Annotated in this window: 54 protein-coding genes and 1 riboswitch (1 of these 55 cut by a window edge); of the genes, 38 read left to right on the top strand and 16 right to left on the bottom strand. The window is 44.7% G+C overall.

The features are described 5' to 3' along the window. The first annotated feature begins 63 nt into the window (after window positions 1-63). From B1A98_RS14255 to B1A98_RS14270, 4 genes are read left to right on the top strand one after another with little or no spacing between them, the layout of a single operon-like run. Window positions 64-945 carry a branched-chain amino acid ABC transporter permease gene (locus B1A98_RS14255; RefSeq protein WP_041101541.1) on the top strand — a complete coding sequence of 294 codons (882 nt, stop codon included), beginning with the start codon at window positions 64-66 and terminating at the stop codon, window positions 943-945. 3 nt (window positions 946-948) lie between these two features. After that, window positions 949-2004 (top strand): branched-chain amino acid ABC transporter permease, encoded by a 1056-nt coding sequence (locus B1A98_RS14260; protein WP_063386195.1) that lies wholly within the window; start codon window positions 949-951, stop codon window positions 2002-2004. Then, complete coding sequence (locus tag B1A98_RS14265; protein WP_041114371.1) at window positions 2001-2783, top strand: ABC transporter ATP-binding protein; 783 nt, start codon at window positions 2001-2003, stop codon at window positions 2781-2783. Before B1A98_RS14260 ends, B1A98_RS14265 begins: the two co-directional genes overlap by 4 nt. Continuing rightward, on the top strand, window positions 2783-3517 hold the full coding sequence (locus B1A98_RS14270; protein WP_041101546.1) for an ABC transporter ATP-binding protein: 735 nt from the start codon (window positions 2783-2785) through the stop codon (window positions 3515-3517). The genes B1A98_RS14265 and B1A98_RS14270 overlap by 1 nt, the downstream gene beginning before the upstream one ends. Before the next feature lie 68 nt (window positions 3518-3585). Here B1A98_RS14270 and B1A98_RS14275 read toward each other — a convergent pair whose 3' ends face one another. Next, window positions 3586-3906, bottom strand: a complete 321-nt coding sequence (locus B1A98_RS14275; RefSeq protein WP_041101548.1) for a thioredoxin family protein — start codon at window positions 3904-3906, stop codon at window positions 3586-3588. 95 nt (window positions 3907-4001) lie between these two features. Between B1A98_RS14275 and queF the strand changes: the two genes are divergently transcribed. Further along, the gene (gene queF, locus B1A98_RS14280; protein WP_041101550.1) at window positions 4002-4502 is read left to right on the top strand and encodes a preQ(1) synthase; all 501 of its coding nucleotides are present in this window, start codon (window positions 4002-4004) and stop codon (window positions 4500-4502) included. Between the two features lie 173 nt (window positions 4503-4675). On the opposite strand, the gene B1A98_RS14285 is transcribed toward queF, so the two are convergent. Further along, window positions 4676-4876: a cold-shock protein gene (locus B1A98_RS14285; RefSeq protein WP_041101552.1), complete on the bottom strand. Its 201-nt coding sequence runs from the start codon at window positions 4874-4876 to the stop codon at window positions 4676-4678. Between the two features lie 1051 nt (window positions 4877-5927). Here B1A98_RS14285 and B1A98_RS14290 point away from each other — a divergent pair. Beyond that, the gene (locus tag B1A98_RS14290; RefSeq protein ID WP_063386194.1) at window positions 5928-8018 is read left to right on the top strand and encodes a LysM peptidoglycan-binding domain-containing protein; all 2091 of its coding nucleotides are present in this window, start codon (window positions 5928-5930) and stop codon (window positions 8016-8018) included. Between the two features lie 347 nt (window positions 8019-8365). Here the strand turns inward: B1A98_RS14290 and B1A98_RS20520 are convergent, their stop codons facing one another. Continuing rightward, a complete protein-coding gene (locus B1A98_RS20520) occupies window positions 8366-8542 on the bottom strand; it encodes a hypothetical protein (RefSeq protein WP_169713115.1) in 177 nt (58 codons plus the stop codon). Window positions 8543-8726: 184 nt separating this feature from the next. On the opposite strand from B1A98_RS20520, the gene B1A98_RS14295 reads away from it, so the two are divergent. Continuing rightward, window positions 8727-9500: an SGNH/GDSL hydrolase family protein gene (locus tag B1A98_RS14295; protein ID WP_223662748.1), complete on the top strand. Its 774-nt coding sequence runs from the start codon at window positions 8727-8729 to the stop codon at window positions 9498-9500. Between the two features lie 146 nt (window positions 9501-9646). Here B1A98_RS14295 and metH read toward each other — a convergent pair whose 3' ends face one another. After that, window positions 9647-13093 carry a methionine synthase gene (gene metH / locus B1A98_RS14300; RefSeq protein ID WP_063386193.1) on the bottom strand — a complete coding sequence of 1149 codons (3447 nt, stop codon included), beginning with the start codon at window positions 13091-13093 and terminating at the stop codon, window positions 9647-9649. Then, window positions 13071-14936 (bottom strand): bifunctional homocysteine S-methyltransferase/methylenetetrahydrofolate reductase, encoded by a 1866-nt coding sequence (locus B1A98_RS14305; RefSeq protein ID WP_063386192.1) that lies wholly within the window; start codon window positions 14934-14936, stop codon window positions 13071-13073. Before B1A98_RS14305 ends, metH begins: the two co-directional genes overlap by 23 nt. A 90-nt stretch (window positions 14937-15026) precedes the next feature. Further along, window positions 15027-15138, bottom strand: a riboswitch (SAM riboswitch). A 188-nt stretch (window positions 15139-15326) separates the two neighbouring features. Between B1A98_RS14305 and B1A98_RS14310 the strand changes: the two genes are divergently transcribed. Next, on the top strand, window positions 15327-16229 hold the full coding sequence (locus B1A98_RS14310) for an EamA family transporter (protein WP_063386191.1): 903 nt from the start codon (window positions 15327-15329) through the stop codon (window positions 16227-16229). Window positions 16230-16307: 78 nt separating this feature from the next. Then, window positions 16308-17402, top strand: coding sequence for a nitric oxide synthase oxygenase (locus B1A98_RS14315; protein WP_063386190.1), 1095 nt, complete (start codon window positions 16308-16310; stop codon window positions 17400-17402). 63 nt (window positions 17403-17465) lie between these two features. Here B1A98_RS14315 and mreBH read toward each other — a convergent pair whose 3' ends face one another. After that, a complete protein-coding gene (gene mreBH / locus B1A98_RS14320; RefSeq protein ID WP_041101563.1) occupies window positions 17466-18473 on the bottom strand; it encodes a rod-share determining protein MreBH in 1008 nt (335 codons plus the stop codon). A gap of 264 nt (window positions 18474-18737) precedes the next feature. Beyond that, complete coding sequence (locus B1A98_RS14325; RefSeq protein ID WP_041101566.1) at window positions 18738-19247, bottom strand: acyl-CoA thioesterase; 510 nt, start codon at window positions 19245-19247, stop codon at window positions 18738-18740. 193 nt (window positions 19248-19440) lie between these two features. Here B1A98_RS14325 and argF point away from each other — a divergent pair, with 193 nt between their 5' ends. After that, window positions 19441-20394, top strand: coding sequence for an ornithine carbamoyltransferase (argF, locus tag B1A98_RS14330; RefSeq protein ID WP_063386189.1), 954 nt, complete (start codon window positions 19441-19443; stop codon window positions 20392-20394). 128 nt (window positions 20395-20522) lie between these two features. Next, window positions 20523-21428 carry a glutamate biosynthesis transcriptional regulator GltC gene (gltC, locus tag B1A98_RS14335; RefSeq protein WP_063386188.1) on the top strand — a complete coding sequence of 302 codons (906 nt, stop codon included), beginning with the start codon at window positions 20523-20525 and terminating at the stop codon, window positions 21426-21428. A gap of 86 nt (window positions 21429-21514) precedes the next feature. On the opposite strand, the gene B1A98_RS14340 is transcribed toward gltC, so the two are convergent. Then, window positions 21515-22753, bottom strand: coding sequence for an aminopeptidase (locus tag B1A98_RS14340; RefSeq protein WP_063386187.1), 1239 nt, complete (start codon window positions 22751-22753; stop codon window positions 21515-21517). A 176-nt stretch (window positions 22754-22929) separates the two neighbouring features. Continuing rightward, entirely contained in the window at window positions 22930-23376 is a 447-nt protein-coding gene (locus B1A98_RS14345; RefSeq protein ID WP_063386186.1) for an RrF2 family transcriptional regulator, read from the bottom strand. 175 nt (window positions 23377-23551) lie between these two features. Between B1A98_RS14345 and hmpA the strand changes: the two genes are divergently transcribed. Continuing rightward, a complete protein-coding gene (gene hmpA / locus B1A98_RS14350) occupies window positions 23552-24757 on the top strand; it encodes an NO-inducible flavohemoprotein (RefSeq protein ID WP_063386185.1) in 1206 nt (401 codons plus the stop codon). An 83-nt stretch (window positions 24758-24840) separates the two neighbouring features. Here the strand turns inward: hmpA and B1A98_RS14355 are convergent, their stop codons facing one another. Continuing rightward, on the bottom strand, window positions 24841-26856 hold the full coding sequence (locus B1A98_RS14355) for a bifunctional diguanylate cyclase/phosphodiesterase (RefSeq protein WP_063386184.1): 2016 nt from the start codon (window positions 26854-26856) through the stop codon (window positions 24841-24843). A gap of 259 nt (window positions 26857-27115) precedes the next feature. Between B1A98_RS14355 and motA the strand changes: the two genes are divergently transcribed. From motA to B1A98_RS14375, 4 genes are all read left to right on the top strand, one after another. Then, complete coding sequence (gene motA, locus B1A98_RS14360; RefSeq protein WP_063386183.1) at window positions 27116-27907, top strand: flagellar motor stator protein MotA; 792 nt, start codon at window positions 27116-27118, stop codon at window positions 27905-27907. Beyond that, a complete protein-coding gene (motB, locus tag B1A98_RS14365) occupies window positions 27900-28673 on the top strand; it encodes a flagellar motor protein MotB (RefSeq protein WP_063386182.1) in 774 nt (257 codons plus the stop codon). The genes motA and motB overlap by 8 nt, the downstream gene beginning before the upstream one ends. A gap of 106 nt (window positions 28674-28779) precedes the next feature. Next, a complete protein-coding gene (locus tag B1A98_RS14370; protein ID WP_063386181.1) occupies window positions 28780-30162 on the top strand; it encodes an alanine/glycine:cation symporter family protein in 1383 nt (460 codons plus the stop codon). Between the two features lie 130 nt (window positions 30163-30292). After that, window positions 30293-30811: a type 1 glutamine amidotransferase domain-containing protein gene (locus B1A98_RS14375; RefSeq protein WP_063386242.1), complete on the top strand. Its 519-nt coding sequence runs from the start codon at window positions 30293-30295 to the stop codon at window positions 30809-30811. A 29-nt stretch (window positions 30812-30840) separates the two neighbouring features. On the opposite strand, the gene B1A98_RS14380 is transcribed toward B1A98_RS14375, so the two are convergent. Further along, complete coding sequence (locus B1A98_RS14380; RefSeq protein WP_041101588.1) at window positions 30841-31062, bottom strand: DUF1128 domain-containing protein; 222 nt, start codon at window positions 31060-31062, stop codon at window positions 30841-30843. A gap of 123 nt (window positions 31063-31185) precedes the next feature. Further along, entirely contained in the window at window positions 31186-32544 is a 1359-nt protein-coding gene (locus B1A98_RS14385) for an alanine/glycine:cation symporter family protein (protein ID WP_063386180.1), read from the bottom strand. A 425-nt stretch (window positions 32545-32969) separates the two neighbouring features. Between B1A98_RS14385 and B1A98_RS14390 the strand changes: the two genes are divergently transcribed. Then, on the top strand, window positions 32970-33320 hold the full coding sequence (locus B1A98_RS14390; RefSeq protein ID WP_041101681.1) for a YtxH domain-containing protein: 351 nt from the start codon (window positions 32970-32972) through the stop codon (window positions 33318-33320). Window positions 33321-33331: 11 nt separating this feature from the next. After that, complete coding sequence (locus B1A98_RS14395) at window positions 33332-34165, top strand: YihY/virulence factor BrkB family protein (RefSeq protein WP_082821858.1); 834 nt, start codon at window positions 33332-33334, stop codon at window positions 34163-34165. Between the two features lie 110 nt (window positions 34166-34275). Here the strand turns inward: B1A98_RS14395 and B1A98_RS14400 are convergent, their stop codons facing one another. Continuing rightward, window positions 34276-36192 (bottom strand): heavy metal translocating P-type ATPase, encoded by a 1917-nt coding sequence (locus B1A98_RS14400; protein ID WP_063386179.1) that lies wholly within the window; start codon window positions 36190-36192, stop codon window positions 34276-34278. A 294-nt stretch (window positions 36193-36486) separates the two neighbouring features. On the opposite strand from B1A98_RS14400, the gene B1A98_RS14405 reads away from it, so the two are divergent. The 10 genes from B1A98_RS14405 to B1A98_RS14450 all read left to right on the top strand — a co-directional run bounded on the left by B1A98_RS14405 (window position 36487) and on the right by B1A98_RS14450 (window position 46468). Next, complete coding sequence (locus B1A98_RS14405; RefSeq protein WP_063383769.1) at window positions 36487-36876, top strand: OsmC family protein; 390 nt, start codon at window positions 36487-36489, stop codon at window positions 36874-36876. An 83-nt stretch (window positions 36877-36959) separates the two neighbouring features. Continuing rightward, complete coding sequence (cax, locus tag B1A98_RS14410) at window positions 36960-38012, top strand: calcium/proton exchanger (protein WP_082821629.1); 1053 nt, start codon at window positions 36960-36962, stop codon at window positions 38010-38012. Between the two features lie 105 nt (window positions 38013-38117). Continuing rightward, a complete protein-coding gene (locus B1A98_RS14415; protein ID WP_063383771.1) occupies window positions 38118-38921 on the top strand; it encodes a YfkD family protein in 804 nt (267 codons plus the stop codon). Between the two features lie 109 nt (window positions 38922-39030). Then, window positions 39031-39207: an SE1561 family protein gene (locus tag B1A98_RS20525; protein WP_087903772.1), complete on the top strand. Its 177-nt coding sequence runs from the start codon at window positions 39031-39033 to the stop codon at window positions 39205-39207. 152 nt (window positions 39208-39359) lie between these two features. After that, a complete protein-coding gene (locus B1A98_RS14425; protein WP_063383772.1) occupies window positions 39360-40901 on the top strand; it encodes a fumarate hydratase in 1542 nt (513 codons plus the stop codon). 189 nt (window positions 40902-41090) lie between these two features. Then, the gene (locus B1A98_RS14430) at window positions 41091-42026 is read left to right on the top strand and encodes a 1,4-dihydroxy-2-naphthoate polyprenyltransferase (RefSeq protein ID WP_063383773.1); all 936 of its coding nucleotides are present in this window, start codon (window positions 41091-41093) and stop codon (window positions 42024-42026) included. A gap of 72 nt (window positions 42027-42098) precedes the next feature. After that, window positions 42099-42884 (top strand): delta-lactam-biosynthetic de-N-acetylase, encoded by a 786-nt coding sequence (pdaA, locus tag B1A98_RS14435; protein WP_063383774.1) that lies wholly within the window; start codon window positions 42099-42101, stop codon window positions 42882-42884. Between the two features lie 74 nt (window positions 42885-42958). After that, entirely contained in the window at window positions 42959-44341 is a 1383-nt protein-coding gene (rlmD, locus tag B1A98_RS14440) for a 23S rRNA (uracil(1939)-C(5))-methyltransferase RlmD (protein ID WP_063383775.1), read from the top strand. Window positions 44342-44502: 161 nt separating this feature from the next. Further along, a complete protein-coding gene (locus tag B1A98_RS14445) occupies window positions 44503-44994 on the top strand; it encodes an STAS domain-containing protein (protein WP_063383776.1) in 492 nt (163 codons plus the stop codon). 172 nt (window positions 44995-45166) lie between these two features. Next, window positions 45167-46468 (top strand): uracil/xanthine transporter, encoded by a 1302-nt coding sequence (locus B1A98_RS14450; RefSeq protein ID WP_063383777.1) that lies wholly within the window; start codon window positions 45167-45169, stop codon window positions 46466-46468. 130 nt (window positions 46469-46598) lie between these two features. Here the strand turns inward: B1A98_RS14450 and B1A98_RS14455 are convergent, their stop codons facing one another. Next, a complete protein-coding gene (locus B1A98_RS14455; protein ID WP_063383778.1) occupies window positions 46599-47504 on the bottom strand; it encodes a TIGR01777 family oxidoreductase in 906 nt (301 codons plus the stop codon). A gap of 113 nt (window positions 47505-47617) precedes the next feature. Here B1A98_RS14455 and recX point away from each other — a divergent pair, with 113 nt between their 5' ends. Continuing rightward, entirely contained in the window at window positions 47618-48415 is a 798-nt protein-coding gene (recX, locus tag B1A98_RS14460) for a recombination regulator RecX (RefSeq protein WP_063383779.1), read from the top strand. 2 nt (window positions 48416-48417) lie between these two features. On the opposite strand, the gene B1A98_RS14465 is transcribed toward recX, so the two are convergent. Further along, window positions 48418-49086 carry an SDR family NAD(P)-dependent oxidoreductase gene (locus tag B1A98_RS14465; RefSeq protein WP_063383780.1) on the bottom strand — a complete coding sequence of 223 codons (669 nt, stop codon included), beginning with the start codon at window positions 49084-49086 and terminating at the stop codon, window positions 48418-48420. A 71-nt stretch (window positions 49087-49157) separates the two neighbouring features. On the opposite strand from B1A98_RS14465, the gene B1A98_RS14470 reads away from it, so the two are divergent. Both B1A98_RS14470 and B1A98_RS14475 read left to right on the top strand, forming a co-directional pair. Further along, window positions 49158-49475, top strand: coding sequence for a YfhH family protein (locus B1A98_RS14470; protein ID WP_223662760.1), 318 nt, complete (start codon window positions 49158-49160; stop codon window positions 49473-49475). Between the two features lie 26 nt (window positions 49476-49501). Beyond that, window positions 49502-49771: a YfhJ family protein gene (locus B1A98_RS14475; protein ID WP_063383781.1), complete on the top strand. Its 270-nt coding sequence runs from the start codon at window positions 49502-49504 to the stop codon at window positions 49769-49771. 116 nt (window positions 49772-49887) lie between these two features. Here B1A98_RS14475 and B1A98_RS14480 read toward each other — a convergent pair whose 3' ends face one another. Then, window positions 49888-50874 (bottom strand): metal-dependent hydrolase, encoded by a 987-nt coding sequence (locus tag B1A98_RS14480; RefSeq protein WP_063383782.1) that lies wholly within the window; start codon window positions 50872-50874, stop codon window positions 49888-49890. 132 nt (window positions 50875-51006) lie between these two features. Here B1A98_RS14480 and mutY point away from each other — a divergent pair, with 132 nt between their 5' ends. From mutY to B1A98_RS14515, 7 genes are all read left to right on the top strand, one after another. Beyond that, complete coding sequence (gene mutY / locus B1A98_RS14485; protein ID WP_063383795.1) at window positions 51007-52068, top strand: A/G-specific adenine glycosylase; 1062 nt, start codon at window positions 51007-51009, stop codon at window positions 52066-52068. A gap of 68 nt (window positions 52069-52136) precedes the next feature. After that, on the top strand, window positions 52137-52886 hold the full coding sequence (gene fabL, locus B1A98_RS14490) for an enoyl-[acyl-carrier-protein] reductase FabL (RefSeq protein WP_063383783.1): 750 nt from the start codon (window positions 52137-52139) through the stop codon (window positions 52884-52886). A gap of 65 nt (window positions 52887-52951) precedes the next feature. After that, complete coding sequence (locus tag B1A98_RS14495) at window positions 52952-53146, top strand: gamma-type small acid-soluble spore protein (protein WP_370511073.1); 195 nt, start codon at window positions 52952-52954, stop codon at window positions 53144-53146. Window positions 53147-53325: 179 nt separating this feature from the next. Beyond that, entirely contained in the window at window positions 53326-53856 is a 531-nt protein-coding gene (ntdP, locus tag B1A98_RS14500; protein WP_041101629.1) for a nucleoside tri-diphosphate phosphatase, read from the top strand. A 76-nt stretch (window positions 53857-53932) separates the two neighbouring features. After that, window positions 53933-55681: an ABC transporter ATP-binding protein gene (locus tag B1A98_RS14505; protein ID WP_063383785.1), complete on the top strand. Its 1749-nt coding sequence runs from the start codon at window positions 53933-53935 to the stop codon at window positions 55679-55681. Between the two features lie 339 nt (window positions 55682-56020). Beyond that, on the top strand, window positions 56021-57010 hold the full coding sequence (locus B1A98_RS14510) for an ABC transporter ATP-binding protein (RefSeq protein ID WP_063383786.1): 990 nt from the start codon (window positions 56021-56023) through the stop codon (window positions 57008-57010). Beyond that, on the top strand, window positions 57007-57671 hold the 5' portion of the coding sequence (locus B1A98_RS14515; protein ID WP_063383787.1) for an ABC transporter ATP-binding protein. 313 nt of this gene lie beyond the right edge of the window; 665 of the gene's 978 nt are visible here — the first part of the coding sequence; its start codon is at window positions 57007-57009; its stop codon lies off the right edge, out of view. Before B1A98_RS14510 ends, B1A98_RS14515 begins: the two co-directional genes overlap by 4 nt.

Raw genomic sequence — 57671 nt, forward strand, 5'->3', positions numbered from 1 at the left:
ACATGGAGAGAAGCGGGGGAGGAACATGCTTCCCTGCTTTCCTGCTAAGAGGGGGGATTGAAAGTGGAGTTAACGAGTCAATTTATCCAACTGATTTTTTCTGGTTTAACCATTGGCAGCATTTATGCATTAGTCGCTATCGGCTTTGTTATTACTTATAACATTACAGGGGTTTTGAATTTTGCCCAAGGGGATTTTGCTATGCTTGGGGCAATGCTTGCGATCACATTTGTGTCGATGGATATGCCGATGGGGTTAGGGATTATTCTAAGCATTGGAATTGTCGTGCTAGTCGGGGGCATTTTTGAGCGGACGGCCATTTATCCGGCACGCAACGCATCGTTGCCGACATTGATCATTATTACGCTTGGTGTAGCAATTGCCATCCGGGGATTTGCCATTTTGATTTGGGGCACGCAGCCAAGATCATTGCCGCCATTTACTGAAAACAACCCAATTAATGTTTTGAATGCGGTCTTGCTGCCGCAAAGCATTTGGGCTGTCGGCATTTCATTAGTTAGCTTGATTGCGATGCATTACTTTTTCAATAAAACGTTTATCGGCAAAGCTGTTACCGCCTGTGTCGTCAACCGTTCGGCTGCTCGGTTAATGGGGATTAAACCGGAATGGATGTCCTTTATCTCAATAGCTGTAAGTGCAGGGCTGGGAGCGATTGCCGGAATTATTATTGCCCCGATTTCGGGAGCTACTTACGAAATGGGATTAATGATTGGCATGAAAGCTTTCGTTGCCGCTGTCATTGGAGGGCTGACCAACGCGCCGGCCGCTATTATTGGCGCTTTTATGATTGGAATTTTAGAGTCGTTTACAGAAGGTTTGTGGACCTCGGGGTACAAAGATGCAATCAGCTTTGCCTTGCTTCTGATCGTATTATTCTTCATGCCGAATGGGCTGTTTGCTAAAGCGAGCGGAAAGCGGGTGTAAGGGATGAATCATTCGAAAGTAAGTGAACTATATAACAGGCATTATGGCGGTCTCTTCCTATTTATTGCCGCTCTTGTGGTGGTTCCTTTTGTTGCTAACTCTTTTCTTTTAAGTGTTCTGATTCTAGTCGGGCTTTATGGGATCGTCACGACAGGTTTAACGATGCTGATGGGCTATGCCGGACAAATATCGCTCGGCCATGCGGCTTTTTATGGAATAGGTGCTTATGCCTCAGCTGTTATGACTGGAACTTACGGGATGCCGGGAATTGTCGGTATTCTGGTTGGAGTCGCCTTTGCTGGTACGGTTGCGGTTTTGATCGGCATTCCAACATTAAAGCTGAAGGAAAACTATCTGGCGCTGGCAACGCTCGGATTCGGTATTATTATCTTTACCTTTTTCAAAGAACTAAAAGAGATAACAGGCGGATTAAATGGATTTTTTGGGATTCCATCCTTTAATCTATTCGGTTTTGCCTTTGATACAGATTTGAAATTCTACTTTTTAATTTGGGCGTTGTTGATCGTTGGCATTCTTTTTTCAAAGAACATTATCGATTCACGGGTTGGTCGGGCGCTGCGCTCCATTCACGGCAGTGATGTGGCCGCCAATTCAATTGGGGTAAACATCCAGCAATATAAATTAAAAGTGTTTGTGCTAAGTGCTGTCTATGCTTCTGTAGCCGGCAGCCTTTATGCTCATTATGTCACCTTTATCAATCCTAATTTATTTACGGCTATGGAATCGATCACCTTTTTAATTATGGTTGTGATCGGCGGATCAGCGAATATTTGGGGAGGAATGATCGGCGCTATTGTTTATGTGCTCCTGAATGAGCTGCTAAAAGAGGTTGTGCCGATGTTTTTCCCAAACGTAGGAGGCGAGTTTCAAATTGTCTTCTTCGGAATCCTGCTGGTCGCTATTTTAATTTATATGCCGCAAGGACTTGCGCCGACACTTGGAAAAGCGTGGAGGCGTCTGGCGGGACGGAAAAATAAAAAAGCGGCCGTCACCGGACCGCCGAATGCTGATGCAACAGTGGGAGGGAGCAAGTCATGAGTAAACCGCTGCTGGAAGTGAAAGGGTTGACGAAAGCGTTTGGTGGAGTCATCGCTGTCAGCGAAGTGGATTTCCATTTAAATGAAGGAGAGATTGTGGCCGTGATCGGGCCGAACGGTGCCGGAAAAACCACTCTTTTTAATATGATTACGGGTGTTTTGCCGCCTACATCAGGGCAAGTGTTTTTTGACGGGAAAGAAGTGACAGGCAACCAGCCTTATCAAATTGCCAAGGCGGGAATTACCCGCACATTTCAAAACTTGCAAGTGTTTGAAAATATGAGTGTTATTGAGAATGTGATGACGGGTGTTCATTGCCGCTTGAAGACTGGCTTTCTGCAAGCAGGCTTGCGGTTAATGGGAGTCAAGCGAGAAGAGCAACAAGCCTTTGATGTCGCTATGAGCTGTTTGGAGAAGGTTGGGATTGCCGATCTGGCGTTTGAAGCAGCAGAAGTTCTTCCTTATGGGAACCAGCGTCTGCTTGAAATTGCCAGAGCCTCTGCTTCCTCACCAAAGCTTATTCTTCTTGATGAACCGATGGCAGGCTTGAATCCGCAAGAATCCAGACAGCTTGTTGACATTATTAAGAAAAAAAGAGAGGAAGGCATGTCCTTTCTTTTCGTAGAGCATGACATGGAGACGGTGATGGGGATTTCTGACCGTATTGTTGTGATTGATTACGGCAAAAAAATTGCTGAGGGCACACCAGCTGAAATTTATGAAAACGAGAAAGTGATTGCCGCTTATCTTGGAACAGAAGAGGAGGAGGAGGCGATTTGATGCTTCAAGTAAAGGATATTCATACGTATCATGGCTTTCTCCATGTCCTGAAAGGCATTTCCTTCGAATTAAATAAAGGAGAAATCTTTGCCATCGTCGGGTCAAACGGAGCCGGCAAAAGCACGCTGCTGGGTACAATTGCCGGCATTTATCAACAGCGCCAGGGAAAGATTCTTTATGAAGGAAATGATCTTGGCAAACAAAAAGTTGAAGAGGTTGTCAAAAAAGGGATTTGTCTTGTGCCTGAACGCCGGCAGATTTTTGATGCTTTATCAGTCAAAGACAACATGATGCTTGGCGCTTACCACCGTTATCGGCAAAGCAAGAAAACTCTTCAACAAGATATAGACCGCTGTTACGAATTATTTCCGAAGCTAAAAACGATGGAAGACCGTCCGGGCGGCTTGTTAAGCGGCGGTGAACAGCAAATGCTGGCCATTGCGCGCGGTTTAATGTCCAATCCTAAATTAATGATGCTTGACGAACCATCGTTGGGATTAGCGCCTTTGATCGTTAAAGACATCATGAATATTCTTGATCAGCTGCGTACAGAATTTGGCACAACTATTATTTTAGTAGAACAAAACGTAAAAGCTGCTTTAAAAGTGGCGGATCGCGCTTGCGTTATGGAGCGAGGAGAAATTGCCATCGAAGGAGAAGCGAAGTCATTGATGAAAGATCCGCGGGTGCGTGATGCGTATCTTGGCGGGAAAGGCCGTACAGTTCCGGTCTAGCCAGCCGACAGAGGCCCATGTAACTTTATCAAGGATGCTGCAGGAAGTCAGCATCCTTTTTTGTGATCTCACAAATATTGCAATGACAGCTTTATTTCTTCTTCCAGTTCATCCATTAAAATAAAGCGGGCTTTTCGGAACATCTCTTTTCCATGGATGAAAAAGAGAACAGCCGGCACGGAGAAGACCGTGTATTGGCCGGAAATTTCCGGCGCTTCTGCTATATTTGCTTGAACGGCATACACATCAGGAAACTGCTCTAGCAGCTGTTCTACACGCGGCTGAATAGCATGACAAACAGAGCAGTTGGGACCTGAGAAAAAGGCAAGCACAGCGCCATGCTGCTCGGCAGCTTCCTTCAGTTCAGAAAGAGAGGAAATGGTATGCAAAAAAATCACTCCTTTTGCTAATTGTAAATCTTTTTTGATTATCTCGGCAAGCGCGCTTATAATGGAAGAGAATTTCAACAGGGAGGTAGCTTCTGATGGCGGGAAGAAACGAAGAAGAATTAAAGCAAGACATTTCACTTTTAGGCAATCAAGGGACGAAGTATACATTTGCATACGATCCTTCAATTTTAGAATCATTTGATAACAAGCATCCGAATCGGGATTATTTTGTAAAGTTCAACTGTCCGGAGTTTACCAGCCTGTGCCCGGTAACCGGCCAGCCGGACTTTGCCACCATTTACATCAGCTATATTCCTGATATTAAAATGGTGGAAAGCAAGTCATTAAAGCTATATTTATTCAGCTTCCGCAATCATGGCGATTTCCACGAAGACTGCGTAAACATTATCATGAATGACTTGATCGAACTAATGAATCCCCGTTACATTGAAGTCTGGGGCAAATTCACGCCAAGAGGCGGCATCTCTATTGATCCGTACTGCAACTGGGGGCGTCCAGGCACAAAGTTTGAAGAAATGGCGAACTACCGCCTGATGAATCATGATATGTATCCGGAGACCGTAGATAACCGTTAAAGAGCAATAAAAAATCATTAGTCGTCATAAAGAGACTGTGTTATACTGAGTCTACCATTTGCTATTACTTGTTTCGATATCCCCTGCTCATTCATGAGCAGGGGATTTTTATGCGGCCAAAAATAAAAAACAGACTCTGCAATGAGAGTCTGTTTATATGTGTGTGGTTTTAATTATGCTTTTTGAACGTTAGTTGCTTGCAATCCGCGCTGACCTTGTTCAATGTCAAATGTTACAGCTTGACCTTCGTCTAAAGATTTATAGCCGTCGCTTTGGATAGCTGAGAAGTGAACGAATACATCGTCTCCATCTTCGCGTTCGATAAATCCAAAACCTTTTTCTGCATTAAACCATTTCACTTTACCTTGTTCCATGTGTATTTCCTCCTCGTATGCAGTGCATACATTGTGTTACTATCCTTGCTCCAAATCTTCCAGACGAAAGTAGATATATCACTTATCAATCCTTAACGAACAAAAATAATTCCTCTTAAACGTAACATGAAAAGCTCCAATGAGCAAGTGAAAATGAGAGATAGTCTTTAAAAATGTAAAAAAAGCCGAAACTACTCAGAAAAGTGAGGGGGATTTATTCAATCAACCATTGTTGCGTTCAAGGGAGATGAGGATAGCTTCTTTCTATAAGAGGACTGCAGCAGGGCTTTTACTTTATGCTATGACGAGGAGGCACAGGCACAAAGTTTGAAGAAATAAAATATGGCGAATGGCCGTTTGCTGAATCATGATAGGTATATGAAAAAGATTGGTCATCAATAAGAAGCAGGAGAATGATCAACTGCTTCATTAATAAGGACGTCCTTTTCTCAAGAGACACTCAGGGAAGGACCTTCTGAGTGAGCCGGGAGTCGGAATGATAAGCATAGATATATTATTAAACTAAATCATAGGTTTCTTTATTATTTTAGGGCAAATAGATCATCTTTCTCTTTAGTAAAAAGGTGAAAAAGCACGATCAGCTCTTCATTTGCCTTGTTTATTGTTCCATTTATTTTCAATAACTAAGAAAAGTGCGAAAACAGGCTTTTTTTATCAATAATTGACTGATTTTATAGATAAAATAACAAGATCCGACAAGGAAAATTAATATGTTTTTCCTAATTTCCAATATTTTTCTGTTTGAGGAAAAAATTATGAGTTGAATCTTTATGCCTATATTGATTGATAGATACCTTGTGCAGTATTGAGTTTAGCGGATAAGCAGTACACTGGCGAATTAGAAAAATAGACTCATACTAAACTGCTGATTTAGTCATTTAGATACATATATTATGAAAATGTAATTATTTTAACGAATTTGTTGTTTTTTCAGTTTGGGTGTAATATTGCCTATTGTGGAGAATATTGATATAGACATAGAAATTCTAATATTCTCTTGCTTGAAAAAAGGATATATGGGGAGATGAGTATGGAACACGAGAGAATGGGAACTCGCCAAGAAAGGATTGCTAAGCTGAAGAAGGCAAGGGCTTATGAGAGAAATTCTAAATGGATTGGTGCAACCTTAGCTGTTTCACTAACTGCTGCATCGATGTTTGTCCAGCCAGAAGAAGCAAAGGCTTGTGATTGCGCCGCTCCTTATACGGTGAAAAAAGGGGATACAATTTATTCGCTCGCCAAAAGGTTTCAGGTATCAGTAGAACAGCTAAAAAGCAAAAATGGTTTTAGCTCCGATGCTTTGTTCGTTGGACAACAAATAATCGTTCCTGCTCTTGACGAACATGGCAAGCCGCTTCATTTAACAGTGACGGAAGAGAACGAAGATTTGTCAGAAGACGTAAATACAAGCAAAAAGACTGAACAATCAGTTAAATTGGAAGGAACTGAAACTAGTTCAACATCATCTCAGGCAACAGTAAAGCAACCGACTGAAGAAGCAGCTGTCACAGTTGCTGCAGGAAAGCAAAATAAGCCGGTTGAGCAAGTCCTTCTTCAACAAACAAAGAAAAATGGATCAGCCACTCATATCGTTCAAACAGGCGATAACTTATGGAAAATAGCCAACAAATACGGCACAACAATTGAAAAGATTAGACAAGACAATCAATTGAAAACGGATGCATTAACGATCGGCCAGAAATTAATCATTGCGCCAAAGGGGTCAGAGATAAAACCAGGTACAGGGCAAAAGCCGTCAGAGCCGTCTAAGCCGCCCGTTCAATCAGGCAGCAAGGTCACGCATATTGTCCAATCGGGCGACAGCCTGTGGAAAATAGCTAACAAATACGGCACAACAATTGAAAAGATTAGACAAGACAATCAATTGAAAACGGATGCATTAACGATCGGCCAGAAATTAATCATTGCGCCAAAGGGGTCAGAGATAAAACCAGGTACAGGGCAAAAGCCGCCAGAGCCGTCTAAGCCGCCCGTTCAATCAGGCAGCAAGGTCACGCATATTGTCCAATCAGGCGACAGCCTGTGGAAAATAGCTAACAAATATGGCACGACAATTGAAAAAATTAGACAAGAGAATCAATTGAAAACGGATGCCTTAACGATCGGCCAGAAATTAATCATTACGCCAAAGGGATCAGCGATAAAACCAGGTACAGGGCAAAAGCCGCCGGAGCCGTCTAAGCCGCCCGTTCCATCAGGCAGCAAGGTCACGCATATTGTCCAATCAGGCGACAGCCTGTGGAAAATAGCCAACAAATACGGCACAACAATTGAAAAGATTAGACAAGAGAATCAATTGAAAACGGATGCCTTAACGATCGGCCAGAAATTAATCATTACGCCAAAGGGATCAGCGATAAAACCAGGTACAGGGCAAAAGCCGCCGGAGCCGTCTAAGCCGCCCGTTCCATCAGGCAGCAAGGTCACGCATATTGTCCAATCAGGCGACAGCCTGTGGAAAATAGCTAACAAATACGGCACGACAATTGAAAAAATTAGACAAGAGAATCAATTGAAAACGGATGCCTTAACGATCGGCCAGAAATTAATCATTTATACAGATAAAAAACAGACAAATAAAAAAGAGCCAGGCAAAATACCCGGCCAAAAGATAAGCAAAAAGCCAAAAATGGCTTCCTCTACTACTATTATCGTCAATAATGACGATTCTTTATCTATTTTAACAAAAAAATCTACTATTTCATTAGAAAAATTAGCAGAAGGCAGTCAATCAGCTGTGCTTAAGCCAAGCGTAACGTATCAAATAAAGGCAGGGGACACCTTATATTCTCTTGCTGAGAGATTTAATACAAACGTTCAGGCGCTGATGAAGGCAAATGAGCTAAAATATCCAATAGCGATTATTGGAACTGACCTCCAAATTCCTGTTGGACATGTAAAAACAAGCCAAGGAATGATCATCGGAGCGATTGACAATACTTCTATTGAAGTGTTAGTGGATGGCACACACCAGGTGTTAGAAGTTTCATACGGATCGTCCCGCCTTTATCAGCAACAAGAGAATCAGCAGGTGCTGCTGACCTATACAATGGGAAATGAGGATCACCGTCCTGCATTAATCAATGTAGAGAAAATTTAAAGAAAAGCGGCAGGAATCACTCCTGTCGCTTTCGCATTTTTTCTGCCCCTCTTTAGGTGCTGCAGCAGCCAGAATACTTCTTCAATGACATCAGGAAGAGAGAGTTATTCGCAGCAATTGCCTTCATTTGTACGCGACTTAGTGCCAACGCTCGCTGTTAAGCCGATAAATCGCTGCAGTTTCGGGCATACATAACAAAGAAAATGAAGCTCTTACTTAACTCCCTATAGGAGCAAGGGAAAAGCTGCATATCGCTTTTTAAGCCAAGGATCTATGAGCCCGATAGAACAGCCGGATTCTTCATTAAAGAGCTTACAGGCAGCATCTATCTAAATAAGCTGAACGGCTTAAAGATTGTTGTGCTGCTGGCCAATCTCCTTGCTGCCGATGATTTCATTGGCTACTTCAAGATTCCCGTGTTCATCCACAGATTCGCCGGAAAGATATTCGCTTGCGTCCGTATGAAGGTTCATTTCCGGATCAGCAGGGATCAGCGGCGTTTTTGCCAGATCTTTTTTCTTCATTTGATCATCTCCTTTATTATTAATGTGGCTTAAGATGATTTACTTATGCGGGAGGCGGTCATGTCAAAGGAAGAACGCGGGAAATCATGTTGCCGCGACGTCTGCTGGCGGAGAGTTGACCGGTTAGAAAAGCATAGTATAATGGAGCGATGATGTACTATGTGAAGGAAATGGAGGAAGAAATTTGAAAAAGAAACAAATACAAGGATGGGCCAAGTGGTTCATTTTGCTTTTCTTTATCGCAGCTAACATAGTCCCTTCTTCAGCCGCTGCTGCCAAACAAGGAAGCCCTTCTAGCAGCAAGCGGGTAATTGTTGCATTTGGGGACAGCAATACGCAAGGAACCAACTGGCCAATCAATAAATATGATGCCAAAAGCAAGTGGGTAACCAGATTACAACAAACCCGCACGGTGATTAACGCAGGGGTTGGCGGCAATACAACAGAGCACGGGCGGAAACGTTTTTCCAAAGATGTGCTGAGCAAAAAGCCGAAAGCAGTCATTATTATGTTTGGTACCAATGATGCTGTTTTAAATGCTAAAGGACAGCCCCGTGTATCGAAGGCCAGGTTTGAAAGCAATCTGAAATATTTCACTGATACTTTAAAAGCACGCAATATCCATGTGATTTTAATGACGACTATACCGGTTATTCAAGGAAACGGGCAGAATGACTATTATTACGCTAGATATGACCAGCGGCTCTATACAAAGTATAATGGCGCCAGACAATGGCATAATTCATACAATGCGATCGTTAGAAAGGTAGCTAAACAGAAGAAAGTCACCTTAATCGATAATTATGAAATAATGACCAGCTCAATGAAGGGAATAACGGATAGAAAGCTAATCGACTCAGGGTGGATTGACTCATCCGGCACCCACCTGACGCCACAAGGGGCAGATGTTATTTACCGCTCCGTGAGCAGCGTACTCACTGCCAAGCTCGGCAAATAGTACTGGCCAACTTCGCAGCCGGCAAAAACAGTTTAAGGAACAGAAGGATAATGAACGAAGCGCTGGATAGGACTTAAGTAAATCGGCATGGAAGAAAGATGCAAAACAAACAGGGAGCCCCTTGCTGAGGAGCTCCCTGTTTGCTGCTATTCAACATTAAAGTAGCGGGCGTCAGGATGAGCGAAGACGATGGCAGAAACCGAGGCTTCCGGCTCCATCATGCATCCCTCTGTTAAGCGGACGCCGATTTCTTCAGGCTGAAGCAGCTTAAAGAGTTTTGTTTGATCATCCAAGTTTGGACAAGCCGGATAGCCGAAGGAGAAACGCTGGCCTTGGTATTTGGCAGCGAAGCGTTCTTTCATTGTAAACTCAACGGCATCCGGAAAGCCCCATTGATCGCGCATTTCCTGATGAATCCGTTCGGCGAACCCTTCGGCAAGCTCTAAAGCTGTTGCTTGCAGGGCGTGGCTTTGAAGAAACTCGCCCTTTTCTTTTAATTCACCCGATTGTTCGCGGATGCCAAATCCGGCGCTGACGACGAAGAAACCAACGTAATCCATCTTTCCGCTGTCCACTGATTTTAAGTAGTCAGCCAGACAAAGAAAAGGTTCCTTTGGCTGACGCGGGAAGGTAAAGCGTTCAATTTCAGTTTGGCTGTCTGCCGGATCATAGATGATGACGTCATCACCATCGGATTGGGCAGGGAAGAACTGATAGACGCTGGCTGTTTTCAAGCGGCCGGACCCCAAGAAGGTATCGACTGTTTCCTTGAGAGAGGTAGCTCGTTCGTCCCCTTCAGCAAGCAGTTTTTCTACTTTTCCTTTCAGGCCGAGGTGGTGGCCAATCAATGTCTGCATGTTAATATAAGGCTTTAAATGAGCGACAGGATAATCGCGCTGGATGCGTTTTTGCAGATCGCGCGGAACAAAAATCGGAACATCCTGACGAACAGTTTTCTTTGGTTTTTCCAGCACAGCAACCGAAGTGGCCTTCATAGTTTCCCTATAAGCCTCGACTTCTTTGCGCTTTTCTTGTTTTTCTTTTAATTCACTTAAGAGCTCTGTTTTTTCTTCAGCATCTTGCAAGCGGCCGGCAATAGCTAAACCATCCATTGCATCTTTGGCGTACAAAACAGGTCCTTCGTATTCCGGTGAAATTTTTGTTTCCGTAAAGCGCCGGGAAAGAGCAGCGCCGCCTACTAAGATCGGCAAATCAATATTCGCCGCTTTCATATCCTGAGCTGTAATGACCATTTGCTGGGCAGACTTCACGAGCAGCCCGGAAAGGCCGACCATATCGGGATTCTCCCGCTTGATCGCTTCAATTAATTCAGCAGGGGTGACTTTAATTCCTAAGTCGACGACCTTAAAGCCGTTGTTGCTTAGAATAATGTCTACAAGGTTTTTGCCAATGTCGTGGACATCTCCTTTGACCGTAGCAAGAACAACTTTTCCCTTGCCGTTATCATTTTCTTTTTTCTCCATATAAGGCTCTAAAAAGGCGACAGCTGCCTTCATGACCTCGGCGCTTTGCAGTACTTCCGCTACAATCAGCTGATTGTCATTAAACAGCCGGCCGACTTCTGCCATTCCTTCCATTAACGGGCCGTTAATGATATCGAGAGGCGTATCGAAGGTCGTTAAGGCTTTTTCTAAATCAGGCAGCAGTCCTTCTTTTGTTCCTTCCACAACATAGTAGCTCAGCCGGCCTTCTACTGTCTTAGGGATATCTTCTTCCTTTTTCTCTTTCTTTTTGTCACGGTAAAAGTCAGTAAAGGTGCCCAGCGTTTCATCATTCGTTTCAAAAAGCAGCTTTTCGGCCATAGCGATTTCTTCTTTTGGAATGGAAGCGAAACGCTCAAGTTTCTCGGTGTTTACGATGGCGTAGTCGAGCCCGGCTTGTGTACAGTGATATAAATAAACGGCATTCAGTACCTCGCGGCCAACAGGAGGGAGGCCAAATGAAACGTTGCTGACACCGAGAACGGTTAGTGCTTTGGGCATTTTCTCTTTAATAAGCCGTATGCCCTCCACCGTTTCCTCAGCTGAGCCGATGTATTGTTCATCGCCGGTGCCGACCGGGAATACGAGCGGGTCGAAAATAATATCCTCCGGCTGGATCCCCCATTTATTGACAAGCAGGTCATAAGAGCGCGCTGCTACTTCCAGCTTGCGCTCCCGGGTGACTGCCATGCCGCGTTCATCAATGGTGCCGACCACGACAGCTGCCCCATATTTTTTTACGAGCGGCAGGACAGCATCAAACCGTTCTTCACCATCCTCTAGGTTGATCGAGTTAATAATGGCTTTTCCTTGCGAGTATTTCAGCGCTTTCTCGATGACTTGCTCATCAGTAGAATCAATGACGAGCGGCACTTTTACTTTTTTTACGACCTCCTGCATAAACGCTTCCATATCCTCAAGCTCGTCACGGTCAGGATTGGCCAGACAAATATCGATTACATGGGCGCCGCCTTTAACTTGGGCACGGGCGATTTCCGCCGCCTCTTCGTATTTTCCTTCAATAATCAGCCGTTTAAATTTGCGGGAGCCGATCACATTGGTTCGCTCGCCGATAAATAAAGGCCGCATAGAGTCGTCATAATGAAGCGGCTCAATCCCGGCGATGGTATGTCCGTGAGGCTGTTCAGGGCGTTTGCGCGGCGGGATCGTTGCGAGTGCCGCCCTCATTGCGCGAATATGATCTGGTGTCGTGCCGCAGCAGCCGCCTACAATGTTCAGCCAGCCTTTCTCCGCAAAGCCTTTAATTTTTGCGGCCAGCGATTCAGGAGACTCATGGTAACAGCCGTTTTCGTCGGGAAGGCCGGCGTTGGGGTAACAGCTGACAAAACTCTTGGACAAGGCAGAAAGCGACCGGATATGATCCGTCATAAATTCAGGTCCGGTGGCACAGTTTAAGCCGACTGATAAAGGATGAATATGCTCGATAGAAATATAAAACGCCTCAATATTTTGGCCGGCCAGTGTAGTTCCCATTGGTTCGATCGTTCCCGAAATCATAATCGGCAGTTTTTTCCCTGTCGCTGCAAACGCACGTTCAATTCCGAGAATACCCGCCTTGACATTTAGCATATCCTGGCTCGTTTCCATTAAAATCACATCGCAGCCGCCGTCAATCAAGGCGGTTGCCTGTAATTCAAAGTTCGTGCTCAATGTGTCAAAGTCAATGCCGCCTGTGACGGACAAGGTTTTCGTTGTGGGCCCAATGGCGCCGGCGACATAGCGGGGATGGTCAGGCGTCGAAAATTCATCTGCGCACTGGCGGGCAATTTCTGCTGCCCGTTTATTAATTTCATAGGCTTTATCACCAAGATTATACTCATTTAATACAAGCGGGGTACCGCCAAAAGAGTTGGTTTCAATAATGTCAGTGCCGGCTGCTAAATAATCGCGATGAATCTTTTCAATGACATGAGGGGCAGTGAGATTTAAGTATTCATTGCAGCCGTCATATTGTTCGCCGCCAAAATCGTTTTCTGTCAAATTGGCCTGTTGGAGCATTGTTCCCATAGCGCCGTCTAAAAATAAAATTCGTTTTTCCAGCTCTTGTTCAATTGGATATTGTTTCGGCATGAGGGATCCCTCTTTCCTTTGTTTTTCCATCTAACTCTTCGATGTAATGGATCAATTCAATGGACATATCATAACGCATAAAAGGTGTAATAATATAGATACCGTTAAACAGCTTGGCAGCTGTATCGATCAATTCTTTCGCAATCGTCACGCCTTCTCGTGCAGCGGCTTCCTTATCATGCTCATATGCTTTCATTCTGGCCAGCGTTTCTTCTGAGAGCTTGATGCCGGGCACTTCATGATGAAGGAATTCAGCGTTTCTTGAGCTTGTCAGCGGCATGATGCCAAGAAAAATCGGTGTTGGCAAATGCTTCGTCGCTTCATATATTTCAACAATCTTTTCTTTAGTAAAGACGGGCTGGGTAATGAAATAATCAGCTCCGCACGCGATTTTTTTCTCCAAGCGCTTGACAGCCCGGTCCAGTATACGCACATTCGGGTTAAAGGCCGCGGCAACTGAGAAGTTCGCTTTTTGTTTCAGCGGCTTTCCTGAAAACGAAATGCCTTCGTTCAACTGTTTAATCAATTGAATGAGTTCCATGCTGGATACATCATAGACAGAGGTTGCCCCCGGGAAATCGCCAACTTTTGTGGGGTCTCCAGTGATCGCAAGGACGTCGTGCAGCCCAAGAGCGTGAAGCCCCATGAGATGGGATTGCAAACCAATCAGATTCCGGTCTCGGCAGGTGATATGGACAAGCGGACGGATGTGGTGCTGTACCTTCAGCAAAGAACCCATCGCTAAATTGCTCACGCGCGGAGAGGCAAGAGAATTATCTGCCATTGTAATAGCAGCCATGCCTGTTTGCTGCAATGCCTTAGCTCCTTTAATATAAGCAGCTGTATCTAAATGCTTGGGCGTATCAAGCTCCACAATAATCGTCCGTTCTTTTTTGACCTGTTCATGGAGCGGCGGTACAACCAAAGGGGCAGGTTCTTTGATGACAATCGGTTTTTGGGCAATGACTTTTTTCTCGGTAATCGGCGCGAGGCCAGTGAGTGCTTTTTTGGCTGCTTCGATGTGTTTGGGCGTGGTTCCGCAGCAGCCGCCAATGAGCCGGACTCCTTCATTGCGCAGTTGAACAGCAGCCTGGCCAAAGTAGTCGGCTTCAGACTCATAGACGACCCGTCCGTCTTCGACATCAAGAAGGCCTGCGTTAGGGTAGGCGGATAAAAAGGCTTTTTCAGGAAGCGTCACCTCTTCAAGTGCCTGGATGGTGTGGTAAGGGCCAAGGCGGCAGTTGACGCCTACAATGTCTGCCCCTAAGGATTCCAGTTGCTTGAAAGCTTCGTTTAATGAAAGTCTGTTTTGCAAAATGCCGGGTTCATGCATAGACACTTGGGAAACGATTGGCAAGTCCGTGACCTTGCGCAGCAATTGCAAAACAGTGGTTAACTCTTCAAAATCATAATAGGTTTCCAGCAGGAGACCATCGGGGGATTCTTGTAAAATCGCCTCTGCTTGCTGCTGAAAAGCTGATTTTATCTCAGAAAGAGAGGCGCTGCTTTTTCGAATGCCTCTTATGCCGCCGATCGTTCCTAACACAAACCGCTGCTCAGGTGCGGCTGCTTGCTTGGCAATGCGCACGGCCGCTTTGTTCAGTTCCTCTGTACGGTTTTCCATCCCGTATCTGGCAAGCTTCAAGGCATTGGCGCTATAGGTGTTAGTTTGAATAATATCTGCGCCGGCTTGTATATAGTCAAGGTGAATTTTTTCAATAATTTCGGGTTTTTCCACGTTGAGTTCCTCATAACAGAAATCAATGCCGTAGGAATAGAGGAGGGTGCCCATGGCACCGTCAGCTGTCAGCACTTCGGTTTGCAGTCTATCTAATAATTTCATGCTGTCCATCCTTTCTGGATTTTCCTTTAATCATAAGAAAAAGCCTTCTTAATAAAATTAAGAAGGCTTTACATTGGAAATGTTTGATCCTTCTTATCTTCCAAACTGACAAAGCAGTTTGCTGGATTTAGCACCTCGGCCCGCTAACGGCTGGTTGCTGAAGCGTCATAGGGCCAGACCCCTCGGCTTCTCTTGATAAGAAATAAGTTGATATGCAATTAGTAAAAGAATTGAACATATCATATCTTTTTCGCTGAAATTAGTCAATAGAAAATTTTGAATATTCTATAGGGATTGTTGGATAAACGATGGAAAGGATATACTTTTAAAAGGCAACCAGGTTATTAGACTCATTGTCTAATAAGAAGATTAGATAAAGGAGGAGTCAAGTTGAATCAGCTTCGTTATTCATTATTCATTTTAGCGGGGGCCTGCAGCTATGGAGTCCAAGCCTCTGTTGTAAAGCTGGCAACCAATGCAGGCTACCAGGCGAGCCAGATGACAGGCTCGCAATATCTTTTTGGCCTTCTTTTGCTGCTCATTCCTTTCTTGCTGACGACCCGCATTTCATTGACATTCAAGCAAGTAGCTGCGCTGCTTGGACTGGGAGTGCTGTTAAGCTTAACAGGTGTGTTCTACGCAACGAGCATTCAAGATCTTTCGGCTTCTATTGCCATTGTTCTGCTTTTTCAATTCACCTGGATGGGGATTTTCATTGAATCCTTATACTTGAAAGCTCTTCCATCTGGTGCAAAGATCGTTTCAGCTCTGCTGTTGTGGGCAGGCACTCTTCTTGCCGCTGGAATATCTTCAGAAGGGATGGACTGGACCGGCCACACAAAAGGGATTGCTTCCGGCTTTTTGGCGGCCTTGACGTTTGCTTTATTCCTTTTCTTCAGCGGAAAGGCAGGAAAAGAAGTACCGGCTATTCAAAAAAGCTTTATTATTTCTGCCGGCGGGCTGTTGACGGCTTTTTTATTTGTGTCGCCGGCTTTTATCACGGACGGCACGTTAACTGGCGGCTTATGGAAGTACGGGGTGCTTGTCGGACTGCTCGGAGTGCTCGTGCCCGTTATTCTGTTTGCGCTCGGCACGCCGCACGTTGAACCGGGGATGGCAACGATTCTTGGCGCGGCAGAGCTGCCAGCAGCTATGATCGGGGCGATGTTCATCGTTGGTGAACACCTGACGTTTGGGCAAGCAGCCGGCATTACGCTCATCTTAATTGGCATTGCTGTACCCCAATTCATCAGCAATAGAAGGATAGGGCCCAAGCACCTGTACAGCGGCTGATTTCTTCAAGTTGTCACAAAGCAGAAAACCGAACAATGGTATACTGTCAGTAAATATGATGTACAGGGCGGTAAATAGATGAATAAACAATTATGGCAGAAAGCAAAAGACTTTATTACGGTATGTTACCGGGAATTAGATAAGCCCGCTGAAGAAGTGAACAGGCGGTTGAATGGGGTAAAAGAGGAAATTGAGAGAACCGGAAGTTATACACAAACGTTTGAAGAGCTAAGCCATGGGGCAAAAATGGCTTGGCGCAACAGCAACCGCTGTATTGGCCGTTTGTTTTGGCAAACCCTCCACGTATTTGATGAAAGAGCGGCAGCAACAGAGCAAGAAGTATTTGACGCTTTAACCCGCCATGTAGAGTTTGCGACGAATGACGGGAAAATCCGGCCAACGATTACGGTGTTTCGCCCAACGGCGCCTAACCAAGAGGACATCCGCATTTGGAATCATCAATTGGTCAGATATGCAGGATATCAAACAGAAGCAGGCCTAAAGGGCGATCCTGCTTCTGTCGAATTGACGGCCAAATGCCAGCAGCTGGGCTGGAGAGGAGCAGGCACCGATTTTGATGTTCTTCCCTGGGTGGTGCAAATAGGACAGCGGCCGCCGAAGCTGCTTGAAATTGACAAGGAGATTGTCAAGGAAGTCGCTATTACTCATCCGTCATATGACTGGTTTGCTGATCTGGGGCTGAAATGGTACGGCGTGCCGATCATTTCTGACATGAAGCTGGAAATAGGCGGAATTGATTATAAATTTGCTCCTTTCAACGGCTGGTATATGGGAACAGAAATCGGCGCCCGCAATTTAGCTGATGAATTTCGCTATAATCAGCTTCCCTTGATTGCAGAGAAGCTTGAATTAGATACTACTAAAGCCTCGACTCTTTGGAAAGACCGGGCGCTAGTTGAATTAAATACCGCTGTTCTGTATTCCTTTAAGTGCGCGGGCGTAAGTATCGTTGATCATCATACGGCAGCCCAGCAATTTAAAACGTTTGAACAGAATGAAGAAAGGGAGGGAAGGGGAGTGACTGGCGACTGGACTTGGTTAATTCCGCCCATGTCACCGGCAGCTGTTCATATTTTTCATAAAGAATATGAAGACGCGATCCAAACTCCGAACTACTTTTATCAGGAGCCGGCTTATCCGTTAAAAAAATAGAAGGCAAACAAAAAAGCAGCTATGTGACCGGCTGCTTTTTTGTTGATCATCCTATTGTCAGAGTTAGCTTGTTACTTTTTGCAGGCTTTTCATCACATGAAGCGAACGGCCCGTGCCAATGGCCACTGACTCCAGCGGATTGGGGGCCAAGTGGACAGGCACAATGATTTCTTCGCTGAGCCAATCCTGCATGCCGTTTAGCAAAGAGCCGCCGCCGCTGATGACGACTCCTCTGTCGACGATATCACCGCTTAATTCCGGAGGGGAATTTTCCAGGGTTACACGGATGGTTTCTAAAATAGCCAGCAGCGATTCTTTGATTGCTTTTTGAATTTCATAAGAGCCGACTTCAATGGTTTTAGGCAAACCGGTGACCAGGTCCCGACCGCGCACATCCATGATAATCTCTTCATGATCAACTAGAGCATAACCAATCTCCATTTTGATTTTTTCTGCCGTCCGCTCACCGATGAGCAAATTGTATTGCTTGCGTACGTATTGAACGATATCTTCATCCAGTTTATCGCCACCGACGCGGATAGAGTTGCAGGACACTACGCCCCCATAAGAAATGATAGCCACTTCAGTCGTACCGCCGCCGATATCGACGATTAAGTTGGCGATCGGCTCCTCTACAGGCAAATCGGCCCCAATCGCTGCAGCGACAGGCTCTTCAATTAAATGAACGGATCTGGCTCCCGTGCTTTTTACAGCATCCTGGATGGCTCTCTTTTCAACAGATGTTGCACCGGATGGGGTGCATACAACCACACTAGGCTTGCGGATACTAAGCCCTAATACTTTGCCGGCCTTTTTCATCAGGCCTTTCAGTAATTCAGAAGTGATATCAAAGTCGGCAATGACCCCGTCTTTCATTGGGCGTGTAGCTATAATCCGTCCGGGCGTTTTTCCGATCATTTCCTTGGCCTCGGTGCCGATGGCCAGTACTTTTTTCGTTTCTGTATCAATCGCGACTACTGAAGGTTCATTCACGATAATCCCTTTGTCTTTGCTGTAAACGAGCAAATTGGCTGTTCCTAAATCTATTCCAATTTCGATTTGTCCAAACATAAATCATTCCTCCAACTGGCAATCCTCTTGAGTTTCTTTCATAAGTATAAAGATGAACAAAACAGGATGTATATGGGACAAAATGTGGAAAGCGGAATGTTACAATCCTGACTCTATTGTTACAATGTTTTTCTGCCATAAGAATAACTATTTATCAGAATTGAAAAGTAAAAAGCAGGGACCGCTGTTAACAAATTTTAATCTTCGTAAACTAAAAAGCCGCTGTAATTCAGCGGCTTTCACAGTTTATTCCATTTCTTCGGTCTATTTTCCCGGGGAAGAGAAAAATTCAACCAGTTCTTTGCTATATTTTTTTCTTGCTTTCCGATGGCTTGCCCGATTCACTGCTGTTTCGTTCAGCCACTTCTCGTCCTCTGTCTCAGGCAGCACTTCAGGAATAGCTGTCGGATGACCTGATTCATCTAAAGCAACGAATGTTAAAAAGGAAATGGCGGCAACTTCTTTTTCACCTGTCATCAAATTTTCGGACAGGACTTTCACAAAGACCTCCATACTTGTTGTACCTGTGTATGTCACCATTGCTTCAAGCGTCACTGCATCGCCTACACGAATGGGCTTTAAGAAATCAACGGAGTCTGTGGAAGCAGTAACCACAGGCTTTCTAGCTAGTTTTGTTGCTGATATTGAAGCGATATCATCTATATAAGCCATTAATTTTCCGCCGAATAAAGTGCCGTGATGATTAGTGTCAGGAGGTAGGACATACCCTGTTTTAATAGACAGTGTGTCTTTCATTGATCTTTTTTCTCTCATATACAGCACCTCGCTAATTATTTCATACACGTAGTATAACCTATGTACGCATAAATCTGTTGCTTTCTGAAAAAATAGAAGAATTCAGAAATTAAGGTTGTATTTTAATTAATTATAATGTATAAATATTAAATAAGATCATAAATGAAAAGAAACTTGCAGATAAAAAAATGATGCATATGAGGTGAAAAGAATGCTAGTGACAGATATAAAAAACAGTCAGGAACTGAAGGGGAAAGATTTGTTAAAGCTTGCGGATTACACTCCTGAAACCATCGAAACGCTTGTATATTTAGCGGATGATATGAAGAAAAATAAGGAAAAGTATGCGGAAGCCTTAAAAGGACAATTGCTCGGAATGATTTTTGAAAAGCATTCGACACGTACGCGTGTGTCGTTTGAAGCGGCTATGATTCAGCTTGGAGGACACGGTATGTTCTTAAGCGCCAACGATATGCAAATTGGGCGCGGAGAAACAATTGAAGATACCGGAAAAGTGCTAGCCGGCTATTTGGATGGCATCATGATCCGCACACACAGCCATTCCAGAATTGAGGCGCTCGCCGAAGCGGCAAACATCCCGGTTATTAACGGGCTGACGGATTTGTATCATCCGTGCCAGGCGCTCGCTGACCTCTTAACTGTATATGAAATCAAAGGGAAATTTAAGGGAAGCAAAATGGTCTACGTGGGTGACGGAAACAACGTGGCTCATTCATTAATGATCGGCGCAGTCATGGTTGGGATGGACTTCACGCTCGCTACGCCGGCCGGTTACGAAGCAGCGCCTCAAGTAGTGGAAATTGCCAAGGGAATCAGCGAGCAGACGGGAGCCAAGCTGGAATTTGTTGAAAACCCTGAGGAAGCCGTAAAAGGTGCAGACTTTATTTATACAGATGTTTGGACCAGCATGGGGCAAGAGGAAGAGTCTGCCATCCGTTTACAGGCATTTGCTCCTTACCAAGTAAATGAGCAGCTTATGTCTTTTGCTAATCCGGATTGCAAATTTATGCATTGTCTGCCGGCGCACCGCGGTGAAGAGGTGTCGGCCGGAATTATGGACGGCACAGCTTCTGTTGTATTCCAGCAAGCTGAAAACCGGATGCATGCCCAAAAAGCCGTTCTTTATAGTGTAATGAAAAAGTAATCAACTCAATGATACAGGAAGAAATTCAGAAACGGACTTTCACGAGTCCGTTTTTCTGTTTGGAAAAAGATATCGTGGTAAAATAAGAAGACAAGCAGAAGGAAAATGGCTGAAAAGGTGGGAGCAAAATGGAGCTTCGGCAAATTAAATATTTTATGGAAGTGGCAAAAGAGGAGCACGTCACGGAAGCGGCTCACCGCCTTCATGTGGCCCAATCCGCCGTCAGCCGCCAAATCGCCAAACTAGAAGATGAGCTTGGTGTTGAATTGTTTTTGCGGGAAGGCCGAAATGTGAAGCTGACCCATGCCGGGAAAATATTTTTGCAGCACATGGAATCTGCGATGAATGAAATTGACCGGGCCGTTGCTGCTATTGACAGCTATTTAAATCCGGAAATCGGAAAAATTCGGCTTGGCTTTCCTAATTCTTTAGCCACTAAGACGCTGCCGCGTGTTATTTCTGCTTTTCGCAGCCAATACTCAGATATCGGTTTTGATTTTCACCAAGGCGCAAACAAGGAGCTGCGGGAGCTTGTAGAAAGAGGAGAGATTGATCTCGCTTTCGTTTCCCCGGTGCCGGAAAGCACGCCGGAAATCTCAACTGAGGTTTTTTTCTCGGAAAGCATGCGGGTTCTCCTCCCAATCCAGCATCGTCTAGCCAAAAAAGACAGTGTCAATTTGCGTGAGCTGATGAATGACCAATTTGTGTTGTTTCGCACAGGTTACGACATGAGAAGCCTGGTGATTGAGGCATGCCGGCAAGTGAGTTTTGAGCCTAAGGTCGGGTTTGAAAGTGATGATGTGTATACAATGAAAGGATTGGTGGAGGCTGGGCTAGGGGTCAGTTTACTTCCGGAAACGCTTCTTGCTGAGCAAACACCGCCCGGAACGGTCAGTTTGCCTATTGGCGTACCGCAAGTGACAAGGACGGTGGGAGTGATCGTAACAAATGTGCGGACCTTGCCGCCTTCTGAAAAACTGTTTTATGATTTTCTCATTAGCTACTATCGCCGCTTAAATCAGTTTAGTCTGTAGAGCTGGCCGCAGCGTCACTAAAAAAACTGTTTCCAGCCACTGGCGGCTGGAAACAGTTTGGTGAAGCGGTGAATGTTCACCTTCTATTAAATGCCTTCTGCCCAATTCCCATTGCGGAAGATCGGTTCGCTGTTCCCGCTTTCCGTTATTCCGTCAATGTTCATTTGGTCGGAGCCGATCATAAAGTCAACATGGGTAATGCTTGTATTTAAGCCATGCTGCTCAAGCTCATCTTGCGACATCGATTTGCCGCCTTCAATGCAAAATGCATACGCGCTGCCAATGGCCAGATGGTTAGATGCGTTTTCATCGAATAGCGTGTTGTAGAAAAGGACATTCGATTGCGAAATAGGCGAGTGATGAGGCACGAGAGCGATTTCACCGAGATAATGGGAGCCTTCATCTGTTTCGACTAATTTCTTTAAGACCTCTTCTCCTTCTTCCGCTTGGACTTCAGTAATTCGTCCATTTTCAAATGTAACTTTAAAGTTGTTAATGATATTTCCGCCGTAGCTTAAAGGCTTCGTGCTCGATACATATCCATTTACCCCGGTTTTATGAGGAACGGTAAATACCTCTTCCGTTGGCATGTTCGCCATAAATTCATGGCCTTGTTCATTGATGCTTCCTGCTCCGACCCAGAGGTGTCCTTCAGGAAGCTCGATGGTTAAGTCTGTTCCCGGAGCCGTATAATGCAGCTTTTTATAGCGTTTGCCGTTTAAATAATCGACCTTTTTATGCAATTCTTCGTCATGATTTTTCCAAGCTTCTACCGGATCGTTTGTATCAGCCCGGACAGCTTTGAAAATGGCTTCCCATAATGCCGGGGTTTGTTCTTCTTTCGGGAGATGTGGAAAGACTTTTGCTGCCCATGCTTGGGATGGCGCGGCAATGACTGTCCAGCTGACTTTATCAGACTGAATGTACTGCCGATATTTTTTCATAGCCTGGCCGGCAGCTTTTTGGAAGCTAGCAATTCGATCTGGCTCTACTCCCTTTAATAAATCGGGGCTGGAGGAAACAACCGACATAAAGGCGGCGCCTTCTTCCGCCAGCTGTTCGAGCATCTGAACACGCCATTTCGGGAATTCCTGAAACGCTTCGTCCGGTGCCAAGTCATATTTAAGGCGGGATACTGTATCATCATCCCAATTGACTTGCACATTCTTCGCGCCTGCTTCGTAGGCTTTTTTTACGATTAATCGGACGAGCTCTGCAGAATCAATCGATGTGTTAATCACCAATGTTTGGCCTTTCTGGATATTTACCCCTACTTGCACTGCTAATTCAGCGTACTTTTCTAACGTGTTCTGGAAGTTTTCCATATGTATTCTCCTTTATTAAACAGAATAGTGAATATATTCTATTGTAACAAGAATGGAGGGAGAGGAAAAATTTTAAGGAAGGCAACCTGGTAAAAAGGAGCCCTTTTGATGTGATCGCAGTCAATTTAACTGACCCGGGCAAATATCAGCCGGGGAGTAAAAAAACTCCGGAGAGTCTACTCTTCGGAGTTTTTTAATAACAAAGCGCTCAAAGCTTCCGGATTGGCCGCTAAATCTTTCAGTGTATACCGGTCGAGCACAGCTAAATAGGCTTGCAATGCTTGAAACAGAACATGCTTTAAACCGCAGACCGATGTAATGGCGCAGCGGTTTGTATCAGGGTTAAAGCATTCCACTAAATGAAAGTCATCTTCTGTTTGCCGAACTACTTTGCCGATATTAATTTCTTCAGGCTGAAGAGCGAGGCGGATCCCGCCATTTCGTCCGCGTATAGTTTCAATCAATCCGAGCTTGCCCAGCTCGTGTGTCACTTTCATTAAATGGTTTTTCGAAATGTGATAAGCTTCTGCTATTTCCTTAATATTAGAAAGCTCGTCTCTCGGACGGGCAGCTAAAAAGATCAGCACGCGCAAGGAATAATCTGTATAGAGAGTTAATTTCATATTTCACCACTACTTTCGTCTTATATTCATTATATATGTGTGAACAAGAGGAATCAAAAGAATGTGAACGTTTTATTACACTAATTAAAAAGCGTTGCTTTAAGGGGGAAAAAGGATTATAAATAAGATGTATCAAAAATACATCTTTTAAAAACACTTTATTGGAGGGCTTTATATGCTATCCCAAAAAACGATTGATATCGTAAAATCTACAGCTCCTGTGCTTGAAGTGAAAGGCAAAGACATTACTACTCATTTCTACCGCGCCATGTTTGCGGACCATCCTGAACTTTTGAATATATTTAATCACGCCAATCAAGAAAAGGGGCGCCAGCAAACAGCGTTGGCCAATACCGTGTACGCAGCGGCCAAATACATTGACCAGCTGGAAGTATTGGTTCCTGCTGTTAAGCAAATTGCCCATAAACATCGCAGCTTAGCCGTTAAGCCTGAGCATTATCCAATTGTGGGCGAGTATTTATTGAAAGCGATTAAAGAAGTGCTTGGCGATGCAGCAACTGATGATATTATCAATGCGTGGGCAGAAGCATATGGCGTCATCGCCCAAGTATTTATCGATACGGAAGCGCAAATGTATAAGGAAGCCAGTGAACAGGCAGGCGGCTGGATGGACTTTAAGGAATTTGAAGTGGCTGATAAAGTGAAGGAAAGTTCTCTTATTACTTCTTTCTATTTGAAGCCAAAAGACGGCGCTCAGCTGCCCGCCTTCCATCCGGGGCAATATATCACGATTAAGCTGAATATTCCTGGGGAAGAAAACATTGTTAACCGGCAGTACAGCTTATCAGCTGCGCCGAATAAGGAGTATTATCGCATCTCTGTGAAACGTGAAGCGGACCATCAGCCAGAGGGAACAGTGTCTAACTATTTACATGATCATATCGGTAAAGGGGACACTGTGGAAGTAAGTGCGCCTGCGGGAGATTTCTACCTGGCTAATGATCGGAAAGAACCGGTTGTGCTTATTAGCGGAGGAGTGGGAATTACCCCAATGATGAGCATGCTGGAAACCCTTGCAGCGGAAAACAGCAAACGGGAAATCGTTTTTATCCATGCAGCCCGTAACGAAGAGGCGCATGCTTTTAAAGAGCATACGGAGCAGCTAGTGCGCGAACTAGACAATGCCCGTTCCTATATAGCTTATGGAGAGAAAAAAGATAAGCAGGCGATTTGTGATGTTGAAGGACATATTGATGCGGAGTTCTTAAAAAAAGTTGTTCCAAACAACAGCATCTGTTACGTTTGCGGACCAGTGCCATTCATGGGAGCGGTGATTGGACATTTAAGTAAAAACAGCCTTTCAGAAGATCAAATTAAATTTGAATTTTTTGGACCAGCTGTTCAATTGCAGCAAGCATAACGAAACTGTACCTCAAAGCCGGACTTCTCTAGTCCGGCTTTTTGATTTTATCGAAAAGCAAGCGTTTCAATCAGGCTGTTTCTTTATACGGCAGTGAAGGCTTTAAAAAACTCATCCAATTCATGTGCCTGCAAAGGTTTGCTAATGTGATAGCCTTGTATTTCATCACATTTCAATGAGATAAGAGTCTGCAGCTGTTCTTCTGTCTCTACACCTTCTGCGACGACGTGCAAGTGAAACAATTTTGCTAAATGAATAATCATTTCAACGAGAGCCTTTCCTTCTGGTGAAGTATGGACATCGTCAATAAAGGATTTATCAATTTTTAATGAATGAATCGGCAGTTTTTTTAAATAGGTGAGTGAAGAAACACCCGTGCCGAAGTCATCAAGCGCAATCGAAATATGGTCCGCTTGAAGCCGTTTAATGACCTTTACCGCTGTATCCAGGTTTTCCATAATGGAAGTTTCGGTAATTTCCAGTTCCAGGTGCCTGCCGTCTAACCGATGTTTTCTCAATATGCCGGTTACGGTTTGGTGCAAAGCATGAGATAAGAACATTGGCGCTGAAATATTGACTGCTATTTTCTCAAGCGGATGGTTCTTATTTCTCCATTCCTTCATTTGCTTGCAGGCTTCATTTAAGGTCCATTCCGTTAATTCGGTGATAAAACCATTTTTCTCAGCAATAGGGATAAAGATAGAAGGAGGCACAAAGCCGAATTCAGGGCTGTTCCATCGGACAAGAACTTCAGCACAGCTGATTCTTTTTTCTTTCACGTGATACTTCGGCTGATAGCATAAGTAAAATTCATTGTTCTGCAGTGCTTCCCGGAAGCTCATAGCTATCTGCCGTTCTTTCTCATTATCATGTACTGCTGGATTATAGACGACAAGTTGATTTTTACCGTTCGTCTTAGCAAAATATAATGCTTTCTCAGCGGCGGCATTTAACTGTTCAAATGTATAGCCATGTGCCGGTGCCAAAGAGATTCCTGCTGAAGCAGTGACAGTGACTGGATAATTGCTGATTACAAATGGGGCAGCCAGCTTTTTCAGCCAGCTTCTTGTTAGTTCAAATGCTTCTTTTTCCGTGTAAGTCTCCATAAGAAGAATAGTAAATTTATTGCCTTCTACCCGGCTTAGCAATCCATTGGGAGGAATAAGCTGTTCAAGCCGCTGTGAAAGAGCTCTCATCAATAAATTTCCATTCATAAATCCAAAGGTTTCATTGATCCACATGAAATTATCAATATCCATCATGATTAAAAGAAGAGGTTTCTTTCTCTCTCTTAAATAGGAATCGACAGTTACCTGAAGCTTCCGCCGGTTTGGCAGGTCTGTCAGATCATCGTAATAAGCAAGCCGTGTGGCAGTTTGCTGATCAAAAATAGCAACAGTCAGGAAAAAGATAAACAGCAAGCCGACCACAAAGAGAATGAGAAGAATGAGCGACAGCGGCTGCTCAAACTGTTGGCCGCTGCTGGGGAAATGACCCATCATTGAGAAGTTAGCTGCTTTCATCCCGATGTAATGCACACTCGCAATTCCAAGGCCTAAAAGGATACTGGCTATAAACCGGTAAAAAGTCTCTTTTTTCTTGTTCAAAACATACAGAATGTAAAGTGAAGCATAAGAAATCAAGGTTGCTGTTACAACAGACAAGAGTATAAGAGAGGGACGATAGGAAATGCTCGCATTCATCTTCATCGCACTCATCCCCAAGCAGTGCATAGCCACGATGGATAAACCGATCAGAAATCCCGCGCTAAGCATCGTTTTTGGTTTTATTTTGCGGTTATGGAGCGTATACAAAGCGATGCCCGAAGCCCCGGCTGCGGGCAGAACCGCTAATAAAACCAATCCTATTTCATACTCCACATAAACGGGCAAAGAAAAAGCCAGCATCCCAATAAAATGAACCGACCAAATCGTTAAGCCCATGGATAAAGAAGCAAGAAACATCCATACATTCTTCTTTTTCTTGTTTGAAGAAGTAATTCGGTCATTTAAGCTTATTGAGACAAAAGACCCGAAAACGCCGATGATAATGGAAAGAAGAACAATGTTGCTTTGATAAAACTCTGGTAAAGGTTTCATTGTATAGACCGTCTTTCTTTATTTTTGTCTATGTTTCAGTCAGCAATAGCTTTACTTTAAATGCTAAGTTAAAAATTTTCATCATGGATAAAAAATCTCTGTAAATATTCGACAAAAACATACGATATATCTATAGTATCGACTTTGTTTTTCTTTTATTAAGTCTTTTTACCTGCAAAATACTTATGGAAAAGAATACAAAAAATTTTTTTCTGACCGATATTAGATATACAAAAATAAAAATACAGGGTGAATGAGAATGGATAAAAGTACAATTATAGGAATTATTCTTGGAATTGTTGCTGTTGGCGTAGGAATGGTATTCAAAGGCGTAAGCCCGATGGTCCTCATTAATCCGGCAGCCTTGTTAATTATTTTGCTCGGAACGGTCGCCACCATCGTCATCGCGTTTCCGGCAAGTGAACTCAAAAGATTGCCAAAATTATTTGGCATTATTTTTAAGGAAAGAACAATGATGTCTCCCCAGGAAGTCATCAGTCAGTTTACTGGCTGGGCTGAATTGGCGAGAAAAGAAGGGCTGCTGGCTCTTGAGTCCAAAATCAATGAAGTGGATGATCCCTTCTTGAAGAATGGACTGAGTTTAGCGGTGGATGGCCAAAACGCTGATTATATTCGCGATGTGATGAGTGAAGAGCTTTCAGCGATGGAGGAACGCCATAGCGCCGGAGCGAGCATGTTTGTTCAAGCCGGCACATACGCACCGACGCTTGGGGTGCTTGGAGCGGTTATTGGTTTGATTGCCGCTCTTGGCAACATGAATGACACAGAAACACTTGGACATGCGATTTCAGCAGCTTTCGTGGCAACATTGCTGGGGATTTTCACCGGTTATGTGCTCTGGCATCCATTTGCCAACAAGCTCAAGCGAAAATCTAAACAAGAAATTAAAGTAAAAGAAATGATGATTGAAGGCGTGCTTTCTATCCTAGAAGGAGAAGCGCCCCGTGTTCTTGAGCAAAAACTGGCTTCTTATTTGCCTGCAGAGGAGAAAAGAAAATTAGTTGAGGAAAGCGGCGAGAACAATGAGTAAGCGAAAGAAAAACAAGGAGAATGATCATATAGATGAATCGTGGCTCCTGCCATATGCTGACTTATTGACGCTGCTTCTGGCTCTATTTATCGTCCTGTTTGCTATGAGCTCTGTTGATGCGAAAAAGTTTCAGCTGGTGTCTCAGGCCTTCAACAGTGCTTTTCAAGGAGGAACCGGAGTGATGGACTTTCCTGAGCTGTCCCCTCCTGACACAACGTCTGATGGCAGCGCCAATGATAAAGGGCTGCTGGAAATGAAGGAAAAGGATAAAGAAGAATTAGCTAAAATGCAGCAGAAAATTAACGACTATATTAAAGAGAATCAGCTGCAAAACAAGGTGGAAACGGTATTAAACGGCGAAGGGCTGCTGCTGCGCATCCGGGAGAATGTCTTATTTAACTCCGGTGTAGCTGAAATCAGGGAAGATGATAAACAAGCAGCGAGGGAGATTTCTAAGCTTTTGGAAATGGATTTGCCCCGCATGGTGATTATTAGCGGACATACGGATAATATTCCTATCAAAACATCGGAATTTGAATCAAACTGGGAGCTGAGTGCCATGAGGGCGGTCAACTTTATGAAAGTCATTCTCGAAAATAAAAAGCTTGACCCTCGTCTATTCAGCGCTAAAGGATACGGTGAATACCAGCCGATTGCTTCCAATGAAACAGAGGCTGGACGGGCAAAAAACCGCCGGGTGGAAATATTGGTATTGCCGCAAGGAGAAAAAGAAAATGGCCAGCAAGGTCCTGCTGCAACAAACTGAACCGAATTTGGTTCAGTTTTTTTTATGTTTGCTAAAGAAGAAAGAGGGTATAGGGGAAGATACCATTTTTGTAGGTATATTACAAAAAATATGAAGGAGGAAGATTTTGGACAAAATTATTGCCGGAGTAGAAAAGTTTTCAGGATGGCTATGGGGAGTGCCTTTAATCGCACTGCTAACGATTACAGGAATCTTTATGACTGTAAAATTAGGATTCTTTCAATTTAAATACCCGCTTTACATCTTTCAGCAAACATTAGGAAGCGTTTTCAAAAAGCCGAAAGGTGAAGGGACAGTGACTCCCCTGCAAGCTTTAACTTCCGCTTTATCTTCCACGATCGGTGCGGCCAATATTGTCGGAGTGCCGGCAGCCATCATGTTTGGCGGGCCGGGAGCGGTTTTTTGGATGTGGGTCATTGCGGTCATCAGCATGGCTGTGAACTTTGCGGAGAGTGTGCTGGCAGTTCATTATCGCGAAAAAAATGAGGAAGGCGAGTTTGTCGGCGGCCCGATGTACTATATGAAGAAAGGGCTGAACATGAAATGGCTCGGTGTCTGGTTTTCTTTTGCTTTAATGATCGAACTGATCCCGAGTATTATGGTTCAAGGAAATTCAGTTGCCGCTACCGTCTCGCAAACATTTAAAATAGATGGCATTTATACAGGTATCATCATTGCAGCTATTACAGGACTTGTAGTGTTTGGCGGTATTAAACGGATCGGCCGGATTACAGAGATACTGGTTCCTTTTATGGCACTGTTGTACGTTGGCGGAGCGTTGATAATCGTCATTTTAAATATAAATCAAGTACCAGCAGTTATTTCTTTAATTTTTTCTTATGCTTTCCAGCCGATGTCAGCAGTTGGCGGGTTTGCAGGCGTAGCAGTAGCGGAAACGGTGCGCTGGGGATTTGCCAGAGGGTTATATTCCAATGAAGCGGGACTTGGGACTACGCCGATTGCCCATGCGGCTGCCCAAACAGACCATCCTGTCCGCCAGGGATTTTGGGCAATTATCGGCATCGTTATTGATACATTAGTTGTTTGTTCGGCCACAGCCTTCGTTGTGCTTTCAACAGGAGTGTGGAAGCAAGAAGGAGCGCTTGCTGATCCGGCAGCTTTAACGACAATCGCCTTTAGAGAAAACTTTGGCGCTTTTGGCAGTTTTCTTGTGACCATTTCATTAATCTTCTTCGTTTTATCCACGATTATTGTGGTTGTCTTTTATGGCTCCAAACAGGCGGAGTTTTTGTTTAACTTAAAAGCCGCTCAGGCAGTGAAAGTCGTCTATTTGGCAGCCATTGTTTTAGGCTCCGTAGGGGCTGCCAAAACCATTTGGTCTTTTCTAGACTTGGCGCTTGCAGCCATCTTGCTGCCGAACATTATCGCGGTGCTTCTCCTAAGCAGCAAAGTAAAAGAATTAAAAGACGAGTTTTTTGAATCGGAAAAGTATTATTTGAAAGACGTAAAAGAAAAGAAGATTAGCTGAGTGAAGCGGCTGCCTAAGAGGTAGCCGCTTCACTGATATGCCATCCATGTCATTATGTGAAGAATGTTTATCTCATGACCAGCAGGGAAATAAACAAGTGGACATAACAGAAAGGAAAGGAGTTTTTTTGTTGAGTAAAAAGATTGCTGTACTTGTAACGGATATGGTGGAGGACTCTGAGTATACGGAACCCGTGCATGCCTTTAAAGAGGCTGGTCATGAGGTGATCAATATCGAAAAAGAAGCAGGAAAAACAGTGAAGGGGAAGCAGGGGGAAGCTGTCATCACAATTGATAAAGGCATCGATGAAGTAAATCCGAACGAATTTGACGCCCTGTTAATCCCTGGAGGCTTCTCGCCGGATCAGCTGCGTGCGGACGATCGCTTTGTTCAGTTTACTAAAATGTTTATGGATGAGAAGAAACCGGTGTTCGCCATTTGCCACGGCCCGCAGCTGTTAATTACAGCCAAAGCATTAGAGGGCAGAGGGGCGACGGGATATAAATCCATTAAAGTAGATATGGAATACGCAGGAGCTACTTACAAAGATGAGGAAGTTGTCGTTTGCCAGGAGCAGCTTGTCACAAGCCGTACGCCTGATGATCTCCCGGCTTTCAACAGAGAGTCGTTAAAGCTGCTTGCGAAGTAATGAATAAAAGGCCGGTATCTGCCGGCCTTTTATTTTCGTAAATTGCCAAGTTCCTGGGCAATTGCTTGCATTTCACTTGGGCTGAAATTGTTTTTTCTGTTGACTAGTTCATAGATTTCCTTTAAATCTTCATAAGAAGACTCACTGAAATGTTCCGGCTTGATGGCGCCGACATTAACCATGCGGAGTTTAGTAGTAATTTGCTCTAGCATATATTCGATATTTTCAGGAGATTTTACAGACAAGTCCAAAATCTTTTCACCCTCTCCAGTGATTTGATAACATCATTTCACTTTTTATTATGTTTGTCAATCAGCACTTTAAAGAAGGCAGGCCGTGGAAAACAGGCCTGCCTCAGATCGTTCTTTTCTTCATTATGCAGCCATCTTTTTGGCTTTTTCTTCCTTGATCGCTTTTACGATATTCTTGGTTTCATGAATGACGACGCCGGATAAGCCGATGATGCCAATCAAGTTAGGGAAGGCCATTAATCCGTTCATAATGTCAGCAAACGTCCATACTAAATCAAGTTTGGCGATCGCTCCAATGAAAACAGCTGCAACAAAAACCATCCGATAGTATTTGACGACCTTTTTGCTGAACAAGTATGAAAAGCATTTTTCCCCATAGTAAGACCAGCCGATGATGGTGGAAGAAGCAAAGAACAGCAGGCCGAGAGCGACTACATAAGAGCCGGCAGAGCCAAGGAACATTTCAAAGGAGGCGGTCGTTAAGGCGCTTCCTTCCAAGCCTTTGTCATATTGGCCAGCCATGACGATAGTTAGTCCGGTAATTGAACAGATTAAGATGGTATCAATAAATACTTGAGTCATTGATACGAGAGCTTGGCGTGCAGGCATATCCGTTTTTGCTGCTGCCGCTGCAATCGGTGCCGATCCGAGACCTGCTTCGTTCGAAAATACTCCGCGGGCCACCCCATAACGAATAACGGCACCAATTGCGCCTCCTGCTACAGCATCGCCGGTGAAGGCATCAGAGAAAATTAAACCGATAGCTGCCGGAACGTCGGCAATGTTTGTCAGCAAAATAATCAGTCCGGCGATTAAATAGAAGGCGGCCATGATCGGTACAAAAAAGGCCGTCACTTTGCCGATGCTTTTAATGCCTCCTAATAAAACAAGAGCAGTAAAGATAAATAAGACAATTCCGGTAATATATGGCGGCACATTAAATGTGCTTTCTACTACACCGGCAACTGAGTTGGCCTGTACCAGATTTCCGATTCCAAAAGCGGCGATTGCCCCAAACAAAGCGAAGAGGACGCCTAGCCATTTCTGATTTAAGCCGCGTTCAAGGTAGTACATCGGACCGCCCGACATTTCGCCGTCCGGGTCCTGGACGCGGTATTTAACAGCGAGAACCGCTTCTGCATATTTTGTAGCCATTCCGAAGAAGGCGCTGATCCACATCCAGAAGACAGCTCCGGGTCCGCCAATTAAAACGGCGGTGGCTACCCCGACAATGTTCCCCGTTCCAACGGTTGCTGCAAGCGCTGTCATGAGCGCTTGGAAGTGAGAAATGTCTCCTTCAGAGTCCTTATCCTGACTTTTGCTGAAAGCAAGTTTAAGAGAATAAGGCAGCAATCTTAATTGTAAGAATCCAATACGGAATGTTAAATAAATGCCTGTTCCTACTAAAAGAATTAGCAGGGGCCGTCCCCAAATGTAACCGCTGATCGTATTCATGATTTCAAGTAATTTTTCCTGAGTCATTTTATCCCCTCCTTCTTCTTAATTATATAAAAATATTGAAAAAATAATAGTCAGTATTTATTAAAAATTTTAAAAAATAATAATTTTCTTTATTGAGAACGGTATTTGCCTAGAGAACTGATGAAAAAGGCGGCAGAAAGCAGGAAAAGATTTGTCCATCGAAGAATATGGTTCGTGGTAATCTTATAGTAGACGAACAACAGCCGAAGCGCTTCTCTAAGTGGAAAGGTTTTTTGTCTCTTTCCGCCCACTAGGTTTTGTTATTCTGCAAAATGGGAATTGATAGAGCATGAGAATAGGAAAGGGGCTGCAGGCTAAAGGCAGCCAAAAAGCCCATTTATGAGCAAGCGGGCGGCTCGTTCGGCCCAATTGTCGGCAGAGCGAATCTGCTGGTATCATTAGTTAGGAAAGGATGGATGATAAAAATGGGAAAAGGTAAGTTTTTTGCAAAGGCAGCTATTGGTGCTGTGATTGGAGGAGCGGTCGCTTTAATGGATCGCCAGACAAGAGAAGAAATGAAGGAATGGGCGGTTTACTTGTTTGAAATGGCCAAAAACCCTGAAAGCCTGTCAGCGTCATCTAAGGAAATCATCAGCCGGGCGAAAGAAACAGCTCAGCAAATCAGCGAGGATGTAAGCTATATCCGCGACAAGGTAGACAATTTAAGAGGCTTGACGCCTGAAGTAAAAGAACTTGTAGATGAAACGAAGAGCACTTTTTTGCCTGATGAAGAAAATACAGCTGGTGCAGCGGGAGAAACTTCAGTGACGCACTAGGAGGAGATAACTTGTCCGATAAAAAGACAGAGACAAGAATTTTTGTAAAGCATTTGCTGAAAAGAATAAAGGAGTCCGACGTTCCAGATATTGCCGCGCAAATGGCCTATTATTTTTTGTTGTCGTTGTTTCCTTTATTAATCTTTGCTGTAACGCTGCTGGCTTACTTGCCGATTAGCCAGGAGGATATGTTTAGCTTAATCCGTGATTTTGCCCCGAGTGATACGGTGGCAACTGTGCAAGGTATATTAAATGAAGTCATGGAAAACCGCAGCGGCGGATTGCTTTCTTTTGGGGTTATTGCTACTATCTGGTCGGCATCTAACAGCATGAACGCGGTAGTGAAGGGATTAAATCATGCGTATAATGTAGACGAGTCCAGGCCGTTTTATAAGGTAAGGGGCATGTCTGTATTATTAACCTTTGGCTTAATCGTAGTGATAGCGGCCGCATTGGTGTTGCAAGTGTTCGGCAAGCAAATCGGTTTGTTGGCGTCTAATTATTTTGGAATATCTGATCAGTTCCTGACGCTTTGGAACTGGGGGCGCTGGCTCGTTTTCCCTTTATTGTTGTTCGGGGTATTCGTCGGTTTATATTATTTGGCTCCGAATATTCGAGTCCAGTGCTTAACGGTTTTTCCAGGCGCGATTTTCGCTGCTGTCGGCTGGATTGTTGTTTCACTCGGATTCTCCTTTTATGTGAACAACTTTGGCAATTACTCTGCTACATACGGCAGCATCGGAGGGATCATTGTACTGATGGTCTGGTTTTATTTATCGGCCATGATCATTCTGGTTGGCGGAGAGATTAATGCTTTGAAAAATGATTTAGGCAGCAACTGCTGATAACAGAAGAGGGAAACCCCCGCATGCGAAAAGATGCATGCGGGGGTTTTTAAGCTGCTGGTTCTGCACTGGGCCGATAAATAAAAAAACCGTTCAGCTTGGCTGAACGGTCAGGATCTTAACAGGCGCAGGCCATTTAAAATGACAAGAATGGTGCTGCCTTCATGTCCGATCACACCAAACGGCAGATCGAGCACTTGGAAAAAGTTTGAAATGATCAGAAGCATAATGACCGCAATTGAAAAAACGACATTTTGTTTGACGATTCGTCGCATTTTCTTTGATAAGCGAATGGCTTCAGCGATCTTAGGCAGGTCATTTTTCATCAGGACGATATCTGCAGTCTCCAAGGCTACGTCCGAGCCTTCTCCCATGGCAATGCCTATGCTTGCAGTAGCCAAAGCTGGCGCATCGTTAATTCCGTCACCGACCATTGCTACAGTTTCATGTTCCTTAATTAGTTTCTTCAGTTGATCCACTTTGTGCTCAGGCAGACATTCGGCAATGAATGTATCGAGATGGGCTTCTTTGGCAATCGCTCTTGCTGTTGTTTCATTGTCTCCAGTCAGCATAATTGTGTAAATGCCTTCCTGATGAAGCAGATCTAAAGCCTGCTTTGTATCTTCACGGATTAAATCCTTTAAAGCTATAACAGCTGCCACTCCGTGTTCATCTTCTACGAAAACCGTTGTTTTCCCGGACGCAGCGAGTTCACTTGCTTTGCCGCCAGAGAAGGCGAAGGCGGCTTCCCTGCCGACAAAATCCGCTTTTCCGACCTTCCACTGCTTTCCATTTACTACTCCCTTTACACCCCAGCCTGCAACATCCTCCAGCTGATCAGGTGCAGAATAAGAGACATTTTGCTTTTGGGCGAAGCGGAGGACTGCCTGGGCGAGCGGATGATTAGACTGGCTTTCGATAGAAGCGACCGCTGCAAGCAATTCCTGCTCCGGCAGGCCTTCCCGGACGATCATATCTGTCACTTCCGGTTTTCCTTTCGTGAGTGTGCCGGTTTTATCAAAGGCAATGGCTTTTAAATTGCTTAAGTTCTCTAAGTGCATTCCACCTTTAAATAAAATTCCATGCCGAGCCCCGTTTGAAATGGCTGAAAGTGTGGCTGGCATAATGGAAGCCACAAGCGCACAAGGAGAAGCGACAACGAGAAGCACCATCGCCCGGTAAAAGGTTTCCGTCCAGCTCCAGCCAAGAGCAAAGTGAGGAATAAACATCATCAGGCCGACAGTTATTAAGACCACCTTTACATACGTACCTTCAAATTTCTCAATGAATAATTGAGAAGGAGATTTCTCGCTTTGGGCCGACTGGACGAGATTAATAATTTTTTGGAAAAGCGTGTCGCTCGCCGGCTTTGTCACTTCTACATAAACAGAGCCGGTGATATTGACTGTGCCCGCAAATACTTCCCCGTCTTTTTGTTTAGACACAGGGATGGATTCGCCGGTGATCGCTGCTTCATCAATGGTTGTTTGGCCTTTGAAAATAACCCCGTCTGCAGGAATGCGTTCACCTGGTTTAACAAGAATTAAATCACCGACAGCAAGCTCGGATACATGCACTTTTTCTTCCGCTCCGTCTCTAATCAGCCAAGCCTCCTCAGGCTGAATCTCCATTAAGGAAGAAATTTCTTTTTGGCTTTTGTTCATCGTGTAAGTCTCAAGAGCTCCGCTGAGGGCAAAGATGAAAATCAAGATGGCCCCTTCCGTCCAATAACCGATAATAGCAGAGCCGACAGCCGCAAAAATCATAAGCATTTCTACATTTAGCTCTTTATCGGCGATTGTTTCTTCGATTCCTTCCTTCGCCTTTGCAAACCCTCCAATAATAAAGGCCAGCAAGTAACTGACAACTGCGGCCGAGTGAATGCTATTTTTATCTAAAAGCCATCCGGCTAGAATCAATACACCGCTTAAAATGGCAGCGATCAACTCAGCGTGGACTTTAATGGAATCGATCCAGCGGCTTTCCGGCTGCTGCTTGGCTTGTAACGCTTTGGCTTGTGCGCTCATCTATCTTCCTCCTTAATTGAGATTAAAAACTTTTAATTGAGAATGGTAATCAAAGTCGAAACAATTTCTACTACTGAAAAGCATTCTCATTTCCTTTGTAATAAGGATTTTTTTGTTTTTGTGGTTCTTTTATTAAATTAAAATAATTATAATTAAGATTATAGTAACATAGCCAGGATGAAAAAGAAAGGGGAAATCTTTTTTGAGGGAAATTAATCATATATTTCCCCTAATATGGAAGTTTCTTCGTCAATCCTCTAAAATAGAATCAATTAATTAAGTGAGGTGGCATGCATGGAATTCAAAATGAAAGAAGGCGGGTTTACAACAGATCTTGCCTATGGCAAGCTCCATATTTCAGGCGATGAGCAGTATGGGTTTCGTCCGTATCAATTGCTCACCGCGTCTATAGCTGTCTGCAGCGGAGGTGTCCTCCGAAAGATTTTGGAGAAAAAGCGGATGCAAGTGGAAGATATCACCATCCAGACCAATGTTTTGCGAAATGAGCAAGAGGCGAACCGGCTCGAAAAAGTAGAGATTCATTTTATCATTAAAGGAAAAGAGCTGCAGGAAACGCAAATCAAGAAGGCGATGGAATTGACAAGAAAAAACTGTTCAATGGTGCAGTCGGTCATTCCTGCGATCGAAGTCGTGGAAACTTTTGAAATCGTTTCGGCTGAATAAACATCTTAATTAGCGTTAACAAATAAAAAAACAGGGTATGTTGATTAAAAACGCTATGTTCAATTAAGAAAAGAGGTCAGCTGATGGATAAAATTTTTGGAGGAATGGTGCTGCTTGGTGTTCCGTTATCTATAGCCGGATCGCTGATGCACTGGCCGACTCTGATGATGTTCGGCATTTATTGTTTAACAATTATTGCTTTGTCCAGCTATATGGGCCGGGCAACAGAAAGTCTTGCCATTATAACAGGGCCGCGAATCGGCGGATTGCTAAATGCAACGTTTGGAAATGCCGTGGAACTAATCATTTCTATTTTTGCATTGAAGGCTGGACTAATCGAAGTGGTTCTTGCTTCTTTAACGGGTTCTGTACTCGGAAATTTGCTTCTTGTCGCCGGGTTATCATTTTTTCTCGGAGGACTCAAATATAAGAGGCAGACATTTAATGAACACGATGCCCGTCATAATTCCGGCCTCTTAATGTTCGCGATCATTGTGGCTTTTGTTGTCCCGGAAATTTTTTCTATGGGAATGGATGAATCCAAAACATTATCTTTAAGCGTTGGAATTTCCATTATTATGATTGTGCTGTATTTGGCTGCGTTATTTTTCAAGCTGGTCACCCATCGAGGGGTATATGCCGGGAAATCTGAAGAATCTCCTCATCATGAAGAGCCGGAGTGGACAAAAGGAAGAGCTATTGCAGTGCTGCTTGTAGCTACCCTTGCGGTGGCGTACGTATCCGAAAACCTAGTTCACACATTTGAAGTAGTCGGGGAGAGCTTCGGCTGGACAGAGCTATTTATCGGGGTGATCGTTGTAGCGATCGTCGGAAATGCAGCCGAGCATGCTTCAGCTATCTTAATGGCAATGAAGAATAAAATGGATGTAGCTGTGGAAATTGCGGTTGGTTCAACCTTGCAAATTGCCATGTTTGTTGCCCCGTTGCTCGTGCTGCTTTCATTAATGTTTAATGAATCGATGCCGCTTGTATTCACTGTGCCTGAACTTGTATCGATGGTAACAGCGGTGCTGTTGGCAGTTATTATTTCTAACGATGGCGAGACAAACTGGTTTGAAGGTTTAACGCTTCTTGCCGCCTATGTCATTATGGGGATTGGTTTTTATCTATTATAGACAAAAGGGCTGCGCAAGTGACTTGCGCGGCTTTTTTCTAGTTATGCGGATAAGTTGAAAAGCCGGGAGCAAACTAAGCAAAAGAATGAAGGAGGACAGAGCGCAATGAATGGAATCCGTTTGCTTTTGTGCATATTTATTGCCTTTATATATACGGGGAATCCGCAGCTTGCTGCGGCAGAGAAGAAAGAAAAAGCGTTTAATCAAAAAATGCCGGCTTCAGTTAAAAATATTGCACGTGAAAATACGTTTCTCAATGAAGAGGAAGAATTGTCTGAATTGCAGCCAAGTGAATTAACAAAAGAGCTGCTTAGCACCTCGCAGACGAAAATCACCAATCCTTTGCTTGTACGTATGCTAAATGAGTCGACAATCAAAAAATCCCCCTTTGCTTTCGGGACGAGAATGTCCGTCTTTCTCGGAGAGTGGCCGCTTGCTTATCATTCAAAAGAAACGAGCGCCAATTGGGAATATCAGAAGGTCAACACAAACTTTTACGATAATCGCGGGGGCAAGAAGAATTATCAAATTCATTATGTGCAAGAGGCTCACAAGGTCGTGAAGGGCGGCTTATCTGCCAAGCTGCCAAAAACGGAGGAAGTGCAGCAGATGATTTTAAAAGAAGCAATTGATAAGACGGGCTGGCCGCTAGCTTATACAACGGCTGTCGGGGCGGGTACAAAACAAAATGAGGTATATAACGTACCGCCCGGAACAGCGGGGTATTTATACGGGTTTGCCCCTGCAGTGCATGAGCGGGGAGCTGTCACTTATGGAGAGGTTTACCTTGTCGTATCCGGCTGGAAACGAGCGGTCGTTGTGAAAAATGTCAGCTCCAAGCCGGTCAGCGCCTGGATCCCTGTTAAAAACCATATATCCTTCAGCTATAAGTCGGTGCAGCAGCGGTGAAACACGCGGAAGAATCGATTTCTGACATGAAATGATTGAATAAACCGGCTAAATCCTTTACGATGGAAGGCAGACAATAAAAGTAAATATACAGGAGTGCTAATGAGTTATGAAGCCCATCATCGATAAAGAATCACAAATTAGTTATTTAAAGCAGCGCTTAAATATGTTCATGGAAGTGCTGGATGCAATTGAGCCCGAAGAGACAAAGCTAGAGGATATTGACCGTCTTCTGGAAATGATTGATGACATTGAAGAGAAATGTGAGCAATTTAAAAGCAGGTAATCAGCAGAGTTGCCTATGCACAGGAACCAGCCATTCGGCTGGTTCTTTTTGTCAGAGGGAAGTTCTCCTTTAAAACAACAAAATTCAGCAGTATAATAAAATTATTGCAATGCAAAGACATACATAAAGAGTGAGTGGGAAGGGGAAAGATCATGAATTTGGAACAGTTCCAACAAAGCATGTACGAGTTGATTGTCGAAACATCCACTAATTTGCCGAAGGATGTGCGCCGAGCAGTAAAAGCGGCAGTTGTCCGTGAGAATGCCGGCACGAGCGCAGCCATGAGCTTGAATACAATCACAAACAACATTCAAATGGCGGATGAAAATGTATCACCGATTTGCCAGGATACAGGGATGCCGACGTTTAAAGTGAAAACACCGGTTGGCGTGAACCAGCTGCAGCTGAAACAAGCGATCCACGAAGCGTTAGTGCAGGCCACGAAAGATGGCAAGCTGCGCCCGAACTCGGTTGATTCATTAACAGGCGAAAACAGCGGGGACAACTTAGGAGCCGGCACGCCGGTTATTAAATTTGAACAATGGGAAAAAGATTATATTGATGCCCGCCTGATTTTAAAAGGAGGCGGCTGTGAAAATAAAAACATTCAATACAGCCTTCCTTGTGAGCTTGAAGGTCTTGGAAGAGCGGGCCGCGATTTAGATGGCATCCGCAAATGCATCATGCATTCTGTGTACCAGGCACAAGGACAAGGCTGCAGCGCCGGATTTATTGGCGTAGGCATCGGCGGCGACCGGACCACAGGCTATGAGCTGGCGAAGGAACAGCTTTTCCGCCGTGTGGATGATGTGAACCCGAACGAACAGCTTCGCCAGCTTGAAGAATATGTGATGGAGCATGCAAACGAGCTTGGAATCGGTACAATGGGCTTTGGCGGCGAAACCACTTTGCTTGGCTGCAAAGTGGGAGTGATCCATCGTCTGCCGGCGAGCTTCTTTGTTTCCGTAGCCTATAACTGCTGGGCTTTCCGCCGCTTGGGCGTACAAATTCATGCCGATACTGGAGAAATTCAAGAGTGGTTTTACCAAGATGGCGAAAAGATCTCCTTCGATTCTGCTCAGTCTGAGACAGAAGAAGCAAAGTCGGAGGGCCGCACGTTTACACTAACAGCACCGATTACGGAAGAACAAATCCGTGAATTAAAAGTGGGAGATGTCGTGAAAATCACTGGCAGAATGTATACAGGCCGTGATGCGATTCATAAATATTTAATGGATCATGATGCGCCAGTTGACTTGAACGGCCAAGTTATCTACCACTGCGGTCCGGTCATGCTGAAAGATGAGCAAGGAAATTGGCATGTGAAAGCAGCCGGTCCAACTACTTCTATCCGCGAGGAGCCTTATCAGGGAGATATTATGAAGAAATTCGGCATTCGCGCGGTCATCGGCAAAGGCGGCATGGGGCCAAAAACTCTCGCAGCCTTAAAAGAGCATGGCGGTGTGTATTTGAATGCGATCGGCGGCGCAGCCCAATATTATGCGGATTGCATCAAATCAGTAGATGGTGTGGACTTAATGAATTTTGGTATTCCAGAAGCAATGTGGCACCTGCAAGTAGAAGATTTCACCGCTGTGGTTACCATGGATTCACACGGCAACAGCCTGCATGAGCATGTGGATAAATCTTCTTTAGAAAAGCTTTCTCAATTTAAAGAACCAGTGTTTAGCTGATCCCTTTGCTTTCAAAGGCTCCTCTTCCCCAACAAGCTGTTGGCTGGACGGGGAGCTTTTTGTGCGGGTGAGGATAATCAAGAAGCTTGCAGCACGGCAAATCAAAAAGCCGGCCCTTTCAGTTATTTTTCGGTTATAATGAAGGGGGTTCAGGCAAATTTATTATGGGAAGTTGAGAGGAAGAGAGGAATGAATCAAGAACATACATCAAATAAATCCAGCGCTGCCGATAAGCAAAGCACAGCCAAAATATTATGGCAGTTAACCCGGCCGCATACATTAACCGCTTCTTTTGTTCCAGTGCTAATTGGAACTGTATTAGCAATGTTCTACACCAATGTAGATGTCTGGCTTTTTCTGGCTATGCTTTTTGCTTGTTTATGGATTCAAATTGCTACGAATTTGTTTAACGAATACTATGATTTCAAACGGGGATTGGATACAGAAGAGTCTGTCGGCATCGGCGGGGCAATCGTCCGCCATGGAATGAAGCCGAAAACGGTGCTGCAGCTGGCGCTGGTTTTTTATGCTTTAGCGCTGATGCTAGGTGTGTATATATGCGCAAGCAGCAGCTGGTGGCTGGCTCTTGTGGGTCTCGGCGGGATGGCGGTTGGCTATTTATATACAGGCGGTCCGCTTCCGATCGCTTATACACCGTTCGGAGAGCTTTTCTCGGGCTTATGCATGGGTTCTTTTTTTATTTTGATTTCATTTTTCATTCAGACTGGAGTCGTTAATACGGACAGCATTCTTATTTCTATTCCGATTGCGATCCTTGTAGGGGCCATTAATCTTTCCAACAATATCCGCGACATTGAAGAAGATAAAAAAGGCGGCAGGAAAACGCTGGCGATTTTACTGGGCCACGAAAAAGCAGTGTACTTTTTAGGCTTTTTGTTTGCGTTTTCCTATCTATGGGTTGTCGGACTGGTCGTTTTTAACGATGTCAGCCCTTGGCTGTTCCTTATCTTTTTGAGCGTGCCTAAGCCTGTTCAGGCGATCAAGGGGTTCCTCGGAGATCAAGCCCCTAAACGAACCGGCTTAGCCATGAAAGCAACAGCACAGACGAATACCTTTTTCGGTTTCCTGTTGTCTGTCGGATTATTTATTAGTTATTTTTGGTGAAAATAGCATCGGAAAACGAGGATATTTTCTTTGTTTAAACTGAAACTAAAGAAAAAGCAAAGGAAGATGATCATGAAACGGATCCTTTACAGCGTGTGCGCTGTCTTGTTTTTCTTTAGTTTCACTTATTCCGCCATGGCGGCTTCCAACCAAGCCATTCATTGGGGGTTTAAAAAAGGCGGCAATGGCCAGCAGGCAGAAGCCGGGCAGGAGCTCGACAAGCTGTTAGCTGACAACGGCGCCTTTTACAAAGGGAGCTCCAAGGAGAAGGTGTTGTATTTAACTTTTGATAACGGTTATGAAAACGGCTATACCGCCAGTGTGTTAAATACGCTGAAAAAAGAAAAAGTGCCTGCGGCGTTTTTCATTACAGGCCACTATTTAAAAAGCGCCCCTGATCTTGTAAAACGAATGAATAAAGAAGGCCATATTATTGGCAATCACTCTTGGCATCATCCTGATTTAACCCAAGTCAGCGATGAAAAATTAAGGGAAGAGCTGAAGCTGGTGGAGAAAGAAACGGCGCGCCTTACGAAGCAGAAACAGATGAAATATCTCCGTCCGCCGCGCGGCATTTTCAGTGAAAGAACATTGAAGGTGGCGCGGGAAGAAGGATACACTCATGTTATGTGGTCGCTGGCTTTTGTTGATTGGCAGACGAACAATCAAAAAGGATGGCAGTATTCATACGACAATATTATGAAGCAGATCCACCCTGGAGCCGTCATTTTGCTTCATACGGTTTCTAAAGATAACGCTGAGGCGCTGCCAAAGGCCATCAAAGAACTGAAAAAGCAAGGCTATCGTTTCGAAAGCCTTGATGATTACCGTAAAAAACAAAAAAGAATTTCGGCATAGGGCTGCTGCGGCAGTCCTGTTTTTTCGTTATAATGAGGGATAATATGGGGCAAAAACAGTGAGGACGTGACGAAGTGAAACAGGAAGATAAAGCAAAGATCAAGGCAAAACAGACGTTTCCTCTGACAATTAAGCGCATTGGCATTAACGGGGAAGGGGTTGGTTACTTTAAGCGGCAGGTTGTTTTCGTTCCAGGTGCGCTTCCTGGAGAAGAAGTCGTTGTAGAAGCAGTAAAGGTACACCCGAAATTTACAGAAGGGCGCATCAAAAAAATCAGAAAAAAATCTGAACATCGCACGGTGCCGCCATGCTCCGTATACGACCAATGCGGCGGCTGCCAGCTGCAGCATATGACATATAGCGAGCAGCTTCGGGCTAAGCGCGATATTTTAATCCAGGCGCTTGAGCGGTATACGAAAGTGGCAATAGATACACTGGATATCAGGCCGGCGATCGGCATGGAAGAACCGTGGTTTTACCGCAATAAAAGCCAATTTCAAGTCGGCAAGCAAGACGGCATGGTGATTGCCGGATTGTACAGTATGAACTCTCATAAGCTGATCGATATTCCTAATTGTATCGTCCAGCAGCCGGTGCTGAACGATGTGCTTAAGCAAGTAAAGCAAATATTGCAGGATTTCAACATTTCCATCTATGACGAGAAGAAAAACAAGGGAGCCGTCAAAACGGTTGTTGTCCGGGTGGGCGTTGCGACGGGCGATGTCCAGGTCGTCATCGTGACAGCGGTGAATGAACTGCCTAAAAAAGAACTGATCACACAAGAAATCCAAAAACGGCTTCCGCATGTAAAGTCAATTATTCATAATATTAATCCTAAAAAAACATCGCTGATTTTTGGGGAAAAAAGCGTGCCGCTCGCCGGTCCGGAAGCTATCGAAGAACGGCTTGGCAACCGCCGATATACCCTGTCTGCCCGGGCGTTTTTTCAGCTTAATCCAGAACAAACCGCCAAGCTTTATGATGAAGTAAAGAGAGCGGCTCAGCTGACAGGCAGCGAGAAAGTCGTCGATGCCTACTGCGGTTCGGGTACGATCGGTCTGTGGATAGGAGAAGGAGCAGCGGAGATCCGGGGAATGGATGTCATTCCCGAATCGATTAAAGATGCAAGAGAGAATGCGAAAGCTCTCAAGATCAAAGCGGTGTATGAGGTGGGAACAGCAGAACAATGGCTTCCTGCGTGGTTAAAGGCTGGCTGGAAGCCGGACGTCGTGATTGTTGATCCCCCGCGTACAGGCTGTGACCAAAAGCTGCTCGATACGGTTAAAAAGGTCAAGCCGAAACGGTTCGTATACGTGTCTTGCAACCCGTCAACACTTGCCAAAGACATTCACCAATTGAGCCGTTTGTACAAAATCGAGTACATTCAGCCTGTAGATATGTTTCCGCAAACGGCCCATGTAGAGTCTGTGACCTTGCTGACGCTGAAGGGCGAATAAGGGCTTCCGCTTGGAAAGGGTAGGTTTTTATAAATAATGGATGTCCTCTTGAATGATAAATGGCAAGAGAGGACATTCAGATGCTTTTTATCCTTGCTTTTTGCTATAATGAAGGATAGTTTCAGGCCTTTTGAAAATCATAACGGGGGTTCAAATAGATTATGGAGAGAGAAGTAGACGAATTAAAACAAGAGATAAAGGAATTAAAGCGGCAAATAAAAGAATATGAAGAGTTAATTAATGAAATCTCTGTACCGGTCATTCCATCCATTATTCCAGAAACAATTTTGGTGCCCGTGACAGGAAAGCTATCTCCTGACCGATTGGAATTAATTTTTACGAAAATCAGTGAAACAGCTTATCGTCTATCCTATAACGAAGGCTTAAATACCGTTATTATTGATTTTACGGCTATTTCCCAAAAGGAATTAGGAGAAATAGATACACTTGGCATGTACATTGAGAATGTCCAAAAGGCTTTGAATTTAATGGGAGTAGACGTTTTGTTTGTTGGTTTTACCCCGGCGGTTACCCAGGATCTTATCCAGTCGGGCTTGTCCATTGTCGATAATCTAAATACATTTTTGTCTTTCCGGGCAGCTCTTCGTCATTTAATGAAAAAGCGGGGCCTCACGTTCGAGCAAATTAAATAGAGCGATCACCTGTCCATAAATAAAAGATAATATCCAGCAGATCAACCATGCCACGAGCGCAAAGCTTCCCTGATCCTCCCGCAGCAATGTAAGGCGCGGCGGCAGGCAAGCCGGCTGTGGGATGGTTTTCTTTTTGATCAGGAGGAGGGTGCAAGGGGGAGGAGAGAAGAAGATGAGAATGGTTAAAGCGCTGCCGACAGGCATGGCAGCTATCCAATGGGTATTTTTTATTTTTGCCAATACGATTGTCGTGCCCGTTTCGATTGGGGCTGCCTTTGATTTATCCGCCCAAGAAGTAGCAATGACGCTGCGCAGCTCGCTTATCTTTACAGGAGCAGCCTGTGTGCTGCAAGGATTGTGGGGACATCGCTACCCATTAATGGAAGGGCATTCAGGTCTTATGTGGGGCTTGCTCTTGAACTTAAGTGCCTCTGCTTCTGCGCTTGGCATGGATTTGCAGACAATTGGGGGCGGCGTTGCTACCGGAATGATGGCTTCGGCTGTTTTTATGATAGCCGCCGGTTTATTAGGTTTATCTTCAGTCATTAAAAAAGTGTTTACGCCAATGGTGATGAGTGTCTACTTGTTCTTGCTTTCCGCTCAGCTCATCTTTATTTTTTTCTCGGGAATGCTGAAGATTACCCCCGAGGGAACATTGGATGTCCCCGTCAGTTTGTTATCAGTGGGCATTGTCCTTCTCGTCACAATTTTGAAAGTAAAAGGAACAGGAGCGATCAGCAACTTTTCTATTTTAATAGGGATTGTAGTCGGCTGGATTTTACATAACTGCTTTTTCCCGGGAGATGCGGCATTATCGGCATCGAGCCAGTCGTTTTCTCCTTTTCCATTAGGAGCACCGAACCTGGAATGGGGAATCGTTTTGACGACTTTCACAGCTGGTGTGCTTAACATTAGCAATACGATCGCCTCGATACAGGCAGCCGGGCGCCTGTACCGCGAGGAGCCGTCAGAGAGCCGGTACAGCCGCTCTTTGACCTTAACCGGCTTTTATACAGCGGCTGGTTCTGTTTTAGGGTTAGTGCCTTACGCTCCTTTTACTTCCACCATCGGTTTTTTAGAAAGCACCCGTATTTTAGAGAGGCTGCCTTTTTTGCTGGGCGGCGCTTTATTTAGCCTGCTTGGGCTTATTCCGGCTGTCGGCTCGTTCTTTGCCGCCATGCCGATGACTATCGGAAATGCAGTCTTATTTGTAGCCTACTTGCAGCTGTTTGGAACAGCTCTGCAGTCTATTCAAGGAACAATCTTTAACTCGAACACGATCTTTCGGATTGCCTTGCCTGTGCTGACCGGCATTAGCTTGATGACAACAGATCCGCAGATATTCAGTCAGCTGCCAGTCTATGTGCAGCCTCTCTTCTCTAACGGTTTGATAATGGGGGTGCTGCTGTCAATGGCACTGGAGTTATCGATTAAATGGGAGCGCTATGATAGTCCAAGAAGGTTCGAGCGATAGGTCTTCCACATCTTATTCACATGTTGTGGATAAAATTTTCCACACTTCCAAGAAAAATAGTGCCTAATAAATAAGAGGCTGCACAAAAATATCCACAAAGCTAACAACTTGTGGATATTTTTGTGCACAATTATGTATAGATATCTGCCAATGCCTCTTTAATATGAGGAAATTTAAAAACAAAAGAGTGAGCCGTTAATTTTTCAGGAAGGACGCGCTGTCCTTCTAAAATGATCGTGCTCATCTCACCAAGCGCCGCCTTTACGGCAATGGATGGCACAGCCAGCCAATGAGGGCGATGCAGCACTTCCCCTAAAGCCTTCCCAAGTGTATGGAGGCGTTCTGGTGAAGGGGCTGTTAGATTAACCGGTCCGTTGATTTCAGGGTGCTCCATAATAAAGCGAAGCGCCCGGGCCACATCGGCAATGTGTATCCATGACATCCATTGCCGGCCTGAGCCGATTTTTCCGCCAGCGAACAATTTATACGGCAGCGCCATGCGGGGCAGGGCTCCTTCTTCTTTTCCCAGGATGACTCCAAACCGGCTCATCGCCGTCCGGATACCGAGCCGCTCTGCTTGCTGTGCTTCTTTTTCCCAGATATGTACGGTTTCAGCAAGGAACCCGTCATTTGCCGTAGGCGATGCTTCCGTGAATGTTTCTTCTTCGGAAACAGGATAGCAGCCAATCGCGCTGGCGTTGATCAACACGTCTGGCTTATGCGGCAGCTCCCCCATGATTCTAATGATCTCCCGCGTTGAGGAGATGCGGCTGTCAATAATCTGCTGTTTGCGCTGGTCCGTCCAGCGGCCGCTGTTAATCGACTCTCCTGCGAGATTGATAAAAGCGTGAACATCCTCAAGCTCTTTTTCTGGATGGGAGCCGGCAGACAGCCACTTCACATAACGAATGTTTTCTGTATTTTTCTTGTTTTCCGGGTTCCGCGTTAAAATAACGACCTGATGGCCGTTTTTTAACAGTTCATTGATCAATGCTTTTCCAACAAATCCAGTGCCGCCGGCAATAGCTGCTTTCATGGCGATCCCTCCCCATTTTCCATTAAAAAAATCATTTTTTATTTATTATAGTACCCTTCATTTGCCGGCAGTGAAACATTTTCATGTTACATTAGAAGAAAGAGGTGATGAAGATGAAGGTAATTACGAAAATCTCTCTTCAGCAAAAGCTGACAGATCGTTACAACATCTTTTTAAACGAGGAATACGCATTTAGTGTCGATGAATCCGTTCTTATTCAATACGGTTTAAAAAAGGGAATGGAGCTGGGGGCTGATCAAATAGCGGCCATTCTCCGGCACGATGAAATTCGAAAAGGCTTGAATATGGCTATTCATTTTCTATCAATCCGGATGAGGGCAGAAAAAGAAGTCCGAGAGTTTCTTGCCAAAAAAGAAATCGAACATGAGGCAGCGGAGGAAATTATTCACACACTTTACCGGATGAGTTATTTAGATGATAACGAATTTGCCGCCGCCTATGTGAATACGCAAATAAATACGTCCGATAAAGGACCGCAAGCGATTGAACGGGAGTTGAAAGAGAAAGGAATCAAGCAATCCTTTATAGAACAGGCATTAGCCAAATTTACAGCCAGCCTTCAGGTGGAAAAAGCGTTAAAGCTCGCTGACAAATATAGACGAAAATATGTGAAGGAATCGCCGGTTATCCAAAAGCAGAAGGTGGAACAGACGCTGGCTAGAAAGGGATATGGATGGCCGGTTATCCAGGAGGCTGTGGCGGGATCAGCCAGTGAGGAGAGTGAGGAAGAGCGCCTCCAAGCGCTCATGTATCAAGCGGAGAAAGCCCATCGCCGGTATAGCAAGTTTTCAGACGGTGAATATCGCCAAAAAATGAAGCAGGCCTTATATAGAAAAGGGTTTTCCATGAGCGATATCGAACAAGCCATAGAAAAGCTGCAAGGCGAGTAGGGCTATCTTTCGATAATAATTTCCAGCTTTTCTTCTGCTTCTTGAACAATCTGTTCGGCCACTTGCTTCGGCGATGGCAGCACAGAAGGGTCTTTCACATGCTTTGACTGCTCCCAAAAGGGCGTATTCATGCCGCCCATATAAGCTGCCACAAATCTCGGGCCGCTTTCTTGATATTCTTTTTGAAGGCTTTCGGTCAATCCTCGCAAGGCAAATTTGCTTGCGCAATAAAGCGCTTCATGTTTCTTCCCGCGCAGCCCGGCCGTCGAGATAATGTTTACAACTGAAGAGCGGCTCCCTAAAAGCGGCAGAAAAGCTTTTGTCAGCATAATGGGGGCGCAGACATTGACTGAAAATACAGCTTCGATGTCATCTGATGTGATAGTCGGAAAAGGGCCGAAAATCCCGATGCCTGCATTGTTGATAAGAAGGTCCAGTGTTTGGCCGTTGGCTTGAAAAGAGGCGGCAAGCTGTTCGATCTCTGCCGCGTTCCGGACATCAAGCTCGTAAATGGCTGCTGTGCCGCCGCCGGCTTCGATGGCTTTTTTTACGGCCTCCAGCTTGTCAGCCCGGCGTCCGGCGAGAAGAACGTGACATCCTTTTTGGCTGTAAAGGAGGGCAAGCTCTTTTCCCAGACCGGAACCGCCGCCGGTAATGAAGCAATTTTTCAAGAAAACCATCCTTTCTGCTTTCTTATTTGGTGTTATTTCACTATACTGAAGGAAAAAAGGGTGTGCAACTATTGGAACCACAGAAACGCTATAGCGATATGGAAGAATTCGAATTAAGGCAGGAAATTGCCCGCTTAAAAGAAAAAGCGCGCAAAGCGGAGCAGCTTGGCATTGTCAACGAATTTGCCGTTTTGGAAAGAAAAGCACTAATGGCAGAGGCGTACTTAATGAATCCTGATGATTTTACTCCAGGCGAGCTTTATGAAATGAAAGGGGCTCCGGGTGCTTACTTTAAAATTGATTATATGAACGGGGTTTTTGCTTGGGGCTACCGCATCGGCGGCGATGGCAAGGAAGAAGGGCTGCCGATCTCGATGTTAAAGCTTTAATTAGTTTAAAGAAAGGAAAGGATACGATGGAAGATATTTTTGAACGGCTGACGAGTCTGTTGCTCAGCAAAAACAGCAGTCTTTCTTATGCCCGCGCCCGGACCTGGGTGGAGCTTTTGTGGGAAGATTTCGAGGCGACTTATGCCAAGGCCGGCCGGGATTATCAAGGAAAAGAACTGACCGAAAAAGTCATTCGGCAATGGCTTGAAAATTACGGAAGCCGGCTTCATGAATTTGCCGGCCGCAATCCGAAATACAGTCATTTGCTTGAGGATGAAAATGATCTGGCCCATTAATAAAACCCGCTGTCTGGCGGGTTTTATTAATGGAGGAAAGCCCGGCCTCTGTCATCTTGCATAAAGAAATGAACAGAAAAACACTCTCGCAGCTGTTTTAAAGCCGCGAGAGTGTTCTAATGAGATTCTGGGATAAATGTGAGTTTTTTTCGCAATTTTTCCTCGCTGAAAATCCAGCCAGTGTAAGAGCCGATCACGTTATAGTCAAGATCCAGCTGGACGACCGCAACAAATGGATAATACCCGTTGTTGCGGTAGCGAAGGTCGATGAATTTCACTTCGAAGCAATCGTTATATTCCGCTACTTCCCAGCGGTATACGGGTGAGAAGTGAAGAAAGGCTGCCAGGTTTTCATTTTTCTTTGCTGCCCGGAACAGCTCGGAGTCTGGAATTTTCACTCGTTTGTATTTGTCCAGTATCGTAACAGACCTTCTATAGCCGCGGGCTACGTAAAAGTGCTGCGGAGCTTTGACCGCGATGCGCCATTGATTAAAGCGGATGGTTGGCGCAATGATAATTTCCTCGGCGTCGGGGATCAGCCTTTTTACAGAGCTTCTAATAGCTCCTTGCATTTGAAAGCGCAAAATGTAATAGCCAATCAGGATTAAATAAATCACTAAAAATGTATAGCCTGGATGAGCGCCTAATGCCCATAAAAGGAGCCCGGCTATATGCATGGCAAAAATAAACGGATCAAATGTGTTAATGACCCCCAGGGCAAGCCATTTAGAGGAAAACGGGCGGAGCGCTTGGGTGCCATAGGCGTTAAATATATCCACAAATACATGAAGAAAGACGGCAAATTGAGTCCACAGCCATAAATGGAGCAAATTGCTGCCCGGAAATAAAAGATGAATAACTGCTGTAATCAATAAGGGCCACAAAATAACCGCTGGTATCGAGTGGGTGGCTCCGCGGTGATTGCGTATATAGACAGCATTGTTTCGAAGTTTTAAAATTGTATCTATATCGGGAGCTTGCGAGCCGACTACGACGGCTGTCATGACTGCATATTTTGTCATCGGATCAGCAGCAACGGCAGAGTCAAGCGTCGCCAGGCCGCCCAGCGCAACCCCCATTACGAGATGAGTGCCAGTATCCAAGTGTGTCCCTCCTTTTGTCAAATGCGGATGGTGCGGTGTTGGTTCTAAATTTTACTATTCCCTATATCTTTTTAATTTTAACATCTATGGAGGCTTGTTGTGAATTTTCCATCACTTAATAATATAGAAAAGATGAATATTGAACAGTTTCAGCACGATCTGCTTCATTGGTATGAAGCGGAAAAGCGGGAGCTGCCTTGGCGGACAGATCAGGACCCTTATAAGGTTTGGGTGTCGGAAATTATGCTCCAGCAAACGAGAGTGGATACCGTCATTCCGTATTTTGAGCGGTTTATTGCTCAATTCCCGACTGTTGAGGCTTTGGCTGAAGCAGAGGAAGAGAAAGTATTGAAAGCGTGGGAAGGGCTCGGGTATTATTCGCGCGCCCGCAATTTGCAGGCGGCTGTGCGGGAAGTCCAAGAGAAATATGGAGGAAAAGTGCCTGATACAAAAGAAGAAATCTCTTCTTTAAAAGGAGTAGGCCCTTATACAAGCGGTGCTATTTTAAGTATTGCCTATGGAGTCCCTGAGCCGGCCGTGGACGGCAATGTCATGCGGGTCATCTCAAGGATCCTATCAGTTTGGGACGACATAGCGAAAGCTTCTTCCAGAAAAATCTTTGAGGAGGCAGTCCGGCAATTAATTTCGAAGGAGGACCCTTCTTCGTTCAATCAAGCCCTCATGGAGCTGGGAGCATTAATTTGTACCCCGACTTCGCCTTCTTGCCTTCTATGTCCGGTAAGGGAGCATTGCTGCGCCTTCCACGAAGGAACAATGGCTGAGCTGCCTGTCAAAACAAAAAAGAAAACAGTGAGGCACGTTCATTTGGCAGCAGCCGTTCTAAAGACGGAGAACGGGGAGGTAGTCATCCAGAAGCGGCCTAAAGAAGGGCTGCTGGCTAATTTATGGGAGTTTCCAAACACAGAGCTGAGCGGAATCGGAAACCCGAAAGTTGAATTGGAGCTTTTTCTGGAGCGGGAATATGGAGTGGATGTCCATCTCGATTCTGAGCCGTTTGCCAAAATCCAGCATGTGTTTTCTCATTTGACGTGGGATATTGATGTATATGCCGGGAAGATGATCTCGGTAGAGCCGCAGAAAGAAAACAGCCGCCTTGTCAGAGCTGACGAAGTAGAGCAATACGCTTTTTCCGTTTCCCATCAAAAAATTTGGAAAAAGGCGCAGCACCGCTGAAGCCAGCGTTGTTTCTTTGCCGCAAAGACCGTACAATTTAAAAGAGGAAACAGAAGGGAGAAACAATAATGGAACAAAAAGTCGCATTAGTCACCGGGAGCAGCCGGGGAGTAGGGAAGCAAATTGCATTGGAATTAGCCAGAAACGGTTACGATATCGTTATTAACTATGCGCGCAGCAAAACGGCCGCCTTGGAAACGGCCGGGGAAATCGAACAGCTAGGGCGAAAAGCGCTTGTCATTAAAGCGAATGTAGGCGACATGGAAAAAGTAAGAGCTATGTTTGCTGAGATCAAGGAAACGTTTGGCCGGCTGGATGTTTTAATCAACAATGCGGCCTCAGGCGTGCAGCGGCCGATTATGGAGCTTGAGGAAAAACATTGGGACTGGACGATGGATATTAACAGCAAAGCCCTGCTGTTCTGCTCCCAAGAAGCGGCCCGCCTTATGGAAAAAACAGGCGGCGGCAGTATTGTGAGCATCAGCTCGCTTGGCGCCATCCGCTATTTAAAAAATTACACGGCAGTCGGAGTGTCAAAAGCGGCAGTTGAAGCGTTAACGCGGTATTTATCAGTCGAACTGGCTGATAAAAATATCGTTGTCAATGCGGTTTCTGGCGGGGCGATTGATACAGAAGCCCTGAAGCATTTCCCGAACCGTGAAGAAATACTGGAGGATGCCCGGGTGAATACACCAGCGGGAAGAATTGTTCATATAGAAGATATTGTTCATACAGTAATGTTTTTGATTTCTGAGGGCGCTTATATGATCCGCGGACAAACAATCATCGTTGATGGCGGCCGTTCATTGTTAGTGTAATTTTTTTTATGATAAAAGGATAAGTTTTAACCTCCCGGGGCAAATTAGTTCTTGTGGAGGTGATAATGATGGCAAACAACAGACAAAAAACACAAGCGGGTACAGATGTAAATGAAGTAAAACGTCGTAACGCTGCTTCTGCTGCAGGGCAAAACGCTGAATTCGGTACTGAATTTGGTGCTGAGACAGATGCTCAGCAAGTAAGACAACAAAACACTCAATCAGAGGCTCGCAAAGGCAGAGCTCCTCGCAACCAATAAGCGTCACCAACACAAAAAGGGCTGTCAGCATGTATGCTGACGGTCCTTTTTCTTATTCTTCTGCCTCTTTTGTTTCAATTTGCTATTTAAATCGTTATAATAGTGGAATATAACGTTTATTTGTTCACGTAAAGGAAAAAGTAAAGGCAAACAGTTTGGAATGAAAGTAGGGGAAAACCATGGCAATTCCCAAGGAAGGTGCATCCATTCAAATCCACAGCTATAAACATGACGGGCACATTCATCGCGTTTGGGAAGAGACCATAGTCTTAAAGGCAACGAATAATCTTGTGATTGGCGGCAACGATCACACGGTCGTTACAGAGTCAGATGGACGGACATGGATTACAAGAGAACCGGCTATTTGTTATTTCCATGCCAGACAATGGTTTAATGTAATTGGTATGTTAAGAACGGACGGCATTTATTATTATTGCAATATTAGTTCTCCATTTGTATATGATCAGGAAGCGCTTAAGTATATTGACTATGATCTCGACGTAAAAGTATTTCCGGATATGTCATACATTTTGCTTGACGAAGATGAATATGAACAGCACAGCAAAAAAATGAATTATCCGGAAGTGATAGACAAAATTTTACGGCGCAATGTGGATCATTTAATTCAATTGATCCGCCAGCGTCAAGGTCCGTTTTCACCAAATTTTATCGATAAATGGTACGGGAAATATTTAACGCACCGAGGCTAGTATCTCGATAGAAAGAGACGGCGCCTGTTGAATTTTCAACAGGTTTTTTCTTATTTTAAGTGAGGGGGGAGCGGGAATGGATGCAATCAAACGCTATATGCAATTTGTCAGGCCATACTGGTGGCAAATTATCGGGACACTGCTGATTGGTATTATCAAGTTTGGGATTCCATTATTGATTCCGATATTGATTAAATATGTCATTGATGACATTGTAGGCAGCGGGGGAATGACAACGGCAGAGAAGCAGCATCAATTATTTCTTATATTGGGCAGCATGCTCGTTTTGTTTGTCGTTTTGCGCCCGCCTGTCGAGTATTACCGCCAATATTTCGCCCAGTGGACAGGCAGCAAAATTCTGTATGATATTCGCGACCGCCTGTTTTCGCATATTCAGAAGCTGAGCTTTAGATATTATGCCAATACAAGGGCCGGAGAGGTGATTTCAAGGGTCATTAATGATGTCGAGCAGACAAAGAACTTCGTCATTACAGGCTTGATGAATGTTTGGCTGGATGGGGCGACGATTTTAATAGCCATCATAATTATGATGACAATGGATGTGAAATTAACCATTGTTTCCCTAATTGTTTTTCCGTTTTATGGTCTTTCTGTTCGTTATTTTTTCGGCAATTTGCGCAAGCTGACGAGAGTGCGGTCTCAGGCTTTAGCAGAGGTGCAAAGCTATTTGCATGAACGTGTACAAGGAATGTCCGTCATTAAAAGCTTTGCTATTGAAGAGTATGAACAGACACAGTTTGATGCGCAGAATAAAAACTTTTTGACAAAAGCGCTGGATCATACGAGATGGAACGCGAAAGCCTTTGCCGTAGTTAATACAATTACTGACATTGCACCGCTTCTCGTTGTTGGCTATGCGGGGTATCAGGTCATTCACGGCCAGTTAACGGTCGGAACGATGGCAGCATTTATTGCATATGTTGACCGCCTGTATAATCCGCTCCGCCGGCTTGTTAACTCATCCACAACGATGACGCAGGCGATCGCATCAATGGACCGGGTATTTGAATTGCTTGATGAAAAGTATGATATTACCGATAAGGAAAATGCAAAAGAAGTAGGCGAAGTCAAAGGACACATTGTGTTTGAAAACGTACATTTTGCCTATGATGAAGGAGAAGAGAACGTGCTGCACGACATCCAATTGGATGTAAAAGCAGGGGAGACGGTGGCGCTCGTTGGCATGAGCGGCGGCGGAAAGTCTTCGCTTGTCAGCTTGATTCCCCGCTTTTATGATGTGACGGCCGGCCGGATTTTACTGGATGAGACGGATATTCGAGATTTTAAAGTCCGCAGTTTAAGAGATCATATTGGAATGGTACTTCAAGATAATATCTTATTCAGCGAGTCTGTGAAAACAAATATCTTGCTCGGGAAGCCGGATGCTACAGAGGAGGAAGTCATTGCGGCTGCCAAAGCGGCAAATGCCCATGATTTTATTATGAACCTGCCGGAAGGGTACGATACGAAAGTAGGAGAAAGAGGCGTTAAGCTTTCCGGGGGACAGAAGCAGAGAGTGGCTATTGCCCGGGTATTTTTAAAAAATCCGCCGATTCTGATCCTGGACGAGGCGACATCGGCTTTAGATCTGGAAAGTGAGCATTTAATTCAAGAAGCGATGGAGGAACTGGCGAAAGATCGGACGACATTTATAGTTGCCCATCGCTTGTCGACTATTACTCATGCTGACCGAATTATTTTAATTGAACACGGCCGGATTGTAGAAAGCGGCTCTCATGAAGAGCTCATGCAGAAAGAAGGCGGGTATTACCGTCTATTCCAAGTGCAGCAGCTGGATCATTAATGTAGAACCTGGAGAATCGTTCTCCGGGTTTTTTTATGGTTCACCTCTAAAATAAAACAGACGAAGGAAAGGATGGATTGGAAGGAAAGCGTCCGCCGCCTGTGTTGGAGAAGCAAACGAGTCGGCTCGAACAATCATTTTTCATGGTTTTTCGGGACAGCTCTTTTTTGATAGTTAAAGGGTAGTTAAGGAATTTTGACTGTGTGAGCTTTATATCTAAATAGTATTTTTTGAAAATATGGATAGACTTTCAAAAAAATAATTGTTAAAATATTTTTAAATTTGGAAAAATAGTAATAATTTTGTCAGGAAAATTTATAAATAAAAGGGGGATAAGTTGTGTCTGCTCCTGTGTTGGATGTAAAAAAATTGAAAACTTCTTTTTTTACGGATGACGGACCATTAACAGTAGTGAATGAAGTAGATTTTCAAGTGCATGCGGGAGAGGTCCTCGGCATAGTGGGAGAGTCAGGGTGCGGAAAGAGCGTTACCTCTTTATCGATTATGGGACTTGTGCCGGCTTTAACAAGCAAAGTGGAAGGGGAAATCTTATACAGAGGGGAAAACTTAACCCAAGCTTCTGAAAAAAGAATGCGCCAAGTGCGCGGCAATGATATCGCTATGATTTTTCAGGAACCGATGACAAGCTTGAATCCGCTGTTTACCATTGGCAGCCAATTGACAGAAGCACTGCGTCTGCATCATAAAAAGCTGTCCAAGAAAGAAGCGCTGCAGCAAGCGGTTGCTATGCTGAAAAAGGTAGGACTGGCCCGCGCTGAACAGCTGGTCAATGAATACCCTCATCAGTTGTCGGGAGGAATGAGACAGCGCGTCATGATTGCTATGGCTATGATTTGCAACCCGCAAATTTTGATTGCGGATGAACCGACGACGGCATTAGATGTGACGATTCAAGCGCAAATTCTTGAGTTGATGAAAAAATTAAATGAAGAAACAGATACAGCGATTATTATGATCACACATGATCTGGGCGTAGTAGCTGAAATTTGCCAACGGGTTGTTGTAATGTATGCGGGAAGGATTGTGGAGGAAGGAACAGTTGAATCGATCTTCACGCATCCGTCGCATCCTTACACAATTGGCTTGCTGAAATCTGTTCCCGATATGCGCACAAAGAAACAGCGTTTATTTTCCATACCAGGAAACGTGCCTAAGCCAGGCAGTTTGAATATTGGCTGTCAATTCGCCCCGCGCTGCAGCCAGGCTCATGAAAAATGCCTGAAAGAAGCGCCAGATTTGAAAGCGCTATCAAACGGACAGAGAGTGCGCTGCTGGCTGTATGAAGAAGAAAAGGAGTATATCGTATGACAGAAGCTTTGCTAGAGGTGAAACATTTAAAAAAGGTTTTTCCTATCCATGGCGGCCTGTTTGGGCGCAGAGTGGGAGAAGTTAAAGCGGTAGATGATATCTCCTTTTATATCAAAAAAGGAGAAACGCTTGGCTTGGTCGGCGAGAGCGGATGCGGAAAGTCCACGACCGGACGCATGCTGCTCCGGCTGCTTGAGCCGACAGAAGGCACGATCCGGTTTGAAGGCCAGGACTTAACAAAGCTCTCAAGAGAAGAAATGAGGAAGATGCGCAAGGAAATCCAGATGGTGTTCCAAGATCCGTTTGCCTCTTTAAATCCGCGCCATACAGTAGAGAAAATCCTCGAAGAGCCGCTGATTGTGCATGGAGTGAAAAGCAAAACCGAACGCAAAAAGCGGGTGCAGGAGCTGTTAGAGATTGTCGGTTTAAGCAGCTGGCATGCGAACCGCTACCCTCACCAGTTCTCAGGCGGACAGCGGCAGCGCATCGGCATTGCCCGGGCATTGGCGGTTCACCCGAAGCTGATCGTTGCGGACGAGCCAGTATCTGCTCTGGACGTATCCATCCAGGCACAGGTGCTAAACCTTCTGCAAGATTTGCAGAAGGAATTCGGGCTTACTTACTTGTTTATTGCTCACGACTTAGGTGTTGTACGGCATAT

The organism is Pseudobacillus badius, assembly GCF_002189605.1.
GTDB lineage: Bacteria > Bacillota > Bacilli > Bacillales > Domibacillaceae > Pseudobacillus > Pseudobacillus badius.

Excerpts from the sequence above, each read along its gene's own strand:
- B1A98_RS14260 (WP_063386195.1), top strand. The coding sequence starts at position 949 with ATGAATCATTCGAAAGTAAGTGAACTATATAACAGGCATTATGGCGGT.
- B1A98_RS14265 (WP_041114371.1), top strand. The coding sequence starts at position 2,001 with ATGAGTAAACCGCTGCTGGAAGTGAAAGGGTTGACGAAAGCGTTTGGT.
- B1A98_RS14270 (WP_041101546.1), top strand. The coding sequence starts at position 2,783 with ATGCTTCAAGTAAAGGATATTCATACGTATCATGGCTTTCTCCATGTC.
- queF (WP_041101550.1), top strand. The coding sequence starts at position 4,002 with ATGGCGGGAAGAAACGAAGAAGAATTAAAGCAAGACATTTCACTTTTA.
- B1A98_RS14285 (WP_041101552.1), bottom strand. The coding sequence starts at position 4,876 with ATGGAACAAGGTAAAGTGAAATGGTTTAATGCAGAAAAAGGTTTTGGA.
- B1A98_RS14290 (WP_063386194.1), top strand. The coding sequence starts at position 5,928 with ATGGAACACGAGAGAATGGGAACTCGCCAAGAAAGGATTGCTAAGCTG.
- B1A98_RS20520 (WP_169713115.1), bottom strand. The coding sequence starts at position 8,542 with ATGAAGAAAAAAGATCTGGCAAAAACGCCGCTGATCCCTGCTGATCCG.
- metH (WP_063386193.1), bottom strand. The coding sequence starts at position 13,093 with ATGCCGAAACAATATCCAATTGAACAAGAGCTGGAAAAACGAATTTTA.
- B1A98_RS14305 (WP_063386192.1), bottom strand. The coding sequence starts at position 14,936 with ATGAAATTATTAGATAGACTGCAAACCGAAGTGCTGACAGCTGACGGT.
- B1A98_RS14315 (WP_063386190.1), top strand. The coding sequence starts at position 16,308 with ATGAATAAACAATTATGGCAGAAAGCAAAAGACTTTATTACGGTATGT.
- mreBH (WP_041101563.1), bottom strand. The coding sequence starts at position 18,473 with ATGTTTGGACAAATCGAAATTGGAATAGATTTAGGAACAGCCAATTTG.
- B1A98_RS14325 (WP_041101566.1), bottom strand. The coding sequence starts at position 19,247 with ATGAGAGAAAAAAGATCAATGAAAGACACACTGTCTATTAAAACAGGG.
- argF (WP_063386189.1), top strand. The coding sequence starts at position 19,441 with ATGCTAGTGACAGATATAAAAAACAGTCAGGAACTGAAGGGGAAAGAT.
- gltC (WP_063386188.1), top strand. The coding sequence starts at position 20,523 with ATGGAGCTTCGGCAAATTAAATATTTTATGGAAGTGGCAAAAGAGGAG.
- B1A98_RS14340 (WP_063386187.1), bottom strand. The coding sequence starts at position 22,753 with ATGGAAAACTTCCAGAACACGTTAGAAAAGTACGCTGAATTAGCAGTG.
- B1A98_RS14345 (WP_063386186.1), bottom strand. The coding sequence starts at position 23,376 with ATGAAATTAACTCTCTATACAGATTATTCCTTGCGCGTGCTGATCTTT.
- hmpA (WP_063386185.1), top strand. The coding sequence starts at position 23,552 with ATGCTATCCCAAAAAACGATTGATATCGTAAAATCTACAGCTCCTGTG.
- B1A98_RS14355 (WP_063386184.1), bottom strand. The coding sequence starts at position 26,856 with ATGAAACCTTTACCAGAGTTTTATCAAAGCAACATTGTTCTTCTTTCC.
- motA (WP_063386183.1), top strand. The coding sequence starts at position 27,116 with ATGGATAAAAGTACAATTATAGGAATTATTCTTGGAATTGTTGCTGTT.
- motB (WP_063386182.1), top strand. The coding sequence starts at position 27,900 with ATGAGTAAGCGAAAGAAAAACAAGGAGAATGATCATATAGATGAATCG.
- B1A98_RS14385 (WP_063386180.1), bottom strand. The coding sequence starts at position 32,544 with ATGACTCAGGAAAAATTACTTGAAATCATGAATACGATCAGCGGTTAC.
- B1A98_RS14390 (WP_041101681.1), top strand. The coding sequence starts at position 32,970 with ATGGGAAAAGGTAAGTTTTTTGCAAAGGCAGCTATTGGTGCTGTGATT.
- B1A98_RS14400 (WP_063386179.1), bottom strand. The coding sequence starts at position 36,192 with ATGAGCGCACAAGCCAAAGCGTTACAAGCCAAGCAGCAGCCGGAAAGC.
- B1A98_RS14405 (WP_063383769.1), top strand. The coding sequence starts at position 36,487 with ATGGAATTCAAAATGAAAGAAGGCGGGTTTACAACAGATCTTGCCTAT.
- cax (WP_082821629.1), top strand. The coding sequence starts at position 36,960 with ATGGATAAAATTTTTGGAGGAATGGTGCTGCTTGGTGTTCCGTTATCT.
- B1A98_RS14415 (WP_063383771.1), top strand. The coding sequence starts at position 38,118 with ATGAATGGAATCCGTTTGCTTTTGTGCATATTTATTGCCTTTATATAT.
- B1A98_RS20525 (WP_087903772.1), top strand. The coding sequence starts at position 39,031 with ATGAAGCCCATCATCGATAAAGAATCACAAATTAGTTATTTAAAGCAG.
- B1A98_RS14425 (WP_063383772.1), top strand. The coding sequence starts at position 39,360 with ATGAATTTGGAACAGTTCCAACAAAGCATGTACGAGTTGATTGTCGAA.
- B1A98_RS14430 (WP_063383773.1), top strand. The coding sequence starts at position 41,091 with ATGAATCAAGAACATACATCAAATAAATCCAGCGCTGCCGATAAGCAA.
- pdaA (WP_063383774.1), top strand. The coding sequence starts at position 42,099 with ATGAAACGGATCCTTTACAGCGTGTGCGCTGTCTTGTTTTTCTTTAGT.
- B1A98_RS14445 (WP_063383776.1), top strand. The coding sequence starts at position 44,503 with ATGGAGAGAGAAGTAGACGAATTAAAACAAGAGATAAAGGAATTAAAG.
- B1A98_RS14450 (WP_063383777.1), top strand. The coding sequence starts at position 45,167 with ATGAGAATGGTTAAAGCGCTGCCGACAGGCATGGCAGCTATCCAATGG.
- B1A98_RS14455 (WP_063383778.1), bottom strand. The coding sequence starts at position 47,504 with ATGAAAGCAGCTATTGCCGGCGGCACTGGATTTGTTGGAAAAGCATTG.
- recX (WP_063383779.1), top strand. The coding sequence starts at position 47,618 with ATGAAGGTAATTACGAAAATCTCTCTTCAGCAAAAGCTGACAGATCGT.
- B1A98_RS14475 (WP_063383781.1), top strand. The coding sequence starts at position 49,502 with ATGGAAGATATTTTTGAACGGCTGACGAGTCTGTTGCTCAGCAAAAAC.
- mutY (WP_063383795.1), top strand. The coding sequence starts at position 51,007 with ATGAATATTGAACAGTTTCAGCACGATCTGCTTCATTGGTATGAAGCG.
- fabL (WP_063383783.1), top strand. The coding sequence starts at position 52,137 with ATGGAACAAAAAGTCGCATTAGTCACCGGGAGCAGCCGGGGAGTAGGG.
- B1A98_RS14495 (WP_370511073.1), top strand. The coding sequence starts at position 52,952 with ATGATGGCAAACAACAGACAAAAAACACAAGCGGGTACAGATGTAAAT.
- ntdP (WP_041101629.1), top strand. The coding sequence starts at position 53,326 with ATGGCAATTCCCAAGGAAGGTGCATCCATTCAAATCCACAGCTATAAA.
- B1A98_RS14505 (WP_063383785.1), top strand. The coding sequence starts at position 53,933 with ATGGATGCAATCAAACGCTATATGCAATTTGTCAGGCCATACTGGTGG.